Source organism: Devosia sp. ZW T5_3, assembly GCF_044987315.1.
GTDB lineage: Bacteria > Pseudomonadota > Alphaproteobacteria > Rhizobiales > Devosiaceae > Devosia.
The window spans coordinates 169,598-226,324 of the sequence record NZ_JBJDRE010000002.1 but is presented as its reverse complement, the minus strand read 5'-3'; the positions used below and the strand labels follow the sequence as shown (position 1 = coordinate 226,324).

Annotated in this window: 55 protein-coding genes (2 of these 55 only partly in view); 18 read left to right on the top strand and 37 right to left on the bottom strand. The window is 61.8% G+C overall.

Features of this window, described 5'->3' with window-relative positions; genetic code table 11:
* The 3 genes in view from pyrC to dprA are tightly spaced (at most 54 nt apart) and all read left to right on the top strand, a layout consistent with a single transcriptional unit that may run on beyond the window.
* Positions 1–407, top strand: the 3' portion of a protein-coding gene (pyrC, locus tag ACI3KW_RS03565; RefSeq protein WP_404846958.1) for a dihydroorotase. 892 nt of this gene lie to the left of the window's left edge; the window shows 407 of its 1,299 coding nt (coding positions 893–1,299); its start codon lies off the left edge, out of view; its stop codon occupies positions 405–407.
* A gap of 54 nt (positions 408–461) precedes the next feature.
* A complete protein-coding gene (gene plsY, locus ACI3KW_RS03560; RefSeq protein WP_404847043.1) occupies positions 462–1,091 on the top strand; it encodes a glycerol-3-phosphate 1-O-acyltransferase PlsY in 630 nt (209 codons plus the stop codon).
* A gap of 27 nt (positions 1,092–1,118) precedes the next feature.
* Positions 1,119–2,225, top strand: a complete 1,107-nt coding sequence (gene dprA, locus ACI3KW_RS03555; protein ID WP_404846957.1) for a DNA-processing protein DprA — start codon at positions 1,119–1,121, stop codon at positions 2,223–2,225.
* A 2-nt stretch (positions 2,226–2,227) separates the two neighbouring features.
* Here dprA and ACI3KW_RS03550 read toward each other — a convergent pair whose 3' ends face one another.
* Entirely contained in the window at positions 2,228–3,247 is a 1,020-nt protein-coding gene (locus ACI3KW_RS03550) for an aldo/keto reductase (protein WP_404846956.1), read from the bottom strand.
* 265 nt (positions 3,248–3,512) lie between these two features.
* On the opposite strand from ACI3KW_RS03550, the gene ACI3KW_RS03545 reads away from it, so the two are divergent.
* Positions 3,513–3,914: a hypothetical protein gene (locus tag ACI3KW_RS03545; protein ID WP_404846955.1), complete on the top strand. Its 402-nt coding sequence runs from the start codon at positions 3,513–3,515 to the stop codon at positions 3,912–3,914.
* A 126-nt stretch (positions 3,915–4,040) separates the two neighbouring features.
* Positions 4,041–6,689 (top strand): type I DNA topoisomerase, encoded by a 2,649-nt coding sequence (gene topA, locus ACI3KW_RS03540; protein WP_404846954.1) that lies wholly within the window; start codon positions 4,041–4,043, stop codon positions 6,687–6,689.
* Between the two features lie 208 nt (positions 6,690–6,897).
* Here topA and ACI3KW_RS03535 read toward each other — a convergent pair whose 3' ends face one another.
* Entirely contained in the window at positions 6,898–7,275 is a 378-nt protein-coding gene (locus ACI3KW_RS03535; RefSeq protein ID WP_404846953.1) for a GIY-YIG nuclease family protein, read from the bottom strand.
* Positions 7,276–7,446: 171 nt separating this feature from the next.
* Here ACI3KW_RS03535 and rnr point away from each other — a divergent pair, with 171 nt between their 5' ends.
* The 3 genes from rnr (at position 7,447) to rpmG (ending at position 10,392) form a co-directional block, all read left to right on the top strand.
* Complete coding sequence (gene rnr, locus ACI3KW_RS03530) at positions 7,447–9,729, top strand: ribonuclease R (protein ID WP_404846952.1); 2,283 nt, start codon at positions 7,447–7,449, stop codon at positions 9,727–9,729.
* Between the two features lie 4 nt (positions 9,730–9,733).
* A complete protein-coding gene (locus tag ACI3KW_RS03525) occupies positions 9,734–10,129 on the top strand; it encodes a DUF983 domain-containing protein (RefSeq protein WP_262167806.1) in 396 nt (131 codons plus the stop codon).
* Between the two features lie 95 nt (positions 10,130–10,224).
* Positions 10,225–10,392: a 50S ribosomal protein L33 gene (gene rpmG, locus ACI3KW_RS03520; protein ID WP_035096841.1), complete on the top strand. Its 168-nt coding sequence runs from the start codon at positions 10,225–10,227 to the stop codon at positions 10,390–10,392.
* Positions 10,393–10,768: 376 nt separating this feature from the next.
* On the opposite strand, the gene ACI3KW_RS03515 is transcribed toward rpmG, so the two are convergent.
* Together ACI3KW_RS03515 and ACI3KW_RS03510 are read right to left on the bottom strand one after the other, a co-directional pair.
* Entirely contained in the window at positions 10,769–12,139 is a 1,371-nt protein-coding gene (locus ACI3KW_RS03515) for a PleD family two-component system response regulator (protein WP_262167810.1), read from the bottom strand.
* An 82-nt stretch (positions 12,140–12,221) separates the two neighbouring features.
* A complete protein-coding gene (locus tag ACI3KW_RS03510) occupies positions 12,222–12,593 on the bottom strand; it encodes a response regulator (RefSeq protein ID WP_035096845.1) in 372 nt (123 codons plus the stop codon).
* A 100-nt stretch (positions 12,594–12,693) separates the two neighbouring features.
* On the opposite strand from ACI3KW_RS03510, the gene ACI3KW_RS03505 reads away from it, so the two are divergent.
* From ACI3KW_RS03505 to ACI3KW_RS03475, 7 genes are all read left to right on the top strand, one after another.
* The gene (locus tag ACI3KW_RS03505; protein ID WP_404846951.1) at positions 12,694–12,972 is read left to right on the top strand and encodes a DUF3572 family protein; all 279 of its coding nucleotides are present in this window, start codon (positions 12,694–12,696) and stop codon (positions 12,970–12,972) included.
* A gap of 2 nt (positions 12,973–12,974) precedes the next feature.
* A complete protein-coding gene (locus ACI3KW_RS03500; RefSeq protein ID WP_404846950.1) occupies positions 12,975–14,300 on the top strand; it encodes a DNA polymerase IV in 1,326 nt (441 codons plus the stop codon).
* Entirely contained in the window at positions 14,297–14,755 is a 459-nt protein-coding gene (locus tag ACI3KW_RS03495; protein ID WP_035096850.1) for a RidA family protein, read from the top strand. Before ACI3KW_RS03500 ends, ACI3KW_RS03495 begins: the two co-directional genes overlap by 4 nt.
* Before the next feature lie 60 nt (positions 14,756–14,815).
* Positions 14,816–15,577 (top strand): glycerophosphodiester phosphodiesterase family protein, encoded by a 762-nt coding sequence (locus tag ACI3KW_RS03490; RefSeq protein WP_404846949.1) that lies wholly within the window; start codon positions 14,816–14,818, stop codon positions 15,575–15,577.
* Between the two features lie 82 nt (positions 15,578–15,659).
* A complete protein-coding gene (locus ACI3KW_RS03485; RefSeq protein ID WP_404847042.1) occupies positions 15,660–16,832 on the top strand; it encodes a GNAT family N-acetyltransferase in 1,173 nt (390 codons plus the stop codon).
* A 57-nt stretch (positions 16,833–16,889) separates the two neighbouring features.
* Positions 16,890–18,011, top strand: a complete 1,122-nt coding sequence (locus ACI3KW_RS03480; RefSeq protein ID WP_404846948.1) for a hypothetical protein — start codon at positions 16,890–16,892, stop codon at positions 18,009–18,011.
* Positions 18,012–18,014: 3 nt separating this feature from the next.
* Positions 18,015–18,434 (top strand): HIT family protein, encoded by a 420-nt coding sequence (locus tag ACI3KW_RS03475; protein ID WP_404846947.1) that lies wholly within the window; start codon positions 18,015–18,017, stop codon positions 18,432–18,434.
* A gap of 133 nt (positions 18,435–18,567) precedes the next feature.
* Here ACI3KW_RS03475 and ACI3KW_RS03470 read toward each other — a convergent pair whose 3' ends face one another.
* Genes ACI3KW_RS03470 through proS form a run of 3 tightly spaced genes read right to left on the bottom strand, consistent with a single transcriptional unit; the run spans position 18,568 to position 21,963 of the window.
* On the bottom strand, positions 18,568–19,254 hold the full coding sequence (locus ACI3KW_RS03470; protein WP_404846946.1) for an ABC transporter ATP-binding protein: 687 nt from the start codon (positions 19,252–19,254) through the stop codon (positions 18,568–18,570).
* Positions 19,247–20,617 (bottom strand): ABC transporter permease, encoded by a 1,371-nt coding sequence (locus ACI3KW_RS03465; RefSeq protein ID WP_404846945.1) that lies wholly within the window; start codon positions 20,615–20,617, stop codon positions 19,247–19,249. The genes ACI3KW_RS03470 and ACI3KW_RS03465 overlap by 8 nt, the downstream gene beginning before the upstream one ends.
* Entirely contained in the window at positions 20,614–21,963 is a 1,350-nt protein-coding gene (proS, locus tag ACI3KW_RS03460; RefSeq protein ID WP_404846944.1) for a proline--tRNA ligase, read from the bottom strand. The genes ACI3KW_RS03465 and proS overlap by 4 nt, the downstream gene beginning before the upstream one ends.
* Positions 21,964–22,221: 258 nt before the next feature.
* Here proS and ACI3KW_RS03455 point away from each other — a divergent pair, with 258 nt between their 5' ends.
* A complete protein-coding gene (locus ACI3KW_RS03455; RefSeq protein WP_404846943.1) occupies positions 22,222–22,587 on the top strand; it encodes an MmcQ/YjbR family DNA-binding protein in 366 nt (121 codons plus the stop codon).
* Here ACI3KW_RS03455 and ACI3KW_RS03450 read toward each other — a convergent pair.
* The 26 genes from ACI3KW_RS03450 to ACI3KW_RS03325 form a co-directional block, all read right to left on the bottom strand.
* Entirely contained in the window at positions 22,584–22,835 is a 252-nt protein-coding gene (locus tag ACI3KW_RS03450; protein WP_113120408.1) for a DUF1467 family protein, read from the bottom strand. The two genes, ACI3KW_RS03455 and ACI3KW_RS03450, sit on opposite strands and share 4 nt — an antisense overlap.
* Positions 22,836–22,954: 119 nt before the next feature.
* On the bottom strand, positions 22,955–24,628 hold the full coding sequence (locus ACI3KW_RS03445; RefSeq protein ID WP_262167826.1) for a ribonuclease J: 1,674 nt from the start codon (positions 24,626–24,628) through the stop codon (positions 22,955–22,957).
* A 72-nt stretch (positions 24,629–24,700) separates the two neighbouring features.
* Positions 24,701–25,483, bottom strand: a complete 783-nt coding sequence (locus tag ACI3KW_RS03440; RefSeq protein WP_404846942.1) for a biotin--[acetyl-CoA-carboxylase] ligase — start codon at positions 25,481–25,483, stop codon at positions 24,701–24,703.
* A gap of 48 nt (positions 25,484–25,531) precedes the next feature.
* Positions 25,532–26,977 (bottom strand): NADH-quinone oxidoreductase subunit NuoN, encoded by a 1,446-nt coding sequence (nuoN, locus tag ACI3KW_RS03435; protein WP_404846941.1) that lies wholly within the window; start codon positions 26,975–26,977, stop codon positions 25,532–25,534.
* A gap of 9 nt (positions 26,978–26,986) precedes the next feature.
* Positions 26,987–28,558, bottom strand: coding sequence for an NADH-quinone oxidoreductase subunit M (locus ACI3KW_RS03430; RefSeq protein WP_404846940.1), 1,572 nt, complete (start codon positions 28,556–28,558; stop codon positions 26,987–26,989).
* Positions 28,558–30,642 (bottom strand): NADH-quinone oxidoreductase subunit L, encoded by a 2,085-nt coding sequence (gene nuoL / locus ACI3KW_RS03425; protein WP_404846939.1) that lies wholly within the window; start codon positions 30,640–30,642, stop codon positions 28,558–28,560. The genes ACI3KW_RS03430 and nuoL overlap by 1 nt, the downstream gene beginning before the upstream one ends.
* 11 nt (positions 30,643–30,653) lie before the next feature.
* Positions 30,654–30,962, bottom strand: a complete 309-nt coding sequence (gene nuoK / locus ACI3KW_RS03420) for an NADH-quinone oxidoreductase subunit NuoK (protein WP_113120516.1) — start codon at positions 30,960–30,962, stop codon at positions 30,654–30,656.
* Between the two features lie 15 nt (positions 30,963–30,977).
* The gene (locus tag ACI3KW_RS03415; RefSeq protein WP_404846938.1) at positions 30,978–31,586 is read right to left on the bottom strand and encodes an NADH-quinone oxidoreductase subunit J; all 609 of its coding nucleotides are present in this window, start codon (positions 31,584–31,586) and stop codon (positions 30,978–30,980) included.
* Between the two features lie 11 nt (positions 31,587–31,597).
* Complete coding sequence (gene nuoI / locus ACI3KW_RS03410; protein ID WP_262167832.1) at positions 31,598–32,086, bottom strand: NADH-quinone oxidoreductase subunit NuoI; 489 nt, start codon at positions 32,084–32,086, stop codon at positions 31,598–31,600.
* Positions 32,086–33,183, bottom strand: coding sequence for an NADH-quinone oxidoreductase subunit NuoH (gene nuoH / locus ACI3KW_RS03405; RefSeq protein WP_113120402.1), 1,098 nt, complete (start codon positions 33,181–33,183; stop codon positions 32,086–32,088). Before nuoH ends, nuoI begins: the two co-directional genes overlap by 1 nt.
* Before the next feature lie 9 nt (positions 33,184–33,192).
* Positions 33,193–35,259: an NADH-quinone oxidoreductase subunit NuoG gene (nuoG, locus tag ACI3KW_RS03400; protein ID WP_404846937.1), complete on the bottom strand. Its 2,067-nt coding sequence runs from the start codon at positions 35,257–35,259 to the stop codon at positions 33,193–33,195.
* A gap of 5 nt (positions 35,260–35,264) precedes the next feature.
* Entirely contained in the window at positions 35,265–36,572 is a 1,308-nt protein-coding gene (gene nuoF / locus ACI3KW_RS03395) for an NADH-quinone oxidoreductase subunit NuoF (RefSeq protein WP_404846936.1), read from the bottom strand.
* A gap of 2 nt (positions 36,573–36,574) precedes the next feature.
* Positions 36,575–36,778 (bottom strand): hypothetical protein, encoded by a 204-nt coding sequence (locus ACI3KW_RS03390; protein WP_113120400.1) that lies wholly within the window; start codon positions 36,776–36,778, stop codon positions 36,575–36,577.
* Positions 36,779–38,086, bottom strand: coding sequence for an NADH-quinone oxidoreductase subunit NuoE (gene nuoE, locus ACI3KW_RS03385; protein WP_404846935.1), 1,308 nt, complete (start codon positions 38,084–38,086; stop codon positions 36,779–36,781).
* Positions 38,086–39,279 carry an NADH-quinone oxidoreductase subunit D gene (locus ACI3KW_RS03380; protein WP_404846934.1) on the bottom strand — a complete coding sequence of 398 codons (1,194 nt, stop codon included), beginning with the start codon at positions 39,277–39,279 and terminating at the stop codon, positions 38,086–38,088. The genes nuoE and ACI3KW_RS03380 overlap by 1 nt, the downstream gene beginning before the upstream one ends.
* Positions 39,276–39,893, bottom strand: a complete 618-nt coding sequence (locus ACI3KW_RS03375; RefSeq protein WP_404846933.1) for an NADH-quinone oxidoreductase subunit C — start codon at positions 39,891–39,893, stop codon at positions 39,276–39,278. Before ACI3KW_RS03375 ends, ACI3KW_RS03380 begins: the two co-directional genes overlap by 4 nt.
* Before the next feature lie 11 nt (positions 39,894–39,904).
* Positions 39,905–40,486 (bottom strand): NADH-quinone oxidoreductase subunit B family protein, encoded by a 582-nt coding sequence (locus ACI3KW_RS03370; protein WP_113120396.1) that lies wholly within the window; start codon positions 40,484–40,486, stop codon positions 39,905–39,907.
* On the bottom strand, positions 40,477–40,842 hold the full coding sequence (locus ACI3KW_RS03365) for an NADH-quinone oxidoreductase subunit A (RefSeq protein WP_035096883.1): 366 nt from the start codon (positions 40,840–40,842) through the stop codon (positions 40,477–40,479). Before ACI3KW_RS03365 ends, ACI3KW_RS03370 begins: the two co-directional genes overlap by 10 nt.
* A 432-nt stretch (positions 40,843–41,274) precedes the next feature.
* Positions 41,275–41,841 (bottom strand): outer membrane protein, encoded by a 567-nt coding sequence (locus ACI3KW_RS03360; protein ID WP_404846932.1) that lies wholly within the window; start codon positions 41,839–41,841, stop codon positions 41,275–41,277.
* 293 nt (positions 41,842–42,134) lie between these two features.
* A complete protein-coding gene (locus tag ACI3KW_RS03355; protein ID WP_404846931.1) occupies positions 42,135–42,686 on the bottom strand; it encodes an outer membrane protein in 552 nt (183 codons plus the stop codon).
* Positions 42,687–42,878: 192 nt separating this feature from the next.
* A complete protein-coding gene (msrA, locus tag ACI3KW_RS03350) occupies positions 42,879–43,607 on the bottom strand; it encodes a peptide-methionine (S)-S-oxide reductase MsrA (RefSeq protein WP_404846929.1) in 729 nt (242 codons plus the stop codon).
* Positions 43,608–43,737: 130 nt separating this feature from the next.
* A complete protein-coding gene (locus ACI3KW_RS03345) occupies positions 43,738–44,859 on the bottom strand; it encodes an epoxide hydrolase family protein (protein WP_404846927.1) in 1,122 nt (373 codons plus the stop codon).
* Positions 44,860–44,940: 81 nt separating this feature from the next.
* A complete protein-coding gene (locus ACI3KW_RS03340; RefSeq protein WP_404846926.1) occupies positions 44,941–45,606 on the bottom strand; it encodes a helix-turn-helix domain-containing protein in 666 nt (221 codons plus the stop codon).
* Between the two features lie 64 nt (positions 45,607–45,670).
* On the bottom strand, positions 45,671–46,045 hold the full coding sequence (locus ACI3KW_RS03335) for a response regulator (RefSeq protein WP_113120390.1): 375 nt from the start codon (positions 46,043–46,045) through the stop codon (positions 45,671–45,673).
* On the bottom strand, positions 46,042–47,121 hold the full coding sequence (locus tag ACI3KW_RS03330; protein ID WP_404846925.1) for a sensor histidine kinase: 1,080 nt from the start codon (positions 47,119–47,121) through the stop codon (positions 46,042–46,044). The genes ACI3KW_RS03335 and ACI3KW_RS03330 overlap by 4 nt, the downstream gene beginning before the upstream one ends.
* Positions 47,118–48,557, bottom strand: coding sequence for an ATPase domain-containing protein (locus ACI3KW_RS03325; protein ID WP_262167856.1), 1,440 nt, complete (start codon positions 48,555–48,557; stop codon positions 47,118–47,120). The genes ACI3KW_RS03330 and ACI3KW_RS03325 overlap by 4 nt, the downstream gene beginning before the upstream one ends.
* A 221-nt stretch (positions 48,558–48,778) precedes the next feature.
* On the opposite strand from ACI3KW_RS03325, the gene treZ reads away from it, so the two are divergent.
* Positions 48,779–50,629 (top strand): malto-oligosyltrehalose trehalohydrolase, encoded by a 1,851-nt coding sequence (gene treZ, locus ACI3KW_RS03320; RefSeq protein ID WP_404846924.1) that lies wholly within the window; start codon positions 48,779–48,781, stop codon positions 50,627–50,629.
* Positions 50,626–53,052, top strand: a complete 2,427-nt coding sequence (gene treY, locus ACI3KW_RS03315) for a malto-oligosyltrehalose synthase (protein ID WP_404846923.1) — start codon at positions 50,626–50,628, stop codon at positions 53,050–53,052. The genes treZ and treY overlap by 4 nt, the downstream gene beginning before the upstream one ends.
* 1 nt (position 53,053) lies before the next feature.
* Here treY and ACI3KW_RS03310 read toward each other — a convergent pair whose 3' ends face one another.
* From ACI3KW_RS03310 to ACI3KW_RS03295, 4 genes are all read right to left on the bottom strand, one after another.
* Positions 53,054–53,986 (bottom strand): LysR family transcriptional regulator, encoded by a 933-nt coding sequence (locus ACI3KW_RS03310; RefSeq protein WP_404847041.1) that lies wholly within the window; start codon positions 53,984–53,986, stop codon positions 53,054–53,056.
* A 61-nt stretch (positions 53,987–54,047) separates the two neighbouring features.
* Entirely contained in the window at positions 54,048–54,833 is a 786-nt protein-coding gene (locus tag ACI3KW_RS03305; RefSeq protein ID WP_404846922.1) for an enoyl-CoA hydratase-related protein, read from the bottom strand.
* Positions 54,830–55,981 carry a CaiB/BaiF CoA transferase family protein gene (locus ACI3KW_RS03300; RefSeq protein WP_404846921.1) on the bottom strand — a complete coding sequence of 384 codons (1,152 nt, stop codon included), beginning with the start codon at positions 55,979–55,981 and terminating at the stop codon, positions 54,830–54,832. The genes ACI3KW_RS03305 and ACI3KW_RS03300 overlap by 4 nt, the downstream gene beginning before the upstream one ends.
* Positions 55,978–56,727: the 3' portion of an FAD-dependent oxidoreductase gene (locus ACI3KW_RS03295; RefSeq protein WP_404846920.1), read on the bottom strand. Its footprint extends 615 nt past the window's final position; the window shows 750 of its 1,365 coding nt (coding positions 616–1,365); the start codon falls outside the window, past its right edge; its stop codon occupies positions 55,978–55,980. Before ACI3KW_RS03295 ends, ACI3KW_RS03300 begins: the two co-directional genes overlap by 4 nt.

The following is a 56,727-nucleotide window of genomic DNA, read 5'->3' as shown; positions in this document are numbered from 1 at the left end:
GCCTGCGCAATGGCACGATCGACACGATCCATTCCGATCACGACCCGCAGGATTCCGAGGTCAAGCGCCAGCCCTTCGCCGAGGCCTCAGACGGCGCGATCGGTCTCGAAACCCTGCTAGCGGCCGCTTTGCGGCTGGTGCATTCCGGCGATGTCGACCTGCTGACCGTACTCCGCGCCATGACGAGCCGGCCCGCCGACATTCTCGGCCTGCCCTCCGGGCACATCGCCAAGGGCGCCCCAGCCGATCTGATCGTCTTTGATCTCGATTATCCCTGGCAGGTCACCGAGCGCGAAATCCGTTCGCGTTCGCATAATACCTCCTTTGAAGGCGCGCGACTTGCTGGCAAAGTGCTGCGCACAATCGTGGGCGGGCAAACCGTCCATACCCATGTCGAGGAGAGCTGATCCGTGACGGATTCCTACGTGCCGATGTTCGCCAATTGGCTGTTTGGCGGCGCCATGCTGCCGGGCCTCGTGGTCACGCTGATCATCGCTTACCTGTTCGGCTCCATTCCCTTCGGCTTGTTCCTGACCCGCGCCGCCGGCCTGGGCGATATCCGCCAGATCGGCTCGGGTAACATTGGGGCTACCAATGTGCTGCGCACCGGCAATCGCCCGATCGCGGCGGCAACACTGCTGCTCGATGCCGCCAAGGCCGCTGTCGCGATCCTCGTGGCCCGCACGCTGCTTTATAATCCCAATCTGCCGGTTGGCGGCGATGCCGCCCTGCCGCTCTATCTGGCGGCTCTGGGCGCGTTTCTAGGCCATTGCTTTCCCGTCTGGCTCGGCTTCAAGGGCGGTAAAGGCGTCGCCGTGATGATCGGTAGCCTCCTCACCCTGTCCTGGCCGGTTGGGCTGATCTTCTGCGCGGTCTGGCTGCTCATCGCCTTGACGCGCAAGCTGTCCTCGCTGGCGGCCCTCACGGCTGCGGCTACAGCGCCGATCTTTGCCTATGTGGTGGTCGATGAATGGCTGGCGGCCACGGCAGCCCTGCTGGCCATCCTGCTGTTCTACCAGCACCGCGAAAATATCATGCGGCTGATTGCCGGCACCGAGCCCAAGATCGGCTCGGAAAAGAAGGCCTCTTAGGCCTTGGCGCTGCGCTCGGGTGAAACCATGTTGACCCCCTCGCAGCGCGTCGCCTGGCTTCGCCTGCTGCGTACCGACAATGTCGGGCCGGTCACCTTCCGCCAATTGCTCAACCGCTTCGGCTCGGCCGAGGCGGCGATTGACGCCCTGCCCGGCCTGCTTAAGCGCACCGGCAAGCCGCTCCGCATCACCACTCTATCGCAGGCCGAAGACGAGATTGCCGGGCTCGAACGCTATGGCGCGCGCCTCGTTGCCACGGGCGAAGCGGCCTATCCCGACCTGCTCAACCACATTCCCGCCTCCCCGCCGCTGGTCACCATGGCCGGCGGCGAGAATCTGGATTGGCAACGGACGGTCGGCATTGTCGGCGCGCGCAATGCTTCGTCCGCCGGCATCAAGATGACCCGTCTCTTGGCCACAGACCTGGGCGAGCGCGGCTACACCGTGGTCTCGGGCCTGGCCCGTGGCATCGACACGGCCGCCCACCAGGCCAGCCTCACCACGGGCACGATTGCCGTTCTGGCCGGTGGCTTCGACAAGATCTATCCCTCCGAAAACATCCCGCTCGCCCACGATATTCTCGACAATGGCGGCGCCCTGCTCACCGAAATGCCGCTGGGCTGGGAACCGCGCGCCAAGGATTTCCCGAGGCGTAACCGGCTGGTTTCCGGTCTGTCGCTCGGCATTGTCGTGGTCGAAGCCGCCAAGCGCTCCGGCTCACTGATTACCGCTCGGCTGGCATTGGAACAGAACCGCGACGTGTTCGCTGTACCCGGCTCGCCCTTGGACCCACGCGCCGAGGGCGGCAATTCGTTGATCCAGCAAGGCGCCAAGCTGATCACCAATGCCGAAGATATCATCGAAACATTGGGCAGCGCCGACCCCGCCCGCAACGCCCTATTCGATCCGCCATGGGAGCCTGACCTGGGTATCGAATCCGCTGAGCCAGCCCCGGGCGACGACGAAAAATCCCGGCTGCTATCAGCCCTCAGCGCCACGCCTGTGGAAATCGACGAACTGATTCGCCAATCCAGCCTCAGCGCCGGGACTATGCAAATGCTGCTGCTCGAACTCGATCTGGCCGGCCAGATCGAGTGGTCGAGCGGGCAATTGGTGGCGCTGAAATATAGCTGAGACTAGCGACCACGGTTGCGTTGATTGATGCCTGCGGTGCCATAGGGATAGTCACCGACTACGGGCTTGCTCGCCTCGCTGAGGGCATTGAGGTCGGCCTGGCTCAGCTTGAGCGCCGCCGATTTGAGGTTGTCGGCCAGTTGCTCCCGCGTCCGCGCGCCCAGAATCACCGATGTCACTGCCGGTTGCGCCGCGACCCAGGCCAGCGCGACCTGCGCCATGCTGACATTATGGACCTTGGCGATGTCCTCGACCGCGCCGATCACCGCCCAGGTGCTGTCCTTGGCATTGCGCGCCTCGAAGGCCTCCATGCCGCGGTTGGGGTTTTCGCCCAGCCGGGTTGCGCCCGTTGGCGCCTGATCGCGCTTATATTTGCCCGACAGCCAACCGCCGCCCAGCGGCGACCAGGGCAACAGCCCGATCTGTGCGTCGAGCGAGGCCGGTACGATCTCGTGTTCGATATCGCGGGAGAGCAGGCTATATTGCGGCTGCAGCGTCACCGGCGGCTGGTAGCCGTTGAGTTTGGCCAGATACGCCGCCTTGGTCAGCTGCCAGGCGGTAAAGTTGGAAAAGCCATAATAGGCAATCTTGCCGTTACGCGTCGCGTCATCGAGAAAGCGCAGCGTTTCCTCGAGCGGGGTCACCGCGTCGAAGGCGTGCATCTGATAGAGATCGACCTGCTCTACGCCCAGCCGCTTGAGCGAGGCATCAAGCGCTGAGCGCAAATGCTTGCGCGATATGCCCACATCGTTCCGCCCCTCCCCCATGGGAAAGCGCGCCTTGGTGGCGATCACCACGCTGTTGGCGCGGCTGGCATCGGCCTTGAGCCAATTGCCGATAATGCTTTCGGATGCGCCGGCGTTGTAAACATCGGCCGTATCGATGAAATTGCCCCCGGCCGCCACATAATCATCCAGCAGGCGATGCGAGGTCGCCTCGTCGGCTTCCTTGCCGAACGTCATCGTGCCCAGGCACAAATGCGAGACGATCGTGCCGCTGTTGCCGAGTTTGCGGTATTCCATGGTCCATTCCTCCTGGGGTGACCTGACATGCAGCCAGCGGCGAACTCACTGACGAGCTCAACACGCGATGGCCAGTTTGGCTGAATGTGTGAAACGGTTCGCCTGATGGGCGACCACCACCATTCCTGCACAGAACCGTCCACCCTGACAAGGCTGCAACGTTGTAACTGCGCTTCTGCGTGGCGAAACCCCCTGGAAAGGCGTAGATTTACGCGGCTCGTGATCGGCTCCGGGGGGAGGCCCGAACGGGCATGGGGAGATAAAAATGCCAAAAGTGTCCAACCTGTTCTTCAAGGCTGCCATTCTGTTCCTGATCGTGGGGATCGGGATCGGCATCCACATGTCGATCAGCCACAACCACAATGTGATCGGCGCGCACGCCCACATCAACCTGCTCGGCTGGGTGACCAGTGCCCTGTTCGGCGGTTATTACGCGCTCAATCCCGCCAAGGCCGAACGGCGCCTCGCCTTCATTCACTTCGGTGTCTACACCACCGGCGTCGCCATCATGGCCGTCTCGCTCTACTTGCTGCTACAGGGCGTCACCGCAGTCGAACCCCTGGTGGCGGTGAGCTCGCTGGTCGTTTTTGCCGGCGTGCTGATCTTCGCCTGGACTGTATTCTCCAGCAACACCCCGGCGGTTTCCCGCAAGGCGCGCCTCGCCTGATCCAACGACTTTGCTCGGTCCTTTTTGCAAGGGGCCGAGCCCGTTTGGACAGGGGCCGTTGACACGACCCTCCGCCTTCACCATGTTGCGCCACCTCAAGACAAGCGGTTGCGGAACGGAATATCCATGAAGGTCGTCGTCGTTGAAAGTCCGGCTAAAGCCAAGACAATCAACAAATATTTGGGCTCGGGCTATGAAGTCCTGGCGTCCTTCGGCCATATCCGCGATCTCCCCGCGAAGGACGGATCGGTCCGTCCGGATGAAGATTTCGCCATGTCCTGGGAGGTCGATACGGCCTCCAAGAAGCGCGTTGCCGACATTGCCAACGCCCTCAAGGGTGCCGATGGCCTGATCCTCGCCACCGACCCTGACCGCGAAGGCGAAGCGATTTCCTGGCATATTCTGGATGTGCTGCGCGCCAAGAAGGCGATCAAAAAGGACACGACCGTCCAGCGTGTGGTGTTCAACGCCATCACCAAGGATGCCGTGACCGCCGCGATGGCCAAGCCGCGCGACATCGATATGCCGCTGGTGGACGCCTATCTCGCCCGCCGCGCTCTCGATTACCTCGTGGGTTTCACCCTTTCGCCGATCCTCTGGCGCAAGCTGCCCGGCTCCCGTTCGGCCGGCCGCGTGCAATCGGTGGCGCTGCGTCTGGTCTCCGACCGCGAAGCCGAGATCGAAAAGTTCAAGGCCGACGAGTATTGGTCGGTCGAAGCCAAGCTCGCCCAAAAGGGCAAGAGCTTCCTCGCCCGCCTCTTCTCCGTCGATGGCAAGAAGACCGACAAGCTCGACATCAAGACCGGCGAGAATGCCGCCGAGCTCAAGCAATTGATCGAGGCCGGTCAGTTCAACGTCTCCAACGTTGAAAAGAAGCCGACCAAGCGCAATCCCTACGCGCCCTTCACCACGTCGAGCCTGCAGCAGGATGCCAGCTCGCGCCTCGGGCTGTCGCCCAGTCGCACCATGCAGATCGCCCAGCGCCTCTACGAAGACGGCCTGATCACCTACATGCGTACCGACGCCGTGCAGATGGCGCCCGAGGGCATTGCCATGGCCCGCTCGGTCATCGGCAAATATTTCGGCGAGGAATATCTGCCGGAAAAAGCCCGCATCTATCAGACCAAGGCCAAAAACGCCCAAGAGGCGCACGAGGCCATCCGTCCCACCGACATGTTCAAGCGGCCGGAAAACCTCAATCTGGATGCCGACCAGTCCAAGCTCTATGGCCTGATCTGGCGCCGTACGCTTGCGTCGCAAATGAAATCCGCCGAGATCGATCGCACCACGGTCGATATCGCCGTCAACGTGCCTGCTCGCCAGGTCGAACTGCGCGCCGTCGGCTCGGTCGTCACCTTCCCCGGCTTCCTCAAGCTCTATGGCGTCGAGGTCAAATCCGACGAGGACGAGGAAGATGAGGACAGCCGCGAGCTGCCGCCCCTCGCCGTGGGCGACAAGCCTGATCTGCAAGCGGTTGATATCGAGCAGCATTTCACCCAGCCGCCCAGCCGCTATACCGAAGCCAGCCTCATCAAGAAGATGGAAGAGCTCGGCATTGGTCGCCCTTCGACCTATGCGGCCACGCTGACCACCCTCAAGGACCGCGACTATGTCCGCCTCGAGGGCAAGGCTTTGCATCCCGAAGATCGCGGCCGCATCGTCACCGCCTTCCTCGAGAGCTTCTTCACCCGCTATGTCGAATACGGCTTCACCGCGGGCCTCGAAGAACAGCTGGACCAGGTTTCAGCAGGCGAACTCGAATACAAGACCGTGCTGCGCGACTTCTGGAAGGATTTCACGCACGCCACCGACGAGATCAAGGATCTGCGCGTTTCCGAAGTCTTGGACGCGCTGAACGAACTCCTCGCCAGCCGCATCTTCCCGCCCAAGGAAGATGGCTCGGATCCGCGCCGCTGCCCCACTTGCGGTACCGGCCAGCTCTCACTCAAGCTGGGCAAGTTCGGCGCCTTTATCGGCTGCTCCAACTATCCCGAATGCAAGCACACCATGCAGCTTTCGGACGCGGCCTCCGGCCAGTCCAGCGAAGCCGCACAAGGCGATGGCATTCTGGGCACCGATCCGGAATCGGGCGAAGAGGTCTATCTGAAGACCGGCCGTTTCGGCCCCTATGTCCAGCTCGGCGAAGGCAAGGAGCCCAAGCGCTCTTCCCTGCCCAAGGGCTGGGAAGCGGCCACGCTCAATCTCGAACAAGCCCTCAAGCTGCTCTCGCTTCCCCGTGAAGTGGGCTTGCATCCCGAGACGCAGCTCCCCATATCCGCTGGCATAGGCCGCTACGGTCCCTTCGTCCTGCATGATGGCAAATATGCCAACCTGCCCGACGTCGAAGAGGTCTTCACCGTCGGCCTCAACCGCGCCGTCGACCTGATCGCCCAGAAAGCCGCTGGCGGCTTCAAGCGCGGCGGTGGCGCAACGGTCGCTGCCATCCAGACCTTCGAGCACGACAACGGCCCCATCACCGTCCGCGCCGGCCGCTACGGCCCCTATGTCAACCAGGGCAAGATCAACGCCACCATCCCCAAGGACGTCCAACCCGAGGCGGTAACGCTCGACCAGGCCGTGCAGTGGATCGCGGCACGCGCCGAGGCCACCGGCACCAAGGTGAAGAAGGCTCCGGCAAAGAAAGCCGCTGCCAAGAAGCCGGCAGCAAAAAAGGCGACAACTAAAGCTGCTGCTGAAAAGCCCGCCGCCAAGAAAGCGGCTCCGAAGAAGGTTGCGGTGAAGAAGGTCGTATCGGACGAGGATGTGCCGTTCTAGGAAGACACATCCTCTCTCCTCACTCGAGGCACCCCACTCTCCTCCCCACCGCATCTCCCTCGGGCTCGACCCGAGGGCCTTTCGGGATCGGCACACGTTCGTTGATGCGCCCCAACGAGTGTGCGTCGGGAGAGTGGCCCTCGGGTCAAGCCCGAGGGAGATCCGGTGGTTTGACTAACCCGTGCGTCGCCACCCAATGCGACGCCCGTCACCCAATCCCGAGCCCAAAGTACAAATCATCCCATTCGGGATTATCCTTCTCGATCAGCTCATCCTTCCACGCCCGCACCCAGTGCTTGATATTATGCTCGCGCTGCATCGCCCGGTGCATGTTCTGGTGTTCCTCGAAATACACCAGCAAATGGCAGTGATGTTCCTTGGTGAAACCAGGAACCACCTCGTTCTTGTGCTCCCACACCCGGCGAATGAGATCGCCTGTGGCACCGACATAGACGGTCCCGAACTTGCGGTTTGCCATGATGTAAACCCAGGCCGCCATCTTCTCGCTTTCGAGCTTTGGCCCCAAATCCCGGCCAACCACCGGATTTCCCTCGGGCTTGACCCGAGGGCCACTCTCCAGCGGCACAATGCTTCAATCCGGCTCAGTGGTTCACCGGCAGGCCCTCGGGTCAAGCCCGAGGGAGATGCGGTGGGTGAAATTGGCCCCGCACCACACACAAACACCCCCTCACCACCCAAAATTGGCAATCCCCACGGATTTGCCCTATCTATCACTCAACACACAGAAACATTTTGAATGCCCATCCCACCCAAAAAACCAAAAAACACCTCCGGCCCCAGGCGCGCGCGGCAACCCGCTGCTGGCGCTCTGCCGACCCGCGAACAGCTGCTCGAAGCGCTCGCCCAGCAGTCCGACATCAAGGGCAAACGCGATCTTGCCAAGGTCTTCGGCATCCGTGGCGATATGCGTCGGCCGTTCAAGGCCATGCTGGCCGAGCTTGAGGGTGAGGGGATTATCACCCGCACCCGCAAGGCCCTGCGCCGCACCGCCGCTCTGCCCCACGTGACTGTGCTCGACATCCCGAGCGATGCCGACCCGGACAATCTCCACGCCTTCCCCGCGCAGTGGAACGAGGAAGAAGGCGAACGCCCACGCGTCACCGTCATCCAGGGCCGCGACGCCCGCGTTGCGCCCGCCCCTGGCGACCGCATTCTGGCGCGCATCGATGCCGGCGAGGCCGAAGTGCCGGTCTATACCGCCAAGCCGATGAAAATCCTCGACAAGCCCCGCAAGGGCCAGATCGGCATTGTCCGCATGGACGATGATGGCGCCCGCCTGATCCCGGTCGATCGCAAGCAGAAGGAAATGCGCATTCCGCTGGGCGACCTGCTGACCGCCAGCGATGGCGATCTGGTCGAAGTCGAGGTCAAGCTATCCGGCCGCCTGATGATTCCGCGCGCCAAGGTCGTCGCCGTCATCGGCAATCCGATGTCGGAAGGCGCCATCAGCCTGATCGCCATCCACAACCTCGAAATCCCCTACCGCTTCCCGGCCAGCGTCACCCGTGAGGCCGAAGAGGCCAAGGAGGCGACGCTCAAGGGCCGCGAGGACTGGCGCGAATTGCCGCTGGTCACCATCGATCCGCCCGACGCCAAGGACCATGACGACGCCGTCTACGCCGAGCCCGATACGGACGCCGCCAATCCCGGCGGCTTCATTGTCTATGTCGCCATTGCCGACGTCGCCGCCTATGTCCGTCCCGGCACGGCGCTGGATCGCGAAGCCTATCTGCGCGGCAATTCGGTCTATTTCCCCGACCGGGTCGTGCCCATGCTGCCCGAACGCATCTCCAATGAGCTATGCTCGCTCAAGGAAGCCGAGCCACGCGCTTCGCTGGCCGTCCGCATGGTCATGGGGGCCGATGGCCGCAAGCGCAGCCACAGCTTCCACAGGGTGCTGATGCGCTCGGCCGCCAAGCTGAGCTACCAGCAGGCCCAGGCCGCCATTGATGGCAATCCCGATGACAAGACGGGGCCGATCCTCGGGCCCATCCTGCGCCCACTCTGGGCCGCCTATGCCGCCATGGCCAAGGCGCGTGACCAGCGTGGCCCGCTTGATCTCGATCTACCCGAGCGCAAGATCGTGCTCGACGACAAGGGTCTGGTGAAGGATATCCGCATTCCCGAGCGACTCGATGCCCATCGCCTGATCGAAGAGATGATGATCGCCGCCAATGTCGCGGCGGCCGAAACGCTCGAATCCAAGCGCTCGCCCCTGCTCTATCGGGTGCATGACGAGCCCAGCAGCGAAAAGCTGCAGGCTTTGCGCGATTTCCTCGGCTCGCTCGACATCGCGGTCAAGAAGTCCGATTCCGTTCGCGCCAGCGATTTCAATGGCGTGCTCGCCCAGTCCCGCAAGGCGGGCAATGTCGAGCAGGTCAGCGAGATGGTGCTGCGCAGCCAGGCCCAGGCTGAATATGCGCCCGAGAATTACGGCCATTTCGGCCTCAACCTCGACCGCTACGCTCACTTCACCTCGCCCATCCGCCGCTATGCCGATCTCATCGTTCACCGCGCGCTGATCAAGGCGCTGGACCTGGGCAGCGATGGCCTGTCCGAGCAGGAAGGGCTCAAGCTCACCGGCATTGGCCAGCACATCTCGGCCACCGAGCGCCGCGCCATGCTGGCCGAGCGCGAAACTGCCGACCGCCTGCTGGCGCAGTTCCTTTCCGCGCAGATCGGCGCCCGCTTTGAGGGCCGCATTTCCGGCGTCACCCGTTCGGGCCTCTTCGTGCGCCTGCTCGATACTGGCGCCGATGGTTTTATCCCCGCCTCCACTCTGGGGCAGGATTATTACCGCTATGTCGAGGAGATGCAGTCCATGGTGGGCGAGCGCACCGGCGAAAAGTTCAGCCTGGGCGATCGCGTAACCGTGCGGCTACTCGAAGTTGCCCCGATTGCCGGGGCCATGCGGTTCGAATTGCTGTCCGAAGGGACGCGCGTCAATCCGTCATCTGTGCGTCGCGGGCAGAAGCGCCCATCTAGGAGTTACGGGCCCAAGGGCCGCAAAAAGAGGTGATGAAATGACCGCGGAGGTCACGACTTTGGAAGATCGGCAAACCTGGCAGGCCATCGGGCGCGGCACGATGTGCAAGTGTCCCCATTGCGGCAAGGGCAAGATGTTCAAGTCCTACCTCAAGGTCACCGATTATTGCGCATCCTGCGGCGAGCAGCTCGATCTGCACCGCGCCGACGATTTCCCGCCCTATATCGCCATCATGATTGTCGGCCACCTGCTGGTCGCCGTCATGCTGCACATGGAAATGACCTGGCACATCAATCCCATGCTCTATATCTACACCATGGTGCCGCTGGCCATCATCCTGCCGCTGGCCATTCTGCCCTCCACCAAGGGGGCAATTGTCGGTTTTCAGTGGGCCAGGCGCATGCATGGCTTCGGCCACCCGGCGCAAGCCTGAACTGCAGCTTGACAATCGGCGCCAAATCCGTAGGTTGCGCCCAAATTCCGGCGCTGCCATCCGCAGCGCCTTTGGTTTTGTGAAGGACCCGAAGAATGGCCAAAGCCGCCTCCGTAAAGATCAAGCTGGTGTCGACGGCCGATACTGGTTTCTACTACGTCACCAAGAAGAACGCCCGCACCCAGACCGAGAAGCTCTCGTACAACAAATACGATCCGGTCGTGCGCAAGCATGTCGAATTCAAGGAAGCCAAGATCAAGTAATCTGGCGCCTTCGATCTGAAATGCAAAAGCCCCGCATCATCGATGCGGGGCTTTTTGCTGGTTGTCATTAGCGCGACAAATGCGACGTCGATGCTAGCAGTCCGCTAGCGTAAAGGCATAAGTGGCTGGTCCGGAGCGGCATGTCGAAGAGGCCACTCTATCCGCGTCCGGACCAGCCGCCCCACGGGGCTCAGGAGTTGCGGCATTCCCGAGACAGGCCGTAGGGAGCTGTGAGCGCGGATGCGTAAGTAGTGCCCCGCGGCTTGCTTGGACCCTACTCCGGCACCCCGGAAACTCAAGCAAATCCAGGCGTCTGGCGCCGGTAAGTTCTTGTTAATTATAACGGATAACCCTAACGCGTCCAATTGCAGCTTTCTCAGGCTGCGTCGAACACCACCCGGTTGCGGCCTTCGCGCTTGGCCCGGTACAGCGCCACATCAGCTCGCTTGATCAGCGTCTCCGGCGTATCGCTCAAACTCTCATTGAGCGTAACCCCAACCGACACCGTCACCCCGATCATCCGCCCCGCCCCAGCCTCAAAACTCCGCTCCGCCACTGACTGCCGCACCCGCTCGGCAATCGATTCTGCCTGCCGAACATCGGTATCGGGCATCAGCACGACGAATTCCTCGCCGCCAAAACGGCAGGCCAGATCGACCCCGCGGACGTTACGTTTCAATCGGTTAGCGAACTCCTTGAGCACGGAATCGCCGATGTCGTGGCCATAGGTATCATTGACGGCCTTGAAGTGATCCACATCAAGGATCATCAGCGCCATATCGCGCCCCTGGCTCTGAGCCTTGCTCAGCATAACCCCCAGATGCCGCTCGAAATAACGCCGGTTATAAAGCCCCGTCATGTCGTCGGTGACGGCCATGGCCATGGTCTGGTTGACGCTGTGGCGCAACTCGGTGGCATAGCGCTGCCGCCGAATCTGCGTCCGCACCCGCGCCGCCAGCTCATTGCGCTCCACCGGCCGCATGATGAAATCATTGACGCCCAGATCCAGCGCCCGCACCACCTTGGGCCGGTCAGCCTCATCGGCCACCAGAATGATCGGCAGGTTGCGCGTATGCTCAAGCGTACGAATCTGCGAGCAGACCCGCAGCGGATCGAAATCGGTGAGCGACATGGTGATCAGCGCCAGCTCATACTGCGCGCCGGTCACCTGGAACACGGCGTCCGCCGGCTGGGTCAACACATCGACCCGGTGGCCGGGCGCCAGATAGGCCTTGATGCGCTCAGCGTGGCGCGCATCGGTATCGACGATGAGAATGGAGCCGTTATCGGCATTGATCTTGTCCATCGCGCGGAACGAATCCTCGATGGCAATCTGCTGGCCAGTCACGGCGCGAGAGCGCAGCTCATCGGTCAAAGACTTGAGGCGCACCAGGCTTTTGACCCGCGCCATCAGCTGCATGTCATCGACCGGTTTGGTCAGGAAGTCGTCGGCGCCGACCTCCAGCCCCTTGACCCGGTCGGAGGGCTGATCGAGCGCGGTGATCATCAGTACCGGCACGTGATGGGTGCGGGTATTGGCCTTGAGCCGCCGGCAGACCTCGAAGCCGTCCATGATGGGCATCATGACGTCGAGCAGCACCATGTCGACATCCGAGCTTTCGCAGATATCGAGGGCTTCCTGGCCGGACGAAGCGGTTACGACATCGAAATATTCCGCACTCAGCCGCGCCTCGAGCAGGCGAACATTGGTTGGGATGTCGTCGACGATGAGAATGCGCGCAGTCACTTGGCAGCCTTCAGCTCATTGCCCACCCTGCAGCGTCCACTGCGGGTTCGGAGCAAGCCGGATCGGCCTTGAAGACGACCGTTCAGGCCGGGCCAATATAGTGGGCAATAGTTTCCAGAAAATGAGGCACGGAGATGGGCTTACTAATGTATCCCTCGCAGCCGCCCTGCAAAATCCGCTCCTCATCGCCCTTCATGGCAAAGGCGGTGACGGCGATAACTGGAATATGGGCTAGGTCCTCGTCGTCCTTGAGCCATTTGGTTACAACCAGGCCCGAAACCTCAGGCAATTGGATATCCATGAGAATCAGATCGGGATGGTGGGCGCGGGCAAGGTCGAGTGCTTCCATCCCGTTCCGGGTCTGGATAACGGCATAGCCGCGCGATTCGAGCAGATCGTTGAACAGCTTCATGTTCAGCTCGTTATCTTCCACGATCATCACAGTCTTGGGCATCGATCCATCCTCGCGCCGCCGGGGCGCTGGCGACACTTCGCTTTGCCGCCCCGTTCAGCTACCATGCTATCTCTTACAAAACACCAAATGAGGCTTGGCGTTGCCCCGTACGCAGACTGCACAACCCGATGTGGCAAGCCTCGCCGATTCCTGCCTGGGCTATCTCGCAGAAAATCCCGACGAACTGCTGGCTTTCATGCAGTTTGCCGGTTTTGACCCCGATATGCTGCGCCGCTCCGTCGGCTCATCCGCGCTGCAGCACGGGCTCGTAGACTACTTTGCCTCAAACGAGTCGATTCTGCTCGCCCTCTGCGCAAATACCGGCATAACGCCCGAAGCGTTCATGCGCGTGTGGCAGCGCCTCAACCCATCGGGGTAGATATGGCGATCGATTGGCTCTGCCGCGATTGCCTAGCGCATGGCTCCGCCAATGCCGCGCCACAGCGCTGCCCTGGCTGCGGGTCGCCGCGCTTGCGGGCCCATGAGGAGCTGTTTGCACTGACCACGGCCCATGTCGATTGCGACGCCTTCTACGCGTCGGTCGAAAAGCGCGACGATCCTTCGCTGCGCGACAAGCCGCTGATCATCGGCGGCGGCGTACGCGGCGTGGTGTCCACCTGCTGCTATATCGCCCGCCAGTCCGGCGTGCGCTCGGCCATGCCGATGTTCAAGGCGCGGCAACTGTGTCCCGACGCCATCATCATCAAGCCCAATATGGCCAAATATGTCGAGGTCAGTCGCCAGATCAGGCGGCATATGGATGCGCTCACCCCATTGGTTGAGCCGCTATCCATCGACGAAGCCTTTCTCGATCTCTCGGGCACCCAGGCCCTGCACAAAGCCCCGCCGGCTCTGGTGCTAGCCCGCTTTGCCAGGACCATCGAGACCGAGATTGGCGTCACTATTTCGGTAGGGCTTAGCCACAACAAGTTCCTGGCCAAGGTAGCGTCCGATCTCGATAAACCGCGCGGCTTTGCCGTGATCGGCGCTGCCGAAACGCTATCCTTCCTCGCACCGCAACCGATCAGCCTGATCTATGGCGTCGGCAAGGTGCTGGCGGAGACCCTGCGTAAAGACGGGCTGGTGACCATTGGCCAATTGCAGGACGAGCCGCCGGACAATCTGATGCGCCGCTACGGTGAAATGGGCGCCCGGCTGGCGCGGCTGGCTCGGGGCGAGGATAGCCGCCGGATTTCTTCGGATAGCGAAATGAAAACGGTCTCTTCGGAGACGACATTCAATACCGATATTAGCTCACTTGACACCCTCTCCACCGAGTTGCTGCATGTCACCGAACGCCTCTCCGAGCGGCTCAAGGCCAAAAATATCGTCGGCGATACGGTGACGCTGAAGCTGAAATCTGCCGGTTTCCGCTTGCGTACGCGCGCCCGGCACTTGATGATCCCCACGCAGCTTGCCAGTGTGATCTACGAAACCGGGCTGTCGCTGCTGGGTCGCGAGATCGATGGCACCGCATTCCGGCTGATTGGAATCGGTGTTTCGGGTATTGAACCGGCCGATGGGACCGATCCGGCGGATTTGCTGGAGCCGGCAGTGGCCCGCAAGGCTGCCGCCGAACGCGCCATGGATCGGGTTCGCACCCGGTTTGGCCGCGAGGCAGTGGTCCGGGGCAAGCTTTATGGAAAACGGCAGGCGCCGCCGCCGCTCGATATCGATGACGACCAGAACGAAGGTAAGACCAGATGACCAGCCCGATCGAAAAGCTCCGTGAATATGGCTATGAGCTGCCCGCCCCCAAGGCGCCGGTGGCCAGCTATGTTCCGGTCACCCGGACCGGCAATATTCTTTATGTCTCGGGGCAGATTTCGAGCAATGAAGGCGGCGTGATCACCGGCTTACTGGGTGACACGATGAACGTTGTCCAGGGAGGGAATGCCGCCGAACTGGCTGCGCTCAACGTGCTCTCCCAGATCGTCCATATGGGTGGCGTACCGCTTCAGGATATCAAGCGCATCCTCAAGGTGACGGTTCTGGTCGCCTCGACCCCTGACTTCACCGAACAGCATCTGGTGGCCAATGGCTGCTCCAACCTGCTGGTCGGCGTGCTGGGCGACAAGGGCAAGCATGCTCGCGCAGCCTTCGGCGTTGCGTCCCTGCCCTTCGGCGCAGCTGTGGAGATCGAAGCAGTCGTCGAGGTCTGAGCGTAACGCCAGCGTCACATTGCGGTGCCACTGAGGCCCGAACCCAAGATGAGGCACACCATGTCCGAACCGCTCTTTCCCCGTCCCGTTGCGCACCGTGGCCTGCACGATCGGGCAGCGGGCATCATCGAGAACAGCGCCAGCGCATTCGAGGCAGCCATTGTCGGCAATTTCGCCATCGAATGCGATTTGCAGCTCACCAGCGATGGTGTGCCCGTGGTGTTTCACGACGATGATCTGAAACGCCTGACGGGCAAGGACGGCGCGGTCGCCGATATCACCTGGGCCGAGCTGAGCGTGACGCCGCTGCTGGACAGCGCCAAGGGCGATTGTCCTCAGCGTTTCGGGGACTTTCTGGCGCAGATCGATGGCCGGGCGCTGTTGCAGGTCGAGCTCAAGCATCAGCGCGACATTGGCGGCACACAGCTGCTGGCCCGCGCGGCTGCGGAGGCGCTCAAGTCGTATACCGGGCCGGTTACGGTCGAATCGTTTGATCCCAAGCTGATCAGCCTAGTTCGTCAGTTTGGCTTTACCGGACCGCGCGGCATCATCACCTATGACTACGAGCCCGAGGACGGCGACGAGAACCTGACCGACGATCAGCGTTACACCTTGCGCCATCTGCTGCATTGGCACGAGACGCAGTTTGATTTCATCTCCTGTGCGGCGGATGCACTTGAACTGCCCGCCATCAAGTTCTGGCGCGCCCTGGGTAAGCCCGTCACGGCCTGGACCATCCGCTCGCAGGCGGCAGCTGACGCGGCCCTGGCGCATGCCGACCAGATCGTCTTTGAGGGTTTCGACCCCGCCAAATCTGCGTGATTGGACGGGGCTGCGGTCTTTTAATGCCGGGCAACGCGACCTATGTTAGCGAACCTGCTGACCTCCGCCCGGAGTTCCCGCTATCCCCTCCCCTTCGCTGACTGCAACGATCTATCCATCAACCGCGGCTATTCCCGCCGAGACTTGGAATGCCTTGGTGCCGTCCACCGGCGGCAAGACCGATAATCCGTTTCTCGACCATGCGTTCTTTCTGGCGCTGGAGCAGTCCGGCTGCGCCACGGGCCGCACGGGCTGGCAGCCGCAGCACATCGTGCTGGCCGACGCTGACCGGCCGATGGGCATGATGCCGCTATTCCTCAAGTCGCATTCCATGGGCGAATATGTGTTCGACCATGGCTGGGCCGACGCCTATGAGCGCGCCGGGGGCAATTACTATCCCAAGCTGCAATGCTCGGTGCCCTTCACTCCCGCCACGGCGCCCAAGCTGCTGGTGCCCTCGGGCGACCCGGCCATTCAGGCCGCCCTGCTCTCCACCGCTCAGCAATTGGCCGAGCAGCGAAAAGCCTCCTCGGTTCACGCGACATTCGTACCGGAGGCCGAGGCCGACCTGATCGCGGGTGACGGCTGGTTGAAGCGGATGGATACGCAATTTCACTGGTTCAACCAGGGTTTTGCCAGCTTCGAGGATTTCCTCGAAACGCTGTCATCGCGCAAGCGCAAGACCATCCGCCGCGAGCGCCGCGACGCCTTGGCCGATGGCTTGACCGTCAAATGGCTCAGCGGCAGCGATTTGATGGAGCATCATTGGGATGCCTTCTACGATTTCTACGAGGATACCGGCGCCCGCAAATGGGGCCGGCCCTATCTCAACCGCGAGTTTTTCTCGCTGTTGAATCAAACCATGGCCGACCGCATCGTGCTGATGCTGGCCTATGACGGGCCGACCCCGATTGCTGGAGCGATCAATTTCCTCGGTTCAGACCGGATTTTCGGCCGCAATTGGGGTTGCACGCGGGATGTGCCGTTCCTGCATTTCGAACTCTGCTATTATCAGGCCATCGACTACGCCATTGCCCATAAGCTTGCTGTGGTTGAGGCCGGCGCGCAGGGCGAGCACAAGCTGGCGCGCGGCTACGAGCCGACACCGACCTATTCGGTGCATTGGATAGCTCATCCCGGCCTGCGCCACGCTGTAGCCGATTTCCTCGAACATGAACGCATGTCGGTGACGCATGAACAGCTGCTGCTGGATGCGCATACGCCCTTCCGCAAAGGCGAGCGGACGGACCACTAGCCGGCGTGGCACTATCGCCACTTCCACCGGTCCGCCCTGCCCGCTATGTAGAATGCCATGATCTGGGATATTATCGTCTTCGCCCTACAGACTGCCTTGGTGTTCATCGTCTCGACAGCGCTATTCGATGCGCTGCATTGGACGCTGCACAAATGGGAGGGATCGCGCTTCAAGCTGCTGCGCGTCTTCTCGTCGTGGCACTGGGTGCACCACAAGTTTCTTGGGCTGGATATGAAGATCAATCCTGCCTATGCCAAGCAAAACATCTGGTTCCATATCCTGCCCGAGTACCTGACCGGGATGGCCGGGACGCTGATTTTCCTCTTCGTTTTCCCCTGGCCTCCTGTCGCCCTGGTTGCGGCCATCCGCACCGTGATGCTGGCGATGACGCTCAAGGAAGAGGGCCTGGACTACAACCACATGTCGATGGATCGTGTCGGCGGACAGCAGGGCCTGCTCTGGGTGGACAATAATTACCACGCCATGCACCACGTCTATCCGCACAATTTCTTCTCGTCCTTCACCAATGTGTTCGACATGATTTTTGGCACGGGCTGCCAGATCGAGGGCCGGCATTTCCTGGTCACGGGCGCCTCGGGCGCCTTTGGCTCGGCCATGGTGGCAAAGCTCGAAAAGCTGGGCGGGATTGTCGAGACAGCCAAATCAGGCGTGGATTTCTCGGCCGGCAATTATGATGGCATGCGTGAAAAGCTGGCCCGGGCCGATGTGCTGGTCCTGGCGCATGGGGCCAAGAGCGACGATTGCTGGAATGCCAATTTCGTCACCTTCCGCGACCTGACCGAGCTGTTCACCGAAATGGGCAAGACGCGTCTGGCGCCACCCGAAGTCTGGGCGCTGGGGTCAGAAGTCGAATTCCATGGCGATATGGGGCTGGAAGAGCTCAAGGCTTACTCGGGCTCCAAGCGCGCCTTTGCTTCCGTGGCGGGGCGTTATTATCGCTCTGATGCGCTGATTTACCGGCATATCGTCCCCTCCTCCTTCACCTCGGCCATGGGCAAGGGCGCGATGAGTGCGGCGACGGCGGTGAATATCAGCCTGTTCTTCATCCGCCGCAGCTTCAAATACGTGCCGGTGACCTTTACCGGCCTCGCCTTGCTCAACTACTTCCGTTTTCGTTTTAAGAAGGGCCAGCCCGATCAGCTCGAGCCGGCGGAATAGACCATGGCCTATGACCCCACCAATATCTTCGGCAAAATCCTGCGCGGCGAATTGCCGGCGCATAAGGTCTATGAGGACGATACTGCCTTGGTCATGATGGACATTTTTCCGCAATCGCGGGGGCATGCTTTGGTCATTCCGAAGGTAGCGTCACGCAACCTGCTGGATGCTGATCCGGCTGCTCTGGCCGCAGTGATCCCGCTGGTGCAGCGTGTGGCGAAAGCCGCCAAGACCGCGACCGGAGCCGATGGCGTGCGTGTGGCTCAGTTCAACGAGGCGGCGGCCGGGCAGACCGTGTTCCACCTGCATTTCCACATCATCCCGGTCTATGACGGGACAGCCCTCGGAACTCATGCCGGTGGCGGGCGAGCCGACGATGCGGAACTCATTGCATTGGCCAAGGACATCGCCGCAGCGCTTTAGCGCAGGCGCTAGTCCGGCCGGTGGACGACCGTCAAAGTCGCCAGAATTGCGGTGATCGCGATGATCATTAGCATAGCCATGGGCGCGTTCCTCCAAGCAGAAGAATGCGCCCAATGGCGATAGGGTTCAATAATCACAAAGAATGATCGATCACGAGTCCATTGCGCAGCGTGACGATACGGTCGGCCTTGCGGGCAAGGTCATGATTATGCGTGGCAATCAGGGCCGCGGCGCCCTCCGTCTTGATCAGGCTGCCCAGGGCTGCGAAGACCAGGTCGCTGGTTTCAGGGTCGAGATTGCCTGTCGGCTCGTCGGCCAGGATTACCTTGGGATGATTGGCGGCGGCCCGGGCGATGGCGATGCGCTGTTGCTCGCCGCCGGACAATTCGGCCGGCCGATGCGTCGCCCGCTGGCCCACGCCCAGCAGGTCAAGCAGTTCCATTGAGCGCTTGTCTGCCTCGGCCTGGCCCTTGCCCGCGATGAGCTGTGGCATGGTGACATTTTCGAGCGCGGTGAACTCGGGCAGCAGGTGGTGGAACTGATACACATAGCCCACCGTAGACCGGCGCAGCTGCGTACGACCGCGATCACCCAGTTGGCTGGTCTTGATGCCCGTGATCTCGATTTCCCCGCCCTGCGGGCTCTCCAAGAGGCCCGAGAGATGCAGCAGGGTCGACTTGCCGGCGCCGGAGGGCGCGACGAGCGCGACCATCTCACCGCTCTTGACGGTCAGATTGGCCGCCTCAAGCACACGAACGATCGTATCGCCGCTGCCATAATGGCGGTGGACGTCGGTCAGAACCAAATGCGGCTTACTCATAACGCAGGGCCTCGACCGGATCATATTGGGCGGCGCGCCAGGCCGGGTAAAGCGTAGCAAGGAAGCTGAGGCCCAGGGCCAGCCCGACCACGACCGTCACTTCGAGCGGATCGGTCTTGGAGGGCAGCGAGGACAGGAAGAACACTTCAGGCGGGAAGATAGCCACGCCCAGCGTGTTGGACACGAAGGCGCGGATGGCCTCGGCGTTGGACGCTACCAGCAGGCCCAGCAGCAGCCCGGCTATTGTGCCGATAAAGCCGATAGTGGTGCCGGTGATCGAGAAAATGCGCATGATCGAGCCACGCGTGGCGCCCATGGTGCGCAGCACCGCGATATCGGAGCTTTTGTCCTTCACCAGCATGATGAGGCTGGAAATGATGTTGAACGCCGCCACGAGGATGATCATCGACAGGATAGTGAACATCACCACGCGCTCGACCTGCAGGGCCGAGAAGAAGGTTTCGTTGCGCTGTTGCCAGTCCGTCAGGATCAGCGGACGCGTATTCGGATCGGTTTCGATGCGCTGCCGCATGACGGTGGTGTTGTCGGGATCATCGATAAACACCTCAGCGGCCGAGGCTTGGCCAACGCGATCATAGGCCGCGTCAATTTCGGCGTCCGTCGCCATGGGGTCGAGCGTCGCCTGTCCCGGCTTGAGCACGTCCTTATAGAGCTTGAAATAATCCTGTGCCGGCTCGATCGGCATGTACATGAAGAAGCTGTCGAACTCGACCATGCCGAGATCGAAAATCACGCTCACCGGATAGGAGCGGATCTGCGGTGTCGAGCCGAACGGCGTCATGGCGCCATCGGGATTGATGATCTGCACCTGATCGCCCAACGACACGCCCAGCGTTTGCGCAAGCCGGTAGCCGATGGCGATGCCGCCCGAAGTGTCCCAGCTGTCCCAACCGCCCTGGCTGGCAGCGCCATAAAGCAGCTTGAGCTTCTTGATATTCTCTTCGTCCATGCCGCGCACGGTCACGCCAGTGGAACTGCCCCGGCCCGAGGCCAGCACCTGTCCCTCTACGAAATAGACGGCGAACGACACACCGGGAATATTCTGGAGCGAAGCCACCGTTTCCTTGTAGTCGGTGAACTCGCGTTCGATTGGGTAGGCCGTAAAATGCCCGTTGAGCCCCAGGATCTTGGTCAGCAGCTCGCCGCGGAACCCGTTCATCACCGACATAACGACGATGAGCGTCGCCACGCCGATGGCGACACCCACCATGGTGAGGCTGGCGATCACCGAAATGAACGCCTCCTTGCGACGGGCGCGCAGGTAACGGCCGGCGATCATCCATTCAAAGCGGGAGAAAGGCTTGGTGCCCTTGTTGAGCGCCGGCTGCCCCAGATCGGTCAAATGTCGGTCTTTCTTTGCGGTTCGATCAGGCCCTTGAGACGCGCAACGGCGTCAGCGATCGGCAGCGTTTCGCGCTCGCCGGTCTTGCGGTGCTTGATTTCGGCTTCGCCGGCCTTGAGCCCGCGTGGCCCCAGGATGATCTGGTAGGGGATGCCGATCAGATCGGCAGTGGTGAACTTGGCCCCTGCCCCCTGGTCACGATCGTCATAGAGCATGTCGAGACCCCCGGCATTCAGCTCGGCATAGAGCTTGTCGCAGGCCGCGTCGCATTCGGCATCACCCGCCTTGAGATTGATCAGCACCGCCTCGAACGGCGCCACCGATACGGGCCAGACAATGCCCGCATCGTCGTGGAAGGCCTCGATGATGGCGGGAACGAGACGAGACGGTCCGACGCCGTAGGAGCCTCCATGCACGATGATTTCCTTGCCGTCGGGACCGGTCACGGTCGCCTTCATCGGCTCGGAGTACTTGGTCCCGAAGTAGAAAATATGGCCGACTTCGATCCCGCGTGCGGAAACCCGATGTTCCTCTGGCACTGTCGCCTCGAACTCGGCCATGTCGACCATGTCTTCGGTCGCGGCATAGAGCGAGGTCCAATCGTTGAACACAGGCTTAAGGTCGCCGCGGAAGTCGATGTCCTTGGGCGGAATGGGCTTGTCCAGCAGGCGGCGGTCGCAGAACACCGCGCTTTCGCCGGTATCGGCCAGAATGATGAATTCGTGGCTGAGATCGCCGCCAATGGGACCGGTATCGGCGCGCATCGGAATGGCCGTCAGCCCCATGCGGGCATAGGTGCGCAGATAGGCCACGAACATGCGTTCATAGGCTTTGACGGCGTCTTCCTTGTTCAGGTCAAAGGAATAGGCATCCTTCATCAGGAATTCGCGGCTGCGCATGGTGCCGAAGCGCGGACGGACCTCGTCGCGGAACTTCCACTGGATGTGATAAAGATTGAGCGGCAAGTCCTTGTATGACTTCACATAGGTCCGGAAGATGTCGGTGATCATCTCCTCATTGGTGGGACCATAGAGGAATTCGCGCTCGTGCCTATCCTCGATGCGCAGCATCTCTTTGCCATAGGCATCATAGCGCCCGCTCTCGCGCCAAAGATCGGCCGACTGGATAGTAGGCATCAGCAATTGGATCGCGCCGGAGCGGTTCTGCTCCTCCTCGATGATGGCCTGAACCTTCATCAGCACCTTGTAGCCGAGCGGCAGCCAGGAATAGAGACCTGAGGCCTGTTGCTTGATCATCCCGGCCCGCAGCATCAGGCGGTGGGAGGCGATTTCGGCATCCTTGGGAACGTCCCGCAGCACCGGCAAAAAATAACGAGACAGGCGCATTTCGGCTCCGCGACAGGATCGACTCATGGGTTCTCTTGATGCCCACTGAAATCCTACTCGTCCATCCGATGCAAGCATGGATGGCATGCAGAATCTAGGTGACAGCTATGGGACAAGTTGTTAGGGTCCCACGCAATAAAACAAAGGCGGTTTAAACCGCTGGACGTCGACAACGTCAAGGGAGGAGCGTTGGCAGCCGCTTTATGAGCGCGCCTAAGACCAGCGTATTGTCGAACAAACTCAATCCAGCGGGGCCTTGTGCCCCGCTTTTTTGTTTCCGTCGGCAGGATCGGACAAAACATGGCCATAGCAGCGGATTTGAGGCGGTTGGCACTTGCTTTGCCGGGCACGACAGAAGCGCCGCATTTCAACCGGGCGGCATTCAAAGTGGATCGCATCTTTGTGACCCTGGCAGCCGACGAATTGACCGCGAATCTTGCACTGACGCCAGATGAGCAGGAGTTCAAATGCCAGCTCGCGCCCGACATTTTCCAGCCGATCAACAATGCGTGGGGCCGCAAGGGCTGGACGACCATTATCCTGGCCAATGCCACTGAAGCGGACTTGGCGGCAGCGCTCGCCATGGCGCATATCCACGCTATAGGCAAGACTCGGCGTGCCTAGCGGTTCCAGTAGTGATGCAGGGTTTCGTTGCCCAAGCCCCAGAACAGCAGGCCGGTAAAGACCACGGCCAGAGCCGTTGCCATCCCAACCTTGCGCCACAGGCGCGGGCTCACCGGCGCGCCGGGATCGGTGCCGGCAACGATCTCGCCCCCGGCCTCGGACTGGCTCTGATTGCCGATCGGCAGCACGGCGACAAAAGACAGCCACCAAATGACGAAGAATACGGCGAGCAATGAGCCAATCTGCATTTGAATTTCCTTAGGGGCGCTCTGCCCCGGCAGGCAAACGACGTGGCGCCGACAATAGCGCCCCGTGCTTTGTTCCGACAGCCCCACCAGCAACTTGCCGGTGGGACATTCCGTCTCGCCTAGACGCGGTGCACGAAGACCGAAACGTTGGGCTTGCGGCCCCAATAGGCATTGACCTCGTTGCGGATGCCCTTGAACAGAGCCGAGTTCAGCACTTCGGTATCGCTGCGGCGCTTGGCCGGCACTGATTTCAGCACGCCGGCAATGGTGTCTTCGACCAGATCGGTCAGCGATTCATCTTCGGTTTCGGGCAGGCCTTCGATGACCAGATCGGGGCCCGAGACGACATGGCCCGAGCCATTGACGCAGAGGCTGACCACGATATGGCCGCCAAAGGACAGCCGGCGGCGGCCCTTTACGCCGCTTTCCTCGGGCGTGCAGAGCACCAGACCATCGAGATAGAGCTCGCCGGTGCGCACTTCGGCCTGATGCACCATGGGCTCGGGGAACAGGCGAACCAGATCGCCATTGCGCGTTTCGCACACATTGGCAATGCCAGCCTCGCGGCCCAACTTGGCATGGGCGTCCAGATGCATCGCCTCGCCATGCACGGGAATGAGCACATCCGGCTTGGTCCATTCATAGAGCTTGCGCAGCTCATCGCGGCGGGGGTGGCCGGTGACGTGCACCAGGCCATCCTTCTGCGTGATGATCTCGATGCCCTTGTCGATCAGCAGGTTCTGGATGTCGATGACTTCGCGCTCGTTGCCCGGAATGGCCCAGGACGAGAAGATCATGCGATCGCCAGCGGTCAGGTCGATCACGGGGTGCTCGCCCCGGGCAATACGGGCGATTGCGGCGCGGGCCTCTCCTTGGCTACCGGTGCAGATCAACACGCATTTGTCCCGCGGCACGCTCTTATAGGCGTCCTGATCGAGCAGCGGCGGCAGGCCTTCGAGCATGCCCAATTCACGGGCAATGCCGGTGATCCGGTGCAGCGAGCGACCGGACATAACGACCTGCCGGCCGGCCTTGTGAGCGGCGCGGACGATGGAGATGACACGGCCGACATTGGACGCAAAAGTAGTGACGGCCACGCGGTGCGGCGCTTCGGCGATGAGGGCGGCGAGCGTTGCTGCAACCTCGGCTTCGCTCGGGCTTTCGCCGTCCTTCATGGCATTGGTGGAGTCGCAGATCAGCGCCAGCGGCGTGGTGCGATCCTGGCCAATGGCTTGCAAGCGTGCGACGTCGGTGGGCGCATTGCCAACGGGCGTCGGATCAAGCTTCCAATCACCGGTATGCAGGGCACGGCCGACCGGGGTCGAGATCAGCAGGGCATTGGACTCGGGGATCGAGTGGGCCACGTTGATGGCTTCGATGGTGAACGGGCCGACCGTGAACGGCTTGCCCGGACGCATGATGGTGATGTCGACATTTTCGACAATGCCATCCCCTGCCCGCTTGGCGGCCAGCATGGCGGCTGTGAACGGAGTGGCATAAACGGGCTTTTCAAAGCCCGGCCACAGGTCGAGCACAGCGCCGTAATGGTCTTCGTGGCTGTGGGTGAGGATCAAGGCGAGCACGTCATCAGCGCGCTCCTCGAGAAATTCAGGATTGGCCATGATCAGCTCGATCCCCGGCAGGTCGGGCCCGCCGAAGCTGACGCCGCAATCGACGACGATCCATTTGCGCGAGCGCTCGGGGCCGAAGCCGTAAGCACCCATATTCATGCCGATCTCGCCGACGCCGCCAAGCGGCACAAAGACGAGTTCATCCCTTTGGGTTTTAGCCATGGGTCAGTTTAGTCCTTTCGGGCGTGGCGCCGGTCGCAACTTTGGTTGCCGGTCGCCGCGCTATAGTTGTGGTCAGCTTCGGGCGCTGGCCGTTGCCCCAAAATGCACGTCGCCCGCCGTAATCGCGATGCGACTATCATCATTGGCGCGGACGATCAGTCGCCCCGCGTCATCGATTGTTTCAAAAATCCCGCGCACAATGGCGCCGTTCTGGTTCACCGCTACGGGTGCACCAATGCCTGCGGCGGATTCGCGCCAACGCTTGAGCACGTCGCTAATGCCACGGCCATCATCCCACAGACGGAAGGTTTCCACCCAGGCATCGCTGAGCGCCTCGAACACATCCTGCGCAGAGCGCGTGACGCCGAGTTCGGCCAGGCTGGTCGCCGGATAGGGCAAATCGGTCGGCGCCGCAACAATATTGACGCCGATGCCAATGGCAATTGCATGGCGGCCATCGCCAAGCTTGGTTGCTTCAAGGGCAATACCAACCAGCTTGGCGCCATCGGCCAGAACGTCATTGGGCCATTTCAGCGCCACGCGACTCCTGCCGTCGAGGCCGTCTGCGCCATCAAGGCCAACCTTAACGGTGCCGGCGGGCAGTACTCTGTCGAGGGCCACGCCGATAGCGACACCGGCCACAAAGCCCAATGTTGCGGCCAAAGCGGGGTCGGCGTCGGGGACAATCAACAGCGTCGCCGCCAGATTGCCCGGCGTGTGCACCCAAACCCTGCCCCGCCGACCGCGACCCGCCGTTTGCTCGGTGGCCACAAACCAGATGCCGCCGGCATCGCCCGCCGCGGCCGCAGCCACGGCCTCGGCGGTGGTCGAGCCGATCGAGTCAAACGCGCGCAACCGATACCCGGCCGCGCGCGCTTTTGAACCCAGTGCGAAATCCGCCACCTAGAACAGGCTTCCCGCGGCGGTATGCGCGGCATTTGCCAGTGGGCTACCGACCGTGAAGTAATAGGTGACGATAAGGAAACCGCTCACCGCCATGATGATGTTGAGCTCGGCCGGAACCGCCGCGAACTTGCGGACCGGTTCGTCGAAATACATCACTTTGACCACGCGCAGATAGTAGAAGGCACTGACGGCAGAGGCCAGCACGCCGATCACCGCCAGCACATAGAGCTGGGCATCGATAGCGGCCAGGAAGGCGTGCCACTTGGCAAAGAACCCGGCCAGCGGCGGCATGCCGATCAGCGAGAACATCAGGATGGCCATGATGGCGGCGACGAATGGCCTTGTCTGCGCGGCGCCCGCCAGATCGTCGATATTCTCGACATAGCCCTCTTCGCTACGCAGCGAGAGAATGCACGCAAACAGCCCCACGGTCATGGCGACATAGATCGCCATATAGATCGCCACACCCTCGACGCCCACCTGGGTGCCGGAGGAGAGACCCACCAAGGCAAAGCCGACATGGCCGATGGAGGAATAGGCGATGAGGCGCTTGATCGACTTCTGGCCGATGGCGGCGAAGGCTGCCAGCACCATGGAGGCGATCGAGAGGAAGATGACGATCTGCTGCCAGTCATGGGCGATCGGCGCGAACGTATCCATCACGAGGCGAACCATCAGCGTCATCGCCGCCACTTTGGGCGCCGTAGCGAAGAAGGCCGTTACCGGGGTCGGCGCACCTTCATAGACGTCGGGCGTCCACATATGGAACGGCACGGCCGAAATCTTGAAGGCGATACCGGCGAGCAGGAACACCACGCCGAACACCAGACCGATGGAGCGGCCCTCATTGGCGATGGCGATGACGATTTCCTGCAGATTGGTGTGGCCGGTGAAGCCATAGAGGAAGGAAGCACCATAGAGCAACATGCCGGAGGATAGGGCGCCGAGCACGAAATACTTCAAACCCGCTTCGGTCGCGCGGCTGTCGTCGCGCTTGATGGCTGCGAGCACATAGAGCGCCAGCGACTGCAATTCGAGGCCGACATAAAGGCTCATCAAATCGTTGGCCGAAACCATCATCATCATGCCGAGCGTCGCCAGCAGAACGAGGATGGCATATTCGAACTTGTGCGTGCCGTTCTCGACCGCATTGGGCAGCGAGAGCAGCAGCGCAAAGGCCGAACCGCCCAGCACCAGCACCTTCATGTAACGCGCGAAGCCATCGGCGATGAACACGCCGTTGAAGATCACGCCATCCACCGGCTGCAACATGACCAGCAGGGCCACGGCCGCAAGCAGCACGACCGCCAGATAGGAAATCAGCAGCGAGCGTTCTTTGTTGATGATCACACCAACCAGCAGCAGCACGATCGCGCCGATTGCCAGCAGCATTTCGGGATAGGCAGGAGCCAGGCTCGCGAAATCGATAACGTCAGAGTTCACGGGACTCTCCTAGTGGGCAGCAGGCTCGGCGGCCGGCTCTGCAGCGGTCGCCGGGTCGGCATGTTCGAGTGGCGCTTGCGCGTCGGCCAGCGAAACGGCGGGGTCGAGGCCGACCGCCGTAGCGTAATGAGTGACCAGGTTATCGACCGCGGCGGCTGTCGTATCGAGGATCGGCGAGGGGTAGAAGCCGAAGACGATGGTCAGCACGATCAGCGGATAGAGAATGATCTTTTCGCGCAGATTGAGATCGAGAATGGCCTTGAGGCTGTCCTTGGTCAGTGGGCCGAAAATCACCCGGCGATAGAGCCACAGAGCGTAGCAGGCCGAGAAGATCACGCCGAAAGCCGCGCCGAAGGCCACCCAGGTATTGACCTGGAACACGCCGATCATGGTTAGGAATTCGCCGACAAAGCCCGACGTGCCGGGCAGACCGACATTGGCCATGGTGAAGACCATGAAGGCGAAGGCGTAGCGCGGCATGCGTTCTACGAGGCCACCATAGGCTTCGATATCGCGAGTATGCATGCGGTCATAGATGACGCCGACGCAAAGGAAGAGCGCGCCGGACACGATGCCGTGCGAGATCATCTGGAACATCGCACCCTGGATGCCGAGCGCATTGCCGGCAAAGATACCCATGGTGACAAAGCCCATATGCGCCACCGATGAATAGGCAATCAGCTTCTTAATATCGGTCTGCACCAGGGCGACCAGCGAGGTCAGAATGATGGCGGCGACCGAAAGGAAGAAGACGATATTGGCGAACTGGGCCGAAGCGTCGGGGAACATGGGCAGGCTGAAGCGCAGGAAGCCGTAGCCGCCCAGCTTGAGCAGGATGGCGGCCAGGATCACCGAGCCGGCGGTCGGCGCCTGCACGTGGGCTTCGGGCAGCCAGCGATGGAACGGCCACATCGGCATTTTGACTGCCAGCGAGGCGAAGAACGCCCACCACAGCCAGGGCTGCATGCTCTTGGGGAATTCATGCGTGAGCAGCTTGGTGATGTCGGTCGTGCCGCCATTCCAATACATGGCCATGATGGCCAGCAGCATCAGCACCGAGCCGGTGAAGGTGTAGAAGAAGAACTTGTAGCTGGCCTGGATGCGGCGCGCGCCGCCCCAGATACCGATGATCAGGAACATCGGCAGCAGCGTGCCTTCGAAGAACACGTAGAACATGGCCAGATCGAGCGTGGTGAAGACGCCGATCATCAGGGTCTCGAGGATCAGGAATACGATCATGTATTCCTTGACCCGGGTGTCGATGGATTCCCAGCTGGCCAGGATCGCAAACGGCATCAGCAATGCGGTCAGTACCACGAACAGCACCGAAATGCCGTCGACGCCGACGCGATAGCCGATAGTGTCGCCGATCCAGGCATTGTTCACGACGAACTGGAAGCCCGGATTGGACGGATCGAACGTCTGCCACATGGCGAGCGAAAGCACGAACACGATGACCGTGACGCTCAGTGCGATCCAACGGATGGCACTCAGCGAGGTCTTGGGCGTGAGCAGCAGCACGATTGCGCCAACCAGCGGCAGCCAGGTCAGGATCGTCAGAATGGTGTTGTCGAAGGTCATCAGATCAGTCCCCCGGCCACGATGGCCCAGGTCAACAGCGCCGCAATGCCGATCAGCATGGCAAAGGCATAGTGGTAAACATAGCCGGACTGCAGCTTGGTGGCCCAGGAGGTCACATTCTGCACGCGACGGCCAAGGCCCTCGGTCAGCTTCTCATCGATCAGCCAATCATCGAACCCCTTCCAGACGGCACGGCCGATCCAGAGTGCGGGCCTGACGAAAATCCGGTCGTAGAGCTCGTCGAAATACCACTTGTTGAGCAGGAACCGGTAGAGAGCCGGGTTCTGCGCAGCGAGGCGCTTAGGCGTCTCGGGCGAGCGGATATACATGTACCAGGCGGCGACGAAGCCGAGGATCATCGCAACCGTGGCACTCCACTTGACCCAGAGCGGGACATGGTGAGCGGCTTCGATGATCTCGTGATCGACCACGAGCGAGCCGGCGAAGAAGTGTTCGATATGCTCCACATCGTGGAAGAACATGCCGTAGAACACTGCACCGGCAACCACTGCGCCGAAGGCCAGCACATAGAGTGGCACCATCATCACATTGGGCGCTTCATGAGCATGGTCATAGGCCGAGCCATGGCCGTGATCGTCATGGGCCGCGTGATCGTCGGCCAGCGGTTCATCGTGGCTGTCTCCATCACGGGCATCCACGTGATGACCATGGGCATGCCCTGCGTCGCGCGGCGAGCCGTGGAACGTCAGGTGGATCAGGCGCCAGGAATAGAAGCTGGTGAACAGAGCCGCGATGACCAGCAGCCAGAAGGCGAACATGCCGCTATTGCCGCCGACCGCATAGGCCGCTTCGATGATCGAATCTTTGGAGAAGAAGCCGGCAAAGCCCAGCCATTCCGTGCCCGGAATGCCGACGCCCGTGAGCGCCAAAGTGCCGACGATCATCATGCGGTAGGTCCACGGAATCTTCTTGCGCAGACCGCCCATGTTCCGCATGTCCTGCTCATGGTGCATGGCATGGATAACAGCGCCGGCTCCCAGGAACAGCAATGCCTTGAAGAAGGCGTGGGTGAAGAGGTGGAAGACACCGGCCGAATAAGCCCCTGCCCCAAGCGCCACGAACATGTAGCCGAGCTGCGAACAGGTCGAATAAGCGATGACGCGCTTGATGTCGTTTTGCACCAGGCCCACCGTCGCCGCGAAGAAGGCGGTGATGGCACCGATGACCAGCACGACTGTCATTGCAGTCGGCGAGGTCTCGAACAGCGGCGAGAAGCGCGCGACCATGAACACGCCGGCGGTCACCATGGTAGCGGCATGGATCAGTGCCGACACCGGGGTCGGGCCTTCCATGGCGTCCGGCAGCCAGGTGTGCAGCAGGAACTGGGCCGACTTGCCCATGGCACCCATGAACAGCAGCAGGCAGATCACCGTCATGGCGTGGAGGTCCCACGACAGGAAGCGGATCGTGGCAGTGGACGCCTCGGGCACGGCATGGAAAGCGCCGTCGAAATCGATGTGGCCCAGCACCATGAAGGCGCCGAAAATGCCCAGGGCAAAGCCGAAGTCGCCCACGCGGTTGACCACGAAGGCCTTCATCGCGGCCGCATTGGCCGAGGGCCGTGTGTACCAGAAGCCGATCAGCAGGTACGACGCCAGACCCACGCCTTCCCAGCCGAAGAACATCTGCAGGAAGTTGTCGGCGGTCACCAACATCAGCATGGCGAAGGTGAAGAGCGAGAGATAGGCGAAGAACCGGTTGCGGTGCGGATCGTCGGCCATGTAGCCGATGGAATAGACGTGCACCAGGCTCGAAACCGTGTTGACCACGACCAGCATGATGGCGGTGAGCGTATCGACGCGCAGCGTCCAACGCAGGTCCATGTCGCCGACCTGGATCCAGCGCATGATCTCGACCTTGAGAACGGCCGTATGGCCGTCCGTCACAGCGCCAGCCAACCCGCCGCCAAAGGCGACTGGCAGGAAAACGATCCAGGACAGGACGGCGGCAACCAGCAGGAGCCCCGTGGTGATATACTCACTGGGCCGGTGCCCGATGGTGCGCCCCAGCAGCCCGGCGATCAACGCGCCGATAAGGGGCAGGAAAACAATCGCTTGAATCATAGCGGAGGTTCTTAGCCCTTCATCATGTTGATGTCTTCAACCGCGATGGAGCCGCGGTTGCGATAGAAAATAACCAGGATCGCGAGGCCGATGGCGGCCTCGGCGGCAGCCACGGTGAGGATCAGCAGCGCGAACACCTGCCCCTGCAAGTCGTTGAGCTGCGCGCTGAAAGCGACGAAGTTCAAGTTGACGGCAAGCAGGATCAATTCCACCGACATCAGAATGACGATGACGTTCTTGCGGTTGAGAAAAATGCCGAACACGCCGAGCGTGAACAGAATTGCTGCTACGGTCAGGTAGTGACCGAGCCCGATACCCAAGCCCATATCTGCCTCCTACAGCCCTTGACCGCTTTTGACTTTGACGACCTTGACGGCCTCCGATGGCTTGCGCCCAACTTGCTCGAGCGGGTTCTGCCGCTTGACGTTGGGCTTGTGGCGCAGGGTCAGGACAATCGCCCCGATCATGGCCACGAGCAGCACGGCGCCGGCACCCTGGAACAGGAAGACATAGCGCGTGTAGAGCACTTGCCCCAGTGCCCGGATATTGTCCATGCTGCCATCAATCGGCAGCGCCGCAGCACCCGCAATTTCGGGGGAAACCACGAAGCTGCCGGCAACCAGCAGCAGCTCAAGCAGCAGCACAGCGCCGACCAGCACGCCAATGGGCGCATATTGCAGGAAGCCCTGCCGCATCTCGGCGAAGTCCACGTCGAGCATCATGACGACGAAGAGGAACAGCACGGCAACCGCGCCGACATAGACCACGATCAGGATCAGCGCCAGGAACTCGGCCCCGGCCAGCATGAACAGGCCTGCAGCATTGAAGAAGGTCAGGATCAGGAACAGCACGGCATGCACGGGATTGCGCGCCGAGATGACCATCACCGCCGAAGCGATGGCGATGGCCGAGAACACATAGAAGAAGAACAGTGGAAGGGTCATGCTCTTCTCTCTTATCGGTAGGGCGCGTCGGCAGCGAGATTGGCAGCGATTTCACGCTCCCAACGGTCGCCATTGGCCAAGAGCTTTTCCTTGGAGAAGTAAAGCTCTTCACGCGTCTCGGTCGCAAATTCGAAATTGGGGCCTTCCACGATCGCGTCGACCGGGCAGGCTTCCTGGCAGAAGCCGCAATAGATGCACTTCACCATGTCGATGTCGTAGCGCACCGTGCGGCGCGTGCCGTCATTCTGGCGCGGGCCGGCTTCGATGGTGATGGCCTGGGCCGGGCAGATGGCCTCACAGAGCTTACAGGCAATGCAGCGCTCTTCGCCATTGGGATAGCGGCGCAAAGCATGCTCGCCCCGGAAGCGCGGGCTGATATGGCCCTTTTCGAAGGGGTAGTTGATGGTCGGCTTGGGCGCAAAGAAGTAGCGCATGCCGAGGAAGAACCCCGACACCAGCTCGGTGAGGAGCAGCGTGTTAAAGACTTGGGCGACACGCATCAGGCGACCCCTCCATGCCAGCCCCAGCCGGTCAGCTGGAGCACGAAAGCGACGATGACGACCATGATCAGCGACAGCGGCAAGAACAGCTTCCAGCCAATGCGCATGAGTTGATCGTAGCGGTAGCGCGGCACGATGGACTTGGCCATGGCGAACATGAAGAACACCGCGCTGAGCTTGAGAACGAACCAGATGACGCCCGGAATCCAGGTGAAGGGCGGCAGATCGATCGGCGATGTCCAGCCACCCAGGAACAGGACCGTGGTGAGCGCGCACATCAGCAGGATGGAGATGTACTCGCCCAGCATGAACAGCATGTAGGGGGTAGCCGAATATTCGGTCATGAAACCGGCGACCAGCTCGGACTCGGCTTCAGGAAGATCGAATGGCGGGCGGTTCGTTTCGGCCAGGGCCGAAATGTAGAACACGATGAACATCGGAAAGAGCGGCAGCCAGAACCAGTTCAGGAACGTCAACTGCGGCAGGCCGATCATATGGGCCAGGCCCATTTCGTACTGCGCACGCACGATATCGCTGAGATTGAGCGAACCGACGCAGAGCAGCACGGTGATGATCACGAGGCCGATGGAGACCTCATAGCTGACCATCTGCGCGGCCGAGCGGAGCGAACCGAGGAACGGATATTTCGAGTTCGAAGCCCAGCCGCCGATGATGACGCCGTAAACACCCAGCGAGGAAATCGCGAAGATATAGAGCACGCCAAGGTTGATATTGGCGATGGCCAGCCCCTCGCCCACCGGCACCACAGCCCAGGCGGCAAGCGCCAGGGTCGCGGTCAATAGCGGGGCGAAGAGGAACAGGAACTTGTCCGCGCCAGCCGGAATGATCGCTTCTTTGAGAGCGAATTTCAGCAGGTCGGCAAAGCTCTGCAGCAGGCCGAACGGGCCGACCACGTTGGGGCCGCGGCGGATCTGGACGGCAGCCCATATCTTCCGGTCAGCCAGCAGGATGAAGGCGGTGAAAACCAGCAGGCAGACCAGCAGCAGCAGCGTCTTGTAGACGAGGCCGACTTGCACGCCCCATCCCAGGATCGGGATGCCCAGCAGATAGTCGAGAGCGGTGGTAATAAAGTCCATTATGCTCCCCTACTCCGCTGCCTGGCGCAGGCCAGCGGCCAATGCGGCGGATTCGCCCATGACGGCGGATGCGCGGGCGATCGGATTGCTGAGATAGAAATCCGCCACCGGCGACACGAAAGCGGCCTTCTTGCCCTTGGGCGAAGTCTTGGCGAGCTTGGCGATATCGGCCGGCTTGCCTTCGGCAATGGCATCGATACGGGCCAGATGTGGGAATTCCGCATACATGGCGGCCCGCAGCTGTGCCAGCGAATTGAAGGCCAGCGGCTGGCCGGCCACGGCCGACAGGGCGCGGATGATGGCCCAGTCTTCCTTGGCTTCGCCCGGGGGGAACACGGCGCGGTTGGTCACCTGCACGCGGCCCTCGGTGTTGACATAGGTGGCGCTCTTTTCGGTGTAGGCGGCGCCCGGCAGGATGACGTCGGCACGATGCGCGCCATTGTCGCCATGGGTGCCGATATAGACGACAAGCGTGTCGCCGAGTTGGGACATGTCGACTTCGTCGGCCCCAACCAGGAACAGCACATCGACGCCACCGGCCAGCATTGCGGCAGTATCGGCAGCGCCCTTGGCCGGCACGAAGCCGACATCGAGCGCACCGACGCGGCTGGCGGCGTTGTGCAACACGGCAAAACCGTTCCAGCCGGCTTCGATTTCGGTGTTCGACGTCGCCAGCTTGGCGGCAGCAGCCAGCACGTCCGCAGTCGCGGCGCCTTCGCCCACGATCACCAGCGGCTTCTTGGCCTTGGCCCAGAGCTCGGCAAAGCTGCCCTTGCCGGCGGCAAGATCAGCCAGCGAATCCGAGCCATTGCCCAAATGCTGCACTGTGTAAGTCAGATCGGCATTCTCACCGATCAGGCCGATCGGCAGGCCGGTCGCGCGCCACACCTTGCGGATGCGGGCATTGAGCACAGCAGCTTCGCGGCGCGGATTGGTGCCGATCAGCAGGATGGCGTCAGCCTGTTCGATCCCGGCAATGGTCGGGTTGAAAATGTAGGAGGCGCGGCCATTGGTCGGCGACAGGGCCGAACCGGCAGGACGTGCATCCACATTGCCCGAGCCGAGCGAAGCCAGCAGCGCCTTGAGCGCATAGAGCTCTTCGGCACCGACCAGATCACCGGCGATAGCGCCGATGCGGGCGCCGGGCTTCTTGAGGGCCTTGGCGACGGTCTGGAATGCATCATCCCAGGTGGTAGCGCCGAGCTTCTTGTTCCGCCGCACATAGGGGCGGTCGAGCCGCTGGCTCTTGAGGCCATCCCAGATGAAGCGGGTCTTGTCGGAAATCCACTCTTCGTTGATCGCCTCGTTGATACGCGGCAGCACGCGCATGACTTCGCGGCCACGGCTATCGACACGAATGGCCGAGCCAACGGCATCCATCACGTCGACGGATTCGGTCTTGGTCAGCTCCCATGGGCGGGCATTGAAGGCATAGGGCTTGGAGGTCAACGCGCCCACCGGGCACAGATCGATCACATTGCCCTGCAACTCGCTGGTCAGCGCCTTTTCGAGATAGGTGGTGATCTCGGCGTCTTCGCCGCGACCCAGCAGACCCATCTCGGCAATGCCGGCGACTTCAGTGGTGAAGCGGACGCAGCGCGTGCAGTGGATGCAACGGTTCATCGAGGTCTTGACCAGCGGGCCAATATACTTGTCCTCGACGGCGCGCTTGTTCTCGGCAAAGCGGTTCTTGTCCACGCCATAGGCCATGGCCTGGTCCTGCAGATCGCATTCGCCGCCCTGATCGCAGATCGGGCAATCGAGCGGATGGTTGATCAGCAGGAATTCCATCACGCCTTCGCGGGCCTTTTTGACCATTGGCGTATTGGTGAACATTTCAGGCGGCTCGCCATTGGGGCCGGGCCGCAAATCCTTGACCGACATGGCGCAGCTCGCCTGTGGCTTGGGCGGACCGCCCTTCACCTCGACCAGGCACATGCGGCAATTGCCGGCGACAGACAGGCGCTCATGATAGCAGAAGCGCGGAATTTCCGCGCCTGCGGCCTCGGCCGCCTGCATCAGCGTGTAATAATCCGGAACTTCGACGAGTTGGCCGTCAACCTTGATATTTGCCATCAGCCTTACTCCGCCGCAATCGACGGCACGGCGCCATCGGAGGTGGACGAATATGTGTACTGGTCGATCCGCGCCTCAATGACGTGGCGGAAATTGCGGATCAGGCCCTGGATCGGCCACGCAGCAGCGTCGCCGAGTGCGCAGATGGTGTGGCCTTCGATCTGCTTGGTGACTTCGAACAGCATGTCGATTTCGCGCTTCTGGGCGCGGCCTTCGACCATGCGCTCCATCACGCGCATCATCCAGCCCGTGCCTTCGCGGCACGGCGTGCACTGGCCGCAGCTTTCGTGCTTGTAGAAGGCCGAAAGGCGCCAGATTGCCTTGATGATATCGGTGGACTTGTCCATCACGATGATGGCCGCCGTGCCCATCGACGAGCCGACCTCGCGCAATCCGTCGAAATCGACGATGGCGTTCTGGATCTTCTCGCCGGTGACGCAGGGCACCGAGGCACCGCCGGGGATCACCGCCAGCAGATTGTCCCAGCCGCCGCGCACGCCGCCGCAATGCTTTTCGATAATGTCCTTGAAGCTTTCGCCCATGGCTTCTTCGAAGGTCGCCGGGCGGTTCACATGGCCCGAAACGCACATCAGCTTGGTGCCGGTATTGTTGGCGCGGCCGATCGAAGCAAACCAGGCGCCCGAACGGCGCAGGATCTCCGGCACAACAGCGATAGACTCGACATTGTTCACAGTGGTCGGGTTGCCATAGACGCCCATGCCGGCTGGGAATGGCGGCTTGAGACGCGGCTGGCCCTTCTTGCCTTCCAGCGATTCCATCAGCGCGGTTTCTTCGCCGCAGATATAAGCGCCAGCGCCGTGATGGACGATGATGTCCAGATCCCAGCCGTGGATATTGTCCTTGCCGATCAGGCGAGCTTCATAGGCCTCCTCGACGGCGCGTTCTAGGTGTTGGCGTTCACGGATGAATTCGCCGCGCACATAGATAAACGCCAGATGCGCATCCATGGCGCGGGCAGCCAGCAAGCACCCTTCGACCAGGTGGTGCGGATCGTGACGCAGAATTTCGCGGTCCTTGCAGGTGCCGGGCTCGGATTCGTCGGCATTGACCAGCAGGTAATGCGGGCGGCCGTCATTGACCTTGGGCATGAAGGTCCATTTGAGCGCAGTGGGGAACCCTGCCCCGCCACGGCCACGCAGGCCCGATGCCTTGACCTCATTGGTAATCCAGTCGCGCCCGGAGTCGATAAATTCCTTGGTGCCGACCCAGGCGCCGCGAGACCGCGCGCCTTCAAGGCCCCAGTGGCCCTGGCCATAGAGATTGGTAAAAATGCGATCCTTGTCAGCGAGCATGATCAGCCGTTCCGCTTCCGCAAGTATGAAAACCAGGCAGCCACTCCGATGGCCGCGCCAATGGCGCCCAGCAAAGCCGGCGGGGCACCTGGAATAAGATAAGCAACAAGGCCCTGGGCAATGATCATGGCAATAACCACAAAGCCCACGCCCATGGCGTAGTCCTTGCCGGTCAATTTACCAAATTCGATCTTGCCCTCAGCCATCTAGCGCGGGTCCTTCCCAAATACCTTGCGGTATTCTTCGATCCCGCCCTTGGCGAGTGCCTCGGCCTGTTGCAGCCAGTTATCGCGCGCAACGCGACCCTTGAAGCTCAGCGAGTCCTCAACCTTGGCAATATCCTCGGCCGAGAGCTTTGCAACCTGGCTCCATTGGGTGATGCCCAAAGCGTTGAGACGACCCTCCAGCACGGGGCCAACGCCCGAAATCAGCTTGAGGTCATCCGGCGCGCCATCCGGGGCCTTGAACAGCGGCGTTGCACCACCCTTTTCTGCCACGGGATTGACTTCGGCAGGATTGGCCTTGGGCGCCTTGATAGCACGGGTTTTTGCGGTGCCGGCCGGCGTCGCACCATGCGCGGGCGCGGCATTGGTGGCCTTGCCTGGAGCTCTGCCCCCGTCGACCTTGGCGGCATCGGATTCGGCGCCGACTGCGGTTTCCCGCATCGCCTTGTTGGGCTTGCCATTCGCCTTGGCCGCAATATCGGCCGCCTTGCGCTCGCCTTCGGCCTTGGCCTCGGAAACCTTGGCTGGCTTGGGCGTTCCCTTGATCGCCGGAGCGGATTCAGCGGTCACGTCCTTGGGCTTGGCCGCCGTGGTCGGCGCGGGGGCGGACGGCGCCGCTGCGGGAGCCGCAGCTTCTACTGGCGGCGGCGGTGGCATGAACTTCTCGCGCTTGGCGCCCGGCTTTTCCAGCAGCGTAGTGCGGCCGCCTTCGGCAGCCGAATTGAGCCGCTCGATCTGCGAGCCTGCCTTGATCGTATCGCCCTTGCCGGCCTGGAAAGCGTCGATGATTTCTTCGAGCCGTTCGGACGTCAGGTCTTCATAAGTGTCGTGAAAAATCGCCACCATGGGTGCGTTAACGCAAGCGCCGGCGCATTCGACTTCTTCCCAGCTCAGCGTGCCATCTTCGTTGAGATGGTGCGGATCGTGGTGGATCTTGCTCTTGCAGACCTCGATCAGCCCCTCGGCGCCACGCAGCATGCACGGCGTCGTGCCGCAAACCTGAATATGCGCCCTGCTGCCGACCGGCTGCAGCTGGAACTGGGTATAGAACGTGGCCACTTCGAGCACGCGGATATAGGCCATGCCCAGCATGTCGGCGATCGTTTCGATCGTCGCGCGGCTGACCCAGCCATCCTGATCCTGCGCCCGCATAAGCAGCGGAATAACAGCAGATTGCTGACGGCCGGCCGGGTAAAGCCCGATCTTCCATTCCGCCCATTTGGCGTTGTCAGCAGTAAAGGCGAACGCGGCCGGTTGAACCGACTCGTCCGCAAGGCGACGCGCAACCATCAGCGATCAACCTCTCCGAACACGATATCAAGCGAGCCAAGGATGGCCGAGACGTCAGCCAGCATGTGACCGCGACACAGGAAATCCATGGCCGACAAATGCGCAAAACCCGGCGCACGGATCTTGCAGCGGTAAGGCTTGTTGGAGCCGTCGCTGACCAGATAAACGCCGAACTCGCCCTTGGGCGCTTCGACGGCGGCGTAAACCTCGCCGGCCGGCACCTTGTAGCCTTCGGTATAGAGCTTGAAGTGATGGATCAGCGCTTCCATCGACTTCTTCATCTCGCCACGGCTGGGCGGCACGACCTTGCCATCGAGCGAGGACACCGGGCCCTTGCCGTCGGCGGCGTTCAGCTTGGCCACGCATTGTTTCATGATGCTGGTGGACTGGCGCATCTCTTCCATGCGGATGAGATAGCGATCGTAGCAGTCGCCATTCTTGCCGACCGGGATGTCGAAATCCATTTCGGCATAGCATTCGTAAGGCTGGTTCTTGCGCAGATCCCAGGCAGCGCCCGAACCGCGCACCATCACGCCCGAAAAGCCCATATTCCACGCGTCATCGAGATCGACCACGCCGATATCGACATTGCGCTGCTTGAAGATGCGGTTATTGGTCAGAAGGCTATCGATATCGGCAAGGGCCTTGGGGAAGGTCTCGCAGAAGGTTTCGATATCGTCGATCAGCGCCTGTGGCAGGTCCTGATGGACCCCACCAGGGCGGAAATAGGCGGCATGCATGCGGGCGCCCGAGGCGCGCTCATAGAACACCATGAGCTTTTCGCGCTGCTCGAAGCCCCAGAGCGGCGGCGTCAATGCGCCAACGTCCATGGCCTGGGTCGTCACGTTCATCAGGTGGGCCAAAAGGCGCCCGATTTCCGAATAGAGCACGCGGATCAGCTGGCCGCGGCGTGGCACTTCAAGACCCAGCAGCTTTTCGACGGCCAGGGCGAAAGCATGCTCCTGGTTCATCGGCGCCACATAGTCGAGGCGGTCGAAATAGGGCACGGCCTGCAGATAGGTCTTCTGCTCGATCAGCTTTTCGGTGCCGCGATGCAGCAGGCCGATATGGGGATCGACACGTTCAACGATTTCGCCGTCCAGCTCCAAAATCAGGCGTAGGACGCCGTGAGCGGAAGGGTGAACCGGCCCAAAGTTGATGGTGAAATTGCGGACTTCGGCTTCAACGGTCATTGCTTGGCCTTCTCGTCACCAGGCAGCACATAGTCAGTACCCTCCCAAGGCGACAGATAGTCAAAGGTGCGGAATTCCTGCATCAGCTTGACCGGCTCATAGACGACCCGCTTGCGCTCTTCGTCATATTTAACCTGAACGAAGCCGGTAACCGGGAAGTCCTTGCGCAGCGGATGCCCATCGAACCCATAATCGGTCAGGATGCGGCGCAGGTCATTGTGACCGGAGAACAGCACGCCATAGAGATCGTAGGTCTCGCGCTCGAACCAGTCGGCGCCACGGAACACGCCGGTAATGCTGGGTACCGGCATCGTGTCGTCGGTCGTCAGCTTGATGCGGATGCGCTGATTCAGATGCGGGCTCATGAAGTGGTAGACCACGTCAAACCGCTCATCGCGTTCCGGGTAGTCGACCGCCGTCACGTCGGTGAAGCTAATGAACCGGCACTTCGCGTCGTTGCGCAGGAAAGTGGCAACGGCCACAATTGCGTCGCGCTCAATGGTCAGTGTCAGCTCGCTATAGCTGATTTCGTTGGCAAGAATCACACCGCCCAAAGCGCCGGCAATGTGCTCGCCCAGCGCGGTCAGCGGATCAACCTGGATAACCTCATCCATGAAATGGGGTCCTAACGTTCGATGGTGCCGGTGCGCCGAATCTTCTTTTGCAGCAAGAGGATGCCGTAAAGAAGCGCTTCAGCGGTCGGGGGGCAGCCGGGGACATAGACGTCCACCGGCAGCACGCGATCGCAGCCGCGCACAACCGAATAGGAATAGTGATAATAACCGCCGCCATTGGCACAGCTGCCCATGGAGATGACATAGCGCGGCTCTGGCATCTGGTCGTAGACCTTGCGCAGAGCCGGAGCCATTTTATTGGTCAGTGTGCCGGCAACGATCAGCACATCGGACTGGCGCGGAGAGGCGCGCGGGGCGGTGCCGAAACGCTCGATATCGTAGCGGGGCATCGACATCTGCATCATCTCGACGGCGCAGCAGGCCAGCCCCGTTTGCATCCACATCAGCGAGCCCGTGCGGGCCCAATTGACCAGTTGCGATACGGTGGAAACCAGGAAGCCCTTGTCCGCCAATTCGTCCGTCACGTCAGTGAAGAACGGGTCATTGGCGCCTGCAGGCTTATTGGTGCGCGGGTCGATGAGCCCCGTGGGACGCGGCGCGACCAGCGTAGCGTTCTGTTCGCTCAATCCCATTCGAGAGCCCCTTTCCGCCATTCATAAATGAACCCGACGGTCAGAACGCCGAGGAAGATCATCATCGACCAGAAGCCGAACCAGCCGACATCCCGGAAGGCCACGGCCCAGGGGAAGAGGAAAGCCACTTCGAGATCGAAGATGATGAAGAGAATCGAGACCAGATAAAAACGGACGTCGAACTTCATGCGCGCATCGTCGAAGGCTTCAAAGCCGGCTTCGAAGGCGGAGACCTTTTCGGGGTCTGGGCGCTTCACGGCAACAATGAAGGGCGCCACCAGCAGAGACAGTCCGATAAGACCGGCAATGCCGATGAAAATGACAATGGGCAGATAGTCGCTGAGCAAATCAGTCATGCGGCAGCCTAACACTCAAGACCGACAGGAGAAGCCGGGAAACGCGAGAGTTCTGCAAGCAATTGGGGCAAGCGAACCAACGCGGAAGTTGATGGCTTGGGATTAGACCTTTGGCTAGCGCGTTTCAAGGGAAAGAAAATATGAGAAGAATAATCATATATCGATAGGGCGTGAGAGCGCCAATTTGCCGTGCTGGCAGGCATTTCGGCGGCAAACATTTGCGTGAAAATGGGTAGTCACGGCATACGCACTTGATGCGCTGATGCTAACGGACTGTGCACGCTGACGGTCCTGATAACGCGCTTCGCGTGCACCTTGAGACAACCGAATCACGAAGCCAAACGCAAAACGGCGAACCACACGAAGTGGTTCGCCGAATTGGGCTTACAAGATTTAGTCGACGGGGCGCGAACGCCCCGTCAGGTATAAATCTTAGAAGTGGTAGGAAACGCCGACGGTTGCCTTGGCAGCGTCGAAGAAGTCGTTGCCAACGGCGTCGTCGAAGTAGCCGTAACCAACGACCTGGCCACGAACGGTGACCGAATCGGTAACAGCCAGTTCAACACCGGCACCGAGCTGGTACACGCCCTGGTTGTCATCAATGCCAACGCCGCGACCGTCGATGTTCTCAACGCCGGCACCAACCAGCGCATAAACCAGAACCGAGTCAGTCACGATGGCGCCAACGCGACCATTGATGAAGAACTCAGCCGAGTCGATGTCGTCGTTCCAGACGTATTCTGCAGTGCCTTCGAGGCCCAGCAGGATCGGATCAGCAACGATGAAGTTCACGCCGACGTGGGCACCGAGGATACCATAGGTATCGCCGTCCCAGAATTCGCCGCCGCCCTGGACACCAGCGTAGAGGCCATCCCAAGAGAAACCGGCTGCTTCATAGATCGGAGCAGGCGTGGTCGGGATGATGAGGTCGGCGGCCTGAGCACCACCAACGAGCAGCGCGGCAGCAGCCACACCGAGAGAAAGCGAACGTACAAACATATCTTGCACTCCCATAGAGTTAACCGTAGTCGACCGATAAATGCCCCACGAGAGGGCCGCTGACAAGCCTTACCAAGGGCAAATTTGGGGGCTCGGATAAGATTCAATGACCATTTGGGGGCTTGTGTTGCATCAATACCGCGCAATTGGTTCAATTTGACACAAATACGGCTTGATTGGCACTTGCTCGTGGCCACCAGACGGCAGAATCAGGGCACAGCGCCGGTCCAAAGCCTTGCCCAAAAACGAAATAGCCCCACCATAGGCAGGGCTATTGGGCCGCTTGTCAAGAATCAGAAGTGATAGTTCGCGCCAACGGTAAACTGGTTCTTGGCGTTATCACCCGATAGCGGGAAGCTGCGCAGATATTGCGCCTCGACCGAGACATTGCCGGTGATCGCCATTTCGACGCCGGCGCCGAACAGCATGTCGTCTTCCTCAGGGGCGCCAAGGTCGAGCCCATAGCCACCCGCAGCATAAACGGCGACATCATCGGTGACGGCCAGGCCGGCGCGGCCCAGGATCTGGCCATAGCTGGTTTCCCCGGCCCCGTCATTGCCTGCAAGGCCTTGCACGGCCACTTCGGCACCCAATAGGTAATAGTCGAATTGCGCGTTGACGCCGGCCTGGACGCCCAGGCCGTATTGCGTGCCGCTGTCCTCGCCATTCTGCGCGACGCCATAGACGCCTGCATAAAAGCCGCTCCAGTCGAAACCAGCAGGCTCGGCAACGGGCATTTCAACGGGTGTAGAGGTGGGAACGGTGATCATGTCGGCCGCAGCAGCAGCCCCTGTCGAAAGGGTGGCGGTCAGCGCGGCGATAGCGAATGCCTTGAACAGTTTCATCGCTGTTCTCCCCTGCTATTGAGACCGTCTATGACAGGAACCCGCGATTTGCCTGCTTGGTTCCGTAGCGGCCCGACCACTTACTCCTACGCCGGCTTACTGGCAGAATGGCGCCCCTCGCGGGGCCAAAAAATGGCACTGCCAGCAGTTTGCATGTGACTCAGGGCCGGGCCGCGCGCCCTGCCCTTCTCTTTATAACGTGCCGACGAGCACCGGCTGGTCACGATATTCATCGGGGAACAGCGCCTTGAGCGCCCCGATCTTGGGCAGGTCATTGGCCACGATATAGGGCCAGGTCGGGTTCAGCGTCAGGAAATCCTGGTGATATTGCTCGGCCGGATAGAATGCCTTGAACGGCTCGATGGTGGTGACGATCGGCCCTTCGAACAGCCCGGCCTTATCGAGTTCTGCAATGTAGGTTCGGGCTAGCTCCGCCTGGGCATCGTTGACGGGAAAGATCGTCGAGCGATACTGCGTGCCGTGATCAGGGCCCTGATAATTGAGCTGGGTCGGGTTATGCGCGACTGAAAAATAGATCTGCAGCAATTGGCCATAGCTGACCACGGCGGGATCATAGGTCACCTCAACGGTTTCGGCATGCCCGGTGGTGCCGCTGCCGGTCTGCTCGTAAGTGGCGGTCTCCGCTGCACCGCCCGAATAGCCCGAAACGGCATTGGTGACGCCGACCACGTGCTGGAACACGCCTTGCACGCCCCAGAAGCAGCCACCGGCGAATACCGCCGTTGCTGTTGGCCCGGATTCGGCGATGTCACTGGAGGGTGCCGGAATGACGACCGGTTTCTCTTCGGCCCGCGCTCCTGCCTGCCAGGCGCCAAGCAATAGGACCGGCACAAAAAGCAACGCCGCCAGAGCAGCGCGGGTCAGCGGAGCAGTCAAGGGGATGGCGGACGATCGAACCATGGGACGGACCTCTGCGAGCTGATGTGCGCGGCTACGCTTTATATATATGGGCTAAAGCGCGCGGCGGGGCAGCAGCATCACGTCGAAATGAAGCGGGACGTGGCGGCACAAACCGCCACATCCCTGCCCGCTATTTGAGGCCGTTGAAGAAGGCCGTGACCTCGGCCGCCCAGACCTGCGGCACTTCCAGCGCGGCGAAGTGGCCGCCGCTATCGAGTTCCGTCCAGCGGGTGATGGTATTGCCATCTTCGCTGAAGCGGCGAACGGCCACTTCGTCGCGGGCGAAAACGGCCACCCCGGTGGGAACACCCGAATTCGGTTTGGGCGACCATGCCTCTGGGTCATGGGCGTTTTCGTAGTAGAGACGGATCGAGGACGCTGCCGTGCCGGTGAACCAATAGACCAGCAGATTGGTCAGGAACTTGTCTTTGTCCACGGCATCGGGGCTATCCCCGAAGCCGGTAAACATATCGGCCAGCCAGGCAATGAGGCCCGCAGGCGAGTCGGCGATGCCATAGGCCACGGTCTGGGGACGGCTGGACTGCAGGGCGTTGAAGCCAAAGCGCTCGGCCATGAACTGTTGCAGGCGCTGCAGCCGGGTCTTTTCGGCATCGCTGAAGCTGGCAATATCGCTGGGCTCGATCGGGCCCATGGGAATGAAGCCCATGGTGGCGGCGTTGACATGCACGCCGATGACCCGATCGGGTGCGGCACGGGCAATGGCCGGCGCAATCACGGCCCCGGCGTCGCCGCCCTGAACGCCGAAACGCTGATAACCAATGCGCGACATCAATTCGAGCAGGGCATTGGCAATGCGGCCGTCGTTCCAGCCGGCCTCGCGCGTCGGACCGGAAAAGCCGAAACCAGGCAGCGAGGGAATGACCAGATCAAAGCCGGCGGCGGTCAGCGGCGCGATGGCGCCGAGAAATTCGACGAACGAACCCGGCCAGCCATGCAGCAACAGCAGCGGAATTGCATTCTGGGTGCCGGCCTTGATGTGCAGGAAATGAATGGTCTGGCCATCGATCTCGGTGGTGAATTGCGGATGCTGGTTGATAGCGGCTTCCTGGGCGCGCCAGTCGAAGCCGTTTTGTAGGCGATCAATCATGCCGGCGACGAAGTCGGTCGTGGGGCCATAGCTCCAGCCGGCGCCGGGCACTTCATTAGCGAGGATCGTATTGGCCAGGCGCTGGCGCAGATCGGCCAGTTTGGCTTCGGGGATGGCAATCTTGAACGGGGTAATGTCGGTCATTTGCTGCGTCCTTGCTGGTGTTGAAAGTGCATCCTTTCTAGCCAGCGGGGCGATTGCAGGATTGAAGATTTCCGACAAGTTTCAATCGTGGGCGAGCCGACTGGGCGTCACCCCCATGATGGCCTTGAGCGAGCGGATCATGTGCGGCTGATCGGCATAGCCCAACGCGAAAGCCACATCGGCCGCCGGCCTGCCCTGCTGCAACAGGGCCAGTGCCTTCTGGGCGCGCTCGACCTGGGTGAAGGCCTTGTAGGTGAGCCCGGTGGTCTTGAGGAAGTGCCGCTGCATGGTGCGCTCGGACATGGCCATGGGATGACCCGAGACGACGGAGGCAACGAGGCTGTTATCCTCGACGTGGCTGTGGCGCGTCAGCTTGTGGACGAAACCGTCGACCGTATCGAAAGTCGGGATTTCGAGCACGTCCGTGCCAAGCCAGAACCGGTCCCGGCCAATGGTCTCGAGCACAGTGCCCTTATCGCGCATCTGCTCGCCGGGCATCAGCGACATATAGCTGCTGGCCTTGAAGGCAATGGAAAGGATCTCGTCGCCAGCAGTGTAGTGGTGGGTTACGGCTGATGTCGTCAGGCCGGTGCGCAACACGATGGTGCTGTCTGCGGATTTGAGAATGGCAAAATCCCAGCATCCGTCCGGGCGCATCAGCATGCTGCCGTCTTCGGTGAACCGTGTATGGGTCACCGATTGTACAATCGGCGACGACCAGCCGTCCAATCTCGTGACCTTGTTCATGCCACCCGCCCGATTTCGCTGGGCCAGTCTGCCAGATTTGTGAACCGGCGGAAATAGCGGGGCGCTACGACCCCAGCGCTGCCTCCAGCAACAGGAGCTGGCTGGACAATTGTTCGGGCTCTATCGGCTTTCTGATAATGCCAAGCACAGCTGCGGCATTGGCCTTGGCAGTGGCGTCCTGGCCGGTGACGAATAGCGAGGGTATGCCGCGTTGCTTGAGCCAGATGGCGGCATCGGGACCGGTGCGGCCATCGGCAAGATCGATATCGATCAAGGCGGCGTCCATCTGCAGCTGAGGAAAATTGCGTTTCAGATCGGCAAAGCTGCTCAGCGAGCCAGCGAAAACATAGCCTAGATCCTCAAGCAGAGCCTCGACGTGAAAGACGATGAGGGAATTGTCTTCGAGATAGAAGATGCGAAGCGGGCGGCGCGCGGTCATGGGCGGGCACCCTTGCTTTCATCCTGATCGGGCGGGGAGAGCCGGGACAGAGCGCCGCGAATGGTGCAGTGCAGCCCGGACGGGGCGTAGACAATGTTGGGGGGCTCGCCAAAGAGCGAGCCAAGAGCCGACCGCATATATTTCGTTCCATAGCCAGAGCGCGACGGCGGCGAAACGGGTGGCCCGCCGTTTTCGCTCCATTCGATGACCAAAAAAGCTTCGCCCTCCGCGGAAACGATCCGCCAATCGAGGTCGACCCGGCCATCGGGGAGCGACAGGGCGCCATATTTGATGGCGTTGGTGGCCAGCTCGTGGATGCACAGGGCCAAGGTCGTGCCGGCGTCCCGGGACAAGGTTATGTCGGGGCCCTTCGCGGCAACGCGGCTGCCGCCATCCTGGCGATAGGGCGACAGTGTTATATCCACCACGGTTTTCAGCGATACCGCCTCGCCGCCGGATTCAAACACTACCGAATGCACCTTGCTCAGGGCGATGAGCCGAGCGGAAAAATCCTCCGCCAGTTGCTCGGCTGAGCGGGCGCCACGCAGCGTCATCTGGAACATCGAGGACACGCTGGCGAGGATGTTCTTGACCCGGTGATTGAGCTCGAGCCGGAGCGCGGTTTCCCGTTCGATATGGTCGCGTACATCGCGCTGGCGGAGCCGCGCCAGCAGCGCGGCCTGGATGCCGCTGACCAGCTCGAGTGCCGCCATGGGGCGCTGGTAGAACAGGTGCCGGGATCGCGGCCAGGCGGCGCCGAGTTCCGCGCGGATGCGATGCTGGGCCGCAGCGCGATCCAGCAACACGATAATGGGCAGTTCGGACCAGTCGGGCTGGTGCTCGAGATAGCTGGAAATGGCCGCGATGACGCCGGGCGTCAGCGCCTCATGGGTCGCGACGATGGCGCCCGGCGACTTTTCGAGCCAGCCGGGCAGATCGGCGTCGTCCTGACAGCGCCCGACCGGCAGGCCGCGCTCGGCGAGCAGGGTTTCCATATAGAGGCCGTCCTGGCGGTAGGGCGCCAGGATCAGCACCCAGTCGAGCTCGCCAATGGCCGTCCTCGCCGGTCCGGTCATGTCTCTGGCAGTGGATTATAGGGAACCACCGTCACGCCCGAGCTCTGGATGAACAATTCGCGGACATCCAGATCATGCGGCCCGTGGCGCTTCTTGACCACGGTGATGTTGCGCCGCAGGCGGCCATCATGCTCGACGATCCGCAGCAGCAGGACGGTGTCACCCAGGAAGCTCACATCGACATCGATGCCCAGATTTTGGCCCAACAGGCCATGCTGGGCCACGATGAGCATGGTCAGCACCCCTGCCCGCGCGAGGTATTTCAGCAGCGTCTGGATATCGCGCACTGCCTTTTCGCGATGCGGCAGCGAATTGAGATAACCGGTGAAACTGTCGATCACCACGACGCGGGTCTTGTTCTCTTCCACCACGCGCTGGACGATCTGGCCGAATTCGCCGGGGGAAATCTCGTTGGGGTTGAAATCGTGGATGATCAACTGGCCATCCCGATGGAACTGGCGCAGGTCCATGCCCAGGCCTTCGGAGCGCCGGAAGAAGGTTTCGAGGCGTTCCTCGAACAGGAACAGCGCCACGCTCTCGCCGCGCTTGAGGGCGGCGGTGGCGTAGAGCGAGGACATGGTGGATTTGCCGGTGCCCGACTGGCCGATCACCAGCGTGGTGGTGCCCGATTCCTGGCCGCCGCCGAACATTTCGTCGAGTGCGTCGACCCCGGACTTGATCAATTGCGGCTTGACGGTTTCGGACGCAGCGCCGGGGACGAGGCGGGGGAAGACCACGACGCCTTCGCGCTCGCGGATGGCCATGTCGTGATAGCCGTCGGCAACCGGTACGCCGCGCATCTTGCTGACTTCGACGCGCCGGCGCACGCTGCCATATTCCTCGAGCGACTTGTCGAACCGGATGACGCCGTGGGCGATGCCTTCGACTTCCTCGCCATTGCGATCGGGGCCGCTGGTCTGGGTGTCGAGCAGCAGGGCGACGACGTTCCGCTTGGCGAGGAACGCCTTGAATCCGAGCAATTCGCGGCGGAAGCGCGGGGTGTCGCCGGTGATCAGGCGGATTTCGAGCAGCGAGTCGTAGACCAGCCGATCGGGCTTGTGCTCTTCGATCGCCGCTTCGATGGCGCGCCGCGTTTCATCGAGCCGCAATTCGGCAGTCTGGAAAATGGTCTGGTCGGCGGCTGAATTGACCGCGTCGGAGGCCGACAGTTCCTCGATGCGGATGCCATCGAGGCTCCAGCCGTGGGAGGTGGCAATGGCGTTGAGCTCGGCGGCGGTTTGGGACAGGCTGACATAGATGCAGCTCTCGCCGTTTTCGAGGCCGGCGCGCAGGAACTGCAGGGCCGCCGTGGTCTTTCCCGAGCCGGGGGCGCCTTGCAGAATGTAAAGATTGGAGGCCGGAAGGCCGCCGCGCAGGATTTCATCCAAACCGAGAATGCCCGTGCTGGCGACGGTTGCCTTCTTGTTTTTGGCCATTTTTATCTCCGGCAAATGGGCGTGACGGAGACTCAAGTCTGATCCGTTACCCGTCATGACGCTTTTAAGTTTGAACTAGGGAGTTGAGGATCGGGACGCGCGGGGGCTGACGTCCTCGCCTTTGCCAAACGCTCGAGTTTTTAAACGGTTGCACCGCCCCGGTGGGAACAAAGCTGGCCGGGTTCCGTTCTGTCCGTCGCCCCAACGGATTGGCTTTATAGATGTTTCGACCTGACGCTCTTGGCGCCGTGCCGTTTGGTGGCGGCACCCGTTTCTCGCTCTGGGCCTTGGGCCATGACGCGGCCGCAGTGGAGATCGAGGGCGTCGGAACGTTCGACCTGGACCCTGTTGGCGACGGCTATTTCAGCGCCGAAATTCCCAATGTCGGCGTTGGTGCCCGCTATTGGTTCCGCATCGATAATGGGCCGCGCGTGCCCGATCTGGCATCGCGCTGCCAGCCGGAGGGCAATGACGGCCCGTCCGTGGTCGTCGCCAACGATTTTGCCTGGAGCGATGCCGGTTGGACCGGCGTCGAACGGCGCGACCAGGTGCTGTATGAATTGCATATCGGCGCCTTCACCCGGCAAGGTACCTGGCGAGCGGCGGCAAGCCGGCTAGCGGCGCTGCAAGACCTGGGCGTCACCATTGTGCAGGTGATGCCGGTGGGCACGTTCAAGGGGCAGTTCGGCTGGGGCTATGACACCACCCTGCCCTATGCGCCATTCGCGCCTTATGGCGCGCCGGATGACATGCGGGCCTTTGTCGATGCGGCGCATGCCTGCGGCATCGGCGTCATTCTCGACGTCGTCTACAATCATGTCGGGATTGGTGACCACTATCGTGCCTATAGCGAGCACTATTTCACCACCCGTTACGAGAATGAGTGGGGCGCGAGCTTCAACTACGATGGGGAAGGCTCGCGCGCCGTTCGCGATTTTGTCACCGGCAATCCGGTCTATTGGATCAGGGATTTTCACCTTGACGGACTGCGGATCGACGCGGCACAGGCCATGTTCGACGCGAGCGAGGAGCATATCCTGGCCGAGATCACCCGGTCGGTACGGGCGGCCGCCGGCGGCCGGGCGACCTATGTCGTGGTGGAGAATCAACCGCAGGAACACCGGATGATCGATCCGCCCGAACGGGGCGGGCATGGCATGGATGCCATGGTCAGCGATGATTTCCAGCATGCCGTACGGGTCGCGGCGACAGGGCACAACGACTTCTACTATCGCGATTATCTGGGCACGCCTCAGGAACTGGTCTCGGCGGTCAAATATGGCTTCCTCTATCAGGGCCAGCGCTCGGACATGCGCGACAAGGCCTATGGCACCTATAATCTGGCGACGCCGCCGGAGCATTTCGTGCATTTCCTCGAAAACCACGACCAGGTAGCCAATTCGGCGCGGGGCTTCCGGCTGTCGAGCCTGATGTCCCCGGCCCGGCTGCGTGCCGTAACCAGCCTGTTACTGCTGGGGCCACAGACGCCATGCCTGTTCCAGGGACAGGAATTCGGGGCCCCTAATCCATTCCTCTATTTCTGCGGTGTCAGCGGCGACGATGCCCGCGCCGTGGCCGAGGGGCGGCGAAAATCGCTGACCAATTTTCCCGGCGTTGCCGACCCGGTAATGCAGGAGCGGCTGCCCGATCCGGCGGACCCCGCAACGTTTGAGGCCAGCAAGCTCGACTGGGCGGGGGCCGAACGCCATGCCGGCATTCTCGCCCTGCATCGCGACTTGCTGCGTATGCGGCGCGATGACCCCGCCTTCTCGCAGGCCGGTGAAAGGCGGATCGATGGCGCGGTGATCGGGGACGCTGCCGTGCTGATCCGCTATTTCACGCCTGACCCCAGCGGACATCGCCTGCTCCTGCTCAATCTGGGGCGGGATTTGCAGATTGGTGTAATCGCCGAACCCTTGCTGGCCCCGGCCGATGGGCATCGCTGGCAGGTGGCCTGGTCGAGTGAGCATCCCGATTATGACGGCGCTGGCCGGCGGCCGCTCGATCCCGAAAAATTCTGGATCTTGCCCAGCGATTGCGCCCTGGTGCTGCGCAGCGAGCCCCGATCGTGATCGCGCCCCGCGCCACCTACCGGCTGCAGCTCAACAAGGACTTCACCTTTGCCGATGCCAGGGCGTTGGTGCCTTATCTCGACGATCTGGGTGTTAGCCACGCCTACCTCTCGCCCGTGCTCAAGGCCCGGCCCGGCAGCACGCATGGCTATGACACGGTCGATCATGGCCAGCTCAATCCCGAGCTTGGTTCGCTCGAAGATTTCCGCAGGCTGGCGCGGGCGCTACAGACGCGCGGCATGGGCATCATTCTCGATTTCGTGCCCAATCACATGGGGGTGGGCGGGGCCGATAACGCGCTCTGGCTCGATGTGCTCAAGCATGGGCCGGCCAGCCACTATGCCGACTGGTTCGACATCAATTGGCATTCGGCCCGACCGGGTATGGAAGGCAAATTGCTGGTGCCCTTTCTTGGCGCGACCTATGCCGAGAGCCTTGCTGCCGGCTATCTGCGGCTCAAACCTGATGGGGAGGGTTTTGCCGTCTGGGCACACGATGGCGACAAGCTGCCGATCCGGCCGGAGGACGCCAGCGCGCTGCTGCAACGCCATGGCAGCGCCGGTGCGGTCATCACCACCCATACCGGTCAGGCCGGCCATGCCGAAAGCTGGTCGGCGCTCGATAGCCTGATCGCGACGCAGCATTGGCGGCTGGTGCATTTCTCGACCGGGGCCGACGAGATCAATTACCGGCGCTTCTTCGTCAATAGTGACCTGGCGGGTATTCGCGTCGAGCGCCCCGACGTGTTCGCGCATGTGCATGCGCTGATCTTTTCGCTGATCGAGAAGGGCCTGGTTGATGGCCTGCGCATCGACCATATCGATGGCCTGCTGGACCCCAAGGGATATCTGGAAACGCTGCGCGCGCGCTGTCCACGCCCGATCTATCTGGTGGTCGAAAAAATCCTTGCGCCGCATGAAGCGCTGCGGGCGGATTGGCCGATCGATGGCACCACCGGCTATGAGGTCGGTGCGCAATTGATCCGAGTCTTGACGCGTGGTGCGGGCGAGCCGGCGGTGAGCCAAAATTACGCGGCTTTCGTTGGCGAGGTGACGCCGCTGCATGAGGAGGTTTACCGCTGCAAGCTGCGCGTCATGGACAATGAGCTGGCCGCAGAATTGGCCGCGTTGGCCCGGTATTTTGCCGCTATTGCATGGTCGGAGACGGCTACGGCCGACTTGAGCGAAGCGGGCCTGCGGCGGGCCCTGCGCGAAATCATCGCCCAATTGCAGGTCTATCGCAGCTATGCCGACCACACTGGTATGACGGCGCGCGACCTGCGCGAGATCGGCTATGCGGTTGCTCGGGCGCGGCGGCAGCAAAAGCAGATCCAGCCCATGCTGTTCGACTTCGTGGGGGCCGTGCTGTGTGGAACGCTGGGCGCAGCCTATGACCCCAAGGCAATTGCGCGGGCGGTGGGCAAGTTCCAGCAATATTGCGGGCCGGTCATGGCCAAGGGTTTTGAAGACACGGCGCTCTATCGCTATAACCGCCTCGTTGCGCTCAATGACGTGGGCGCGCATCCGGACCGATTCACGCTGTCCGTCGCTGCATTCCACGACAGCAATCGGCGGCGCCAGGCCAGTCACCCCATCTCGATGCTGACGACCTCGACGCATGACAGCAAGCGTGGCGAGGATATCCGCGCCATTATCGCCGCCATTGCGGATGCGCCGGACCTGTGGGCCAAGGCGGTAGCGGAATGGCGGGCCATGCTGGCGGTCGATGGCTGCGACGCCATTCATCCCAATGACGTTTATCTGTTCTTCCAGCTGCTGCTCGGCGGCTGGCCGGTTTCGGGCGAGGCCGACGATCTCCGCGCGCGCCTGCAGGGCGCCATGGTCAAATCGCTGCGGGAGGCCCGGCTGCGCAGCGATTGGGGTGTCAATGACACCGCCTATGAGGCCGCGGTGACGGGCTTTGTCGAACGGGCGATGGCCGATGAGCGTTTTCTCGCCAGCTTTCACGCGATTAGCGCGCCCTTGCGCCAGATCGGCCAACGTAAGGCGCTGATCCAGGCGGCGCTCAAGCTGACGATACCGGGCGTACCCGACATCTATCGCGGCGCGGAGGATTGGGAGCAGAGCTTTGTCGACCCGGACAATCGGCGGCCGCTGGATTTTGCTCCGCTGGCCCTGCGGCTGGCGCAGCCGGTGTCCGGACGGGATGACAAGCTGATCCTGACGCAGAGCTTGTTGCAGTTGCGCCGCCGGTTGCCCGCGCTGTTCAGCGAAGGCAGCTATGAAGCCGTGGATTGCGGCCCGGATGTGCTGGCATTCCGCTGCCGATTCGGTGCCGACGAAGTCATGGTGCTCGCCGACCTCTCTGCTGGCCACAATGCGGACCTTCCCGCCGTCACGGACCTGCCGACTATCTATGGATCGGCCGCCGGTCCCGTCTGGGTCATGGCTGGCAAGCGCTAGGCTATGTGCCTTCTACCGGGGCCACGGCGTAGATGCGGGCGGCGAAGCGCTGCAAATCGAGGGCGAGTTGCTCGGCAACGAGCAGGGTAGCGCCGGTCAATTGGCGGCGGGCGGGAGTGACTACGGCCATTTCCAGCGGACTAAGGCGCAGCCCGGCAATGGGGACGGCCTTGACCAGGCCCTCCTCCAACTCCTTGAGCAGGCCGATGCAGGTGAAAAAGGCAACGCCGTCGCCAGACAGGATGAGGGGTTTCAGCATCATCTGGCTGTTGGTGGCCACAAAGGTGCGGCTGACGCGATCGAGCGAACCCAGCTCCCAGGCGATGATCGAACTCATCACCTCATGATCGAGCTGGAGCAGGAGGCGGAACTGCGCACATTCCTGCAGGGTGACGCTGGCCTGCCGGGCAAGCGGATGGCTAGAGGCCACGATGGCGCGCAGCGGCATGCGCACGCCGGTGACCACGTCGATATCAGGCGGCCGGGCCAGATCGAAGGTGATGCCGATATCGCAATCGCCCTCGGCGAGCAGCTTGAAGATCGTGTTGTAACTCTCTGTACGAATACGGAAATCTATCGCCGGATGCTGCTGGTGAAACCGGCGCACGAATTCCGGCAGGAACTGAATACCCAGGCTATCGAGGCAGGCAATGTGCACGCGCCCGGTGCGCTTGCCGCGCATTTCTCCGATTTCGGATCGCATCAGATCGAAGTGGCGCAGCGTCTCGGTGGCGTGCCGCAGCACGATTTCCCCGGCATGGGTCAGGCGCAGGCCATCGGAAAAGCGCTCGAACAGGGGCGTGCCCAATTCGTCCTCGAGCTTCTTGATCTGCCGGCTGAGGGCCGAGGTTGCGACGTGCAATTCCTCCGACGCCTTGCGGATCGAACCGGAGCGCGCCACCTCGGCAAAGTAGCGCAGGATGCTGGCATGCATGGCGGGCCTGTCGTGAAAGAACGTTTCGCTCACCTAGTCCTAGCATGGCGCGGGAAATGCGCTAGCGGCCCTGCCACACCGGCGGGCGCTTTTCCTGGAAGGCCCGCACGCCCTCGTCGGCATCCTCGCTGACCAGAGCGGCAATCAGTGCCGGGGTGCGCAGTGCCTGTGCCTCGGCCGGCGGCAGGTGGGCAGTGCGATTGACCGTCTGCTTGATGGCGCGAAGCGAGAGCGGCGCGCAGGCGACGATGTCCGCGACCCAGCGCTGCACGGCGGCGTCGAGCTCGGCCAGGGGCACCACTTCGTTGATCAGGCCATAGGCGGCGATTTCGGCGGCGGTGAAGCGCTTGCCGGTCAGCATGACGCCCATGGCCAGATTGTGCGGTATCTTGCGCTGCAGCTGGATCATGCCGCCTTCGAGGGGCATGCGGCCGACGCGGGCTTCGGGCAGGCCGAATTTGGCAGTGTCGGCTGCGATGACGATGTCGCAGCCCAGCACCATCTCGAAGCCGCCGCCCAGGGCAAAACCGTTAACCCGGGCGATCAGCGGCACGTCCATGCTCTTGCGATAGGCAATGCCGCCGAAACCGTGCGGATGGCTTTGCGCCCAATATTGCAGGCCAGATTTCTCGATGCCGTTGTCACCGCCCTTGAGATCGGCGCCGGTGCAGAAGGCCTTTTCACCGGCGCCGGTCAGCACCACGCAGCTGATGTCGGTGCGGCCCTCGATATCGAACCACACCTTTTCGAGTTCGGCTTCGGTGGCCGGATCGACCGCGTTCATCCGCTCCGGCCGGTTGAGGGTGACGCGGGCAACGCGGTCGGCGACGCTATAATCAACGCTCATTCGGCCGCTTCCTGCTTCAGCTCGGCGAGGATTGCTTCATTGTGCTCGCCCAGGGTGGGCGGCTTGAGGCGGATGGAGACTGACGCATTGGACATGTCGATGGGCGAACCGATGACCCGCACGGGGCCGGCTGGTGTCTCGCCCACATCGAGGATCAGCTTGTTGATCAGGGTCTGCTCGTCGGCCAATGCCTCGGGGAGCGAACGCACTTCTGAGCAGAGAATATCCACGTCTTCTAGGCGCTTGAGCCAATGTGCTGTGGTATTGGTTGCGAAATGCTGGCGGAATACGGCTTGCAGCGCTGGGCGCGTGGCCATTTGGGCGTCGAAATCCTTGTGCTCGGGCTTTTGCGACAGGTCTTCGATACCCAAAGCGGTGCAGATATCCTGCAGGGGATTGGTTTTGAAGGCGCCGACCATGACGAGCGCGCCGTCGGTGGTTTCAAACACGCCAGTCAGCGGGAAAGCCGACCAGTTCAATTCCTTGTTGCGCATCAGATGCATGGTGCCTTCCTGCATCTGCATGGCGATGAGCGAGCTGTAGAGGCTCACGGCGACCTGCTGACCCTCACCGGTGCGATCGCGATGCAACAGCGCCAGCAGGATACCCTGCACCAGGTGCATGCCGGCCGAATAATCGGCCAGCGTCGTCGAATAGACGGCCGTGGGGTGGGTATTGTCGGATTTGCGCTCCATCACCCCGGTCAGGGCCTGGGCCAATGTGTCCTGGCCGCCCTTGTGGCGATAAGGGCCTTCGAGGCCAAAGCCGGTGCCGACCGCGTAGACCAGCCGTTTGTTGATCTGCTTGAGATCGTCATAGCCAAAGCCCATGCGTTCCATGACGCCAGGCCGGAAATTGTTGACGACCACATCGGCACTGCGCAGCAATTCGAGGACGGCGGCGCGGGCTTCCGGGGTCTTGAGGTCCAGCGCCAGGCTCTTCTTGTTGCGGTTGAGCGAGGTGAAGACGGGATTGTTGAGCCCGTCCGGGTCCGAGCCCAGCGACCAGCGCGAGAGGTCACCAATCTTGGCCTTTTCGACCTTGATCACCTCGGCGCCGTAGTCGGCCAGCATTTGCGTGCAGCACGGGCCGAGCATGACCTGGGTGAAATCCACAACGCGAATGCCATCGAGCGGAAGGGAACTCATTCTGCAGCCTCCAGAAAGAGCGCGTTGGCGGAGGGAATGTCGCCGGGATCGGCGCCCTGGGCGCGCAGGCGCTGGCGGATTTCGGCGATGTCGGCATTTCGCGCCGTGACGCCGGCATTGAGCGAGACCACGGCAGCAACGCCGGCAGCTTCGCCCATGGCCATGCAGGGCGGGATTTCCCGGCTCGACTTCTGCGCCTGCGGCGTTGCCGAATAGTGGCGGCCGGCGACGATGAGCTGGTCGATTTCCTTGGGCAGCATGGAGCGATAGGGCGTGTAGTAATCGCGGCCGCGGCAGACCGTGTCCTCGAAGTGCCGGCGATGCATCACGTCGTCCTTGCTGACGACATAGGCGCCTTCGAGCAGGCGCGTCTGGCGCACGCCGGTCTGCGGCGCGAAGTCCACCACATAGGATTTTTCGAAGCCCGGCATGTTTTCGCGGGCGAAATCCAGCAGGCGGCCGATGCGGGCCCTGCCCTCGAGTTCGGCGGTCGTGAGGTCTTCCACCTTCATGCCGCTGAGTTTGGGCATATGCGGGCAATTGAGCCAGACAATGCCCGGCAGCGGCGTCTTGAGCCACCAGAAGGACCAGCACCCGCCGATCAGTCGCTTGGCTTCGTGATCGAGTGCCTTGAACTTCTCCGGCTCCTCGCGCTCAAAGCGCTCGGCTGCGTCAGTGTCCACCCCACCCCAGCGGGAGACGGTGGTGAGGATGAAATCCGAACTGGTATGAGCGGCGCCTGCACT

Bases quoted from the DNA above. Each gene is read 5' to 3' on its own strand.
- plsY (WP_404847043.1), top strand. From the start codon at position 462: ATGCTGCCGGGCCTCGTGGTCACGCTGATCATCGCTTACCTGTTCGGC.
- dprA (WP_404846957.1), top strand. From the start codon at position 1,119: ATGTTGACCCCCTCGCAGCGCGTCGCCTGGCTTCGCCTGCTGCGTACC.
- ACI3KW_RS03550 (WP_404846956.1), bottom strand. From the start codon at position 3,247: ATGGAATACCGCAAACTCGGCAACAGCGGCACGATCGTCTCGCATTTG.
- ACI3KW_RS03545 (WP_404846955.1), top strand. From the start codon at position 3,513: ATGCCAAAAGTGTCCAACCTGTTCTTCAAGGCTGCCATTCTGTTCCTG.
- topA (WP_404846954.1), top strand. From the start codon at position 4,041: ATGAAGGTCGTCGTCGTTGAAAGTCCGGCTAAAGCCAAGACAATCAAC.
- rnr (WP_404846952.1), top strand. From the start codon at position 7,447: ATGCCCATCCCACCCAAAAAACCAAAAAACACCTCCGGCCCCAGGCGC.
- ACI3KW_RS03525 (WP_262167806.1), top strand. From the start codon at position 9,734: ATGACCGCGGAGGTCACGACTTTGGAAGATCGGCAAACCTGGCAGGCC.
- rpmG (WP_035096841.1), top strand. From the start codon at position 10,225: ATGGCCAAAGCCGCCTCCGTAAAGATCAAGCTGGTGTCGACGGCCGAT.
- ACI3KW_RS03510 (WP_035096845.1), bottom strand. From the start codon at position 12,593: ATGCCCAAGACTGTGATGATCGTGGAAGATAACGAGCTGAACATGAAG.
- ACI3KW_RS03500 (WP_404846950.1), top strand. From the start codon at position 12,975: ATGGCGATCGATTGGCTCTGCCGCGATTGCCTAGCGCATGGCTCCGCC.
- ACI3KW_RS03495 (WP_035096850.1), top strand. From the start codon at position 14,297: ATGACCAGCCCGATCGAAAAGCTCCGTGAATATGGCTATGAGCTGCCC.
- ACI3KW_RS03490 (WP_404846949.1), top strand. From the start codon at position 14,816: ATGTCCGAACCGCTCTTTCCCCGTCCCGTTGCGCACCGTGGCCTGCAC.
- ACI3KW_RS03480 (WP_404846948.1), top strand. From the start codon at position 16,890: ATGATCTGGGATATTATCGTCTTCGCCCTACAGACTGCCTTGGTGTTC.
- ACI3KW_RS03475 (WP_404846947.1), top strand. From the start codon at position 18,015: ATGGCCTATGACCCCACCAATATCTTCGGCAAAATCCTGCGCGGCGAA.
- ACI3KW_RS03470 (WP_404846946.1), bottom strand. From the start codon at position 19,254: ATGAGTAAGCCGCATTTGGTTCTGACCGACGTCCACCGCCATTATGGC.
- proS (WP_404846944.1), bottom strand. From the start codon at position 21,963: ATGCGCCTGTCTCGTTATTTTTTGCCGGTGCTGCGGGACGTTCCCAAG.
- ACI3KW_RS03450 (WP_113120408.1), bottom strand. From the start codon at position 22,835: ATGCAGATTGGCTCATTGCTCGCCGTATTCTTCGTCATTTGGTGGCTG.
- ACI3KW_RS03445 (WP_262167826.1), bottom strand. From the start codon at position 24,628: ATGGCTAAAACCCAAAGGGATGAACTCGTCTTTGTGCCGCTTGGCGGC.
- ACI3KW_RS03430 (WP_404846940.1), bottom strand. From the start codon at position 28,558: ATGACCTTCGACAACACCATTCTGACGATCCTGACCTGGCTGCCGCTG.
- nuoL (WP_404846939.1), bottom strand. From the start codon at position 30,642: ATGATTCAAGCGATTGTTTTCCTGCCCCTTATCGGCGCGTTGATCGCC.
- ACI3KW_RS03415 (WP_404846938.1), bottom strand. From the start codon at position 31,586: ATGACCCTTCCACTGTTCTTCTTCTATGTGTTCTCGGCCATCGCCATC.
- nuoI (WP_262167832.1), bottom strand. From the start codon at position 32,086: ATGCGTGTCGCCCAAGTCTTTAACACGCTGCTCCTCACCGAGCTGGTG.
- nuoH (WP_113120402.1), bottom strand. From the start codon at position 33,183: ATGGACTTTATTACCACCGCTCTCGACTATCTGCTGGGCATCCCGATC.
- nuoG (WP_404846937.1), bottom strand. From the start codon at position 35,259: ATGGCAAATATCAAGGTTGACGGCCAACTCGTCGAAGTTCCGGATTAT.
- nuoF (WP_404846936.1), bottom strand. From the start codon at position 36,572: ATGCTCGCTGACAAGGATCGCATTTTTACCAATCTCTATGGCCAGGGC.
- ACI3KW_RS03390 (WP_113120400.1), bottom strand. From the start codon at position 36,778: ATGGCTGAGGGCAAGATCGAATTTGGTAAATTGACCGGCAAGGACTAC.
- nuoE (WP_404846935.1), bottom strand. From the start codon at position 38,086: ATGGTTGCGCGTCGCCTTGCGGACGAGTCGGTTCAACCGGCCGCGTTC.
- ACI3KW_RS03380 (WP_404846934.1), bottom strand. From the start codon at position 39,279: ATGACCGTTGAAGCCGAAGTCCGCAATTTCACCATCAACTTTGGGCCG.
- ACI3KW_RS03375 (WP_404846933.1), bottom strand. From the start codon at position 39,893: ATGGATGAGGTTATCCAGGTTGATCCGCTGACCGCGCTGGGCGAGCAC.
- ACI3KW_RS03370 (WP_113120396.1), bottom strand. From the start codon at position 40,486: ATGGGATTGAGCGAACAGAACGCTACGCTGGTCGCGCCGCGTCCCACG.
- ACI3KW_RS03365 (WP_035096883.1), bottom strand. From the start codon at position 40,842: ATGACTGATTTGCTCAGCGACTATCTGCCCATTGTCATTTTCATCGGC.
- ACI3KW_RS03360 (WP_404846932.1), bottom strand. From the start codon at position 41,841: ATGTTTGTACGTTCGCTTTCTCTCGGTGTGGCTGCTGCCGCGCTGCTC.
- ACI3KW_RS03355 (WP_404846931.1), bottom strand. From the start codon at position 42,686: ATGAAACTGTTCAAGGCATTCGCTATCGCCGCGCTGACCGCCACCCTT.
- msrA (WP_404846929.1), bottom strand. From the start codon at position 43,607: ATGGTTCGATCGTCCGCCATCCCCTTGACTGCTCCGCTGACCCGCGCT.
- ACI3KW_RS03345 (WP_404846927.1), bottom strand. From the start codon at position 44,859: ATGACCGACATTACCCCGTTCAAGATTGCCATCCCCGAAGCCAAACTG.
- ACI3KW_RS03340 (WP_404846926.1), bottom strand. From the start codon at position 45,606: ATGAACAAGGTCACGAGATTGGACGGCTGGTCGTCGCCGATTGTACAA.
- ACI3KW_RS03335 (WP_113120390.1), bottom strand. From the start codon at position 46,045: ATGACCGCGCGCCGCCCGCTTCGCATCTTCTATCTCGAAGACAATTCC.
- ACI3KW_RS03330 (WP_404846925.1), bottom strand. From the start codon at position 47,121: ATGACCGGACCGGCGAGGACGGCCATTGGCGAGCTCGACTGGGTGCTG.
- ACI3KW_RS03325 (WP_262167856.1), bottom strand. From the start codon at position 48,557: ATGGCCAAAAACAAGAAGGCAACCGTCGCCAGCACGGGCATTCTCGGT.
- treZ (WP_404846924.1), top strand. From the start codon at position 48,779: ATGTTTCGACCTGACGCTCTTGGCGCCGTGCCGTTTGGTGGCGGCACC.
- ACI3KW_RS03310 (WP_404847041.1), bottom strand. From the start codon at position 53,986: ATGCATGCCAGCATCCTGCGCTACTTTGCCGAGGTGGCGCGCTCCGGT.
- ACI3KW_RS03305 (WP_404846922.1), bottom strand. From the start codon at position 54,833: ATGAGCGTTGATTATAGCGTCGCCGACCGCGTTGCCCGCGTCACCCTC.
- ACI3KW_RS03300 (WP_404846921.1), bottom strand. From the start codon at position 55,981: ATGAGTTCCCTTCCGCTCGATGGCATTCGCGTTGTGGATTTCACCCAG.